The following is a 44558-nucleotide window of genomic DNA, read 5'->3' as shown; positions in this document are numbered from 1 at the left end:
CGTTTTCAAGCCTACCCGATCCGGTCTCGCGGAACCAAATTCGCTCCGCTCCCTTATCGGGGCCTTGCCACCACCTTAATTCGCTGCACTTTCGCGCACCGAATTCGGTCGGCGTCTTGCTTTACTACCGTATCCGGTCGTCCTCGCGGCGCCAAATCGCCGCCTCGCCCGGCACAGCGCTCCCACCCGAGCCAGTATCGTTCACCAGCATCGGTCAGTTCGGCTGTTCGCCCGCGGGCCGGCCGACCAGCCGCTTGCGCGTCTGGCGTCTGTCCGTCTCCCCTGCGGGCCTTGAGAAATTTACGCGACACAACCGCCGGAGCGCAAACCGTTTAACGGTGGCGGTGGACACACGCCGGAAACCTCCGGTCGGCGACGGGGATCCCCGCTGGTCATGAGCTTTCCCAGCGGCTGGAAGCCGGTAAACGCGCTGCGCAGAGCGTCCCCCGGGGCGCAACGGACAGTGATGTGGACCCGCAGCCGCGTACGGCGGGTGGTGCCCGAGGCACGAGGCGCCCTCACGGGCGTTGCCCGCTCGCCGGGTTGCGGTGGGCCGTCACCGCGTCGTCGATGGCCTTACCGAGCTCGCCGAACTTCTGGGAGTACTCGACCGGATCGACGCCCGGTGGGTCTTTCGGCCGAGCCGGGTCGACGAATCGGCTCCCGAGGTTGGACTGGACCACCACGACGTACGACCGCCAGGGCTTACCCTGCAGCGACGTCACGATCCCGGCGTCGCTCCCCGAGGTCTCGGCGAGTCCGGTCTTGTGGGCGAACGTCACCTCGGCGGAGTCGTTGCACGGCCGGACGTCGCGTCCGTAGTGATGGTCGGGGAGCCGCACCGTTCCGTCCTGCGGATCCATCCACCGCGCCGGGGTCGTCTGGGGAATGCCCTCGGCCGGATACGGCCGGCCGCACCAGTTCGTGGTCGAGAGGACCTGATTGAGTCCCTGCGCCCGCAACAGCCCGAGGAAGGTGGCCTGGGACTCCGGACTCAGCACGTTCCGCGTCACCGGCGTCCCGTCCGGGGCGCGCCAGAGCGCTCCGGGCTCCGCGCTAGCCAGGAGGAGTAGCAGCTTCGCGGTGTCGAGCGAGCTCATCGTGATCTCGTTCGTCCAGTTGCCGCCGGTACGGGAATCGGTACCGCGGAGCTGGAGGGTGCCCAGGCCGAGGGACGCGAAGGTGCTGTTCAGCTCGTCGATCGCGTCGTGATCGTGGAGCAACTTCACCATCGCGCAGGCCGCGGGATTGGACGAGACCGTGATCATCTCGTCCAGGAAGGTGCGGATCGTCGCTGACCGTGGCCCTTCGCAGATCGGGCTCTGCTCCCCCACCGGCGCGTACGCGTGCCGGTCGGTCAGGGCGAGGTCGCCGCGGTCGACCAGGCGTAACACCCCGAAAGCCACCATCAGCTTGAACACCGACGCCGGATAGGGAGACATGAAGTCGACCGGCGCGTTCTCGCGGCCGGGGACGATGTCGACAGTGCCCTGACCGGCGTTGTCGCTCCACGCGGCGTCGTCCCAGCGGCGCCAGCGCACTGCGTCGGTGCTCAGGTTCTCGTCGAGCGGGATCACCAGACCGTCTCGGTACCGGGGGCTGACCAGCACGGTCGCCGCGGCGAGCGGACGCCCCCGCGCGTCGAGTTCGATCACCGTGGTGTCGACGTTCGGCACCAGCCCGAGGACCGGCGGCAGCGGTAACCCGAGGAACCGAACGTCGACCAGGTCGACGAAGCTCCGATCGTTGACCACCTGCAGCAGGTCGCGCGCCAGCCGCTCGTCGCGCCAGCTGATCTGGGTCGGGTCCAGCCCCGGCGGGCGTCCCGGCTCCAGCCGCTCCCCGCTGACCAGCCCACCGAGCAGAATGACCATCGCGAGAAAGCCGGCGGTAAGCGCCCGCCGCACCGCCCGCAGCGTCATCGGTCTCCTCCCGGGTCACCGGCACTCCAGTGTGGATGCTGTGGGCAAGGCCCGGGTCCGGGCGGATCGGCGCGGCTCGGCCTACGCTGGCTCCGTGTCTTCCCCGCCCCTGCTGCTCGTCCTCGACGGCAACAGCCTGCTGCACCGCGCTTACCACGCGGCGGCGACCGGGAAACTGATGGACGGGGACGACCGGCCGGTCTGGGCGCTGAAGGGCTTGGTCGGGTACGTCGCACGGGCGTCGGCGAAGCTCCGGCCGGACGCGGTCGTGGTCGGCTTCGACTGCCCGGAGCACTCCACGCGGCAGACCGACTACCCGCCGTACAAGGCGCACCGGCCGGAGAAGGCCGCCGACCTCTCGGAACAGATCGCGGCTGCGCCGGATCTGCTGCGGGCGACCGGCTTGTGCACCGTCGTTCCGCGCGGTTACGAGGCGGACGACGTCCTGGCGAGCGCCGCGGAGACGGCCCGTCGGGGCGGGTGGCGGTCGATACTCGTGACCAGCGATCGGGACGCGTTCGCGCTGATCGACGACGCGACATCGGTGCTGCGGGTGCGCAACGGCGGACTCGACGAAGCCGTGCTGATCACCCCCTCGACGTTGCACGACCTCTACGGGGTGCCGCCGACGCTCTACCGCGACCTGGCGGCGCTGCGCGGCGATCCGTCCGACAACTTGCCGGGGGTGCGGGGTTTCGGCACGATCCTGGCCGCCCGGCTGCTCGCCGAGTTCGGCAGTGTCGAGGCGGCGTGGGAGGCCTTGGACGGTGGTCACTCCGCGGACGTGCGTGCGGTCGTCGGTGACGTGGCCGCACGGAGCCTCGGGACGCCGGAGGCCCGGGAGCGCGTCGAGGTGAACCGCCGGCTGATGCGAATGCGGCCGGACCTGGATCTTCCGGCGCTGGACGCCGCCCGGCTGCCGCTCTCGTACGCGACGATGCGTCAGGCGCTGGCCGGGCGCGGGATCATTCTGGGGCCGTCGCTCTGGGCGTTGACCGGTCGGACGCCACCACCGGAGCCGGACCCCGAGCCGCCGAAGTACCCCCGGAGCCCGCGCGCCCGCCGGGAACCCTCCCCCGACCAGCTCGCGCTCTTCTGAGCGGAGCGTGCCCGCTCAGTGCTGGCAGGGCGTGCCATCGCGGAACGACACCGCGGCGCCGATCACCCCGTCGAGCCGGTCCCGGGTGGCGATCAGTTCGGCGATCTGGCGGTCGATGCGGTCGCGCTCGGTGGTGAGCCGATCGAGCAATTCGGGCGTGACGTCGCCGGAGTGGACGCACGGCAGGATCTCGAGGACCGACTTGCTGGACAGACCGGCGGCGTAGAGCTGCTGGATGAACCGCACCCGCTCGACCGCCGAATCGGCGTACCGGCGCTGGCCGCTCGGGGTCCGTTCGGAGGAGAGCAGCGACTGCTCTTCGTAGTAGCGCAACGCGCGCACGCTTACGCCGGCCTTCGTGGCGAGCTCTCCGATGCGCATTCCCCGCTCCTCCTGATTCCGGGCTCCTCGTGATCCGGGGCACAACCCTTGCCTCTGACGTCAACGTCAGGTTTTACGGTAACCGGAGAACAAGGCAGTCACTAGGAGGAATTATGAAAATCTCCGGTTCCGTCGCGCTCGTCACCGGCGCCAACCGCGGGCTCGGTCGCGAATTCGCGCGGGTGTTGCTTGAGCGTGGGGCGTCGAAGGTCTATGCCACCGCCCGCACGCCCGAACGCATCGACCTCCCCGGCGTGGAGACCCTGCGGATCGACGTCACCGACCCGACGTCGATCCAGGCCGCAGCCGACCTCGCCGCGGACGTCACGCTGCTGGTCAACAACGCCGGGATCGCCACCGGCACCAATCTGGTGCACGGCGACCTCGCGGACATCCGCCGGGAGCTCGACACCCACTTCTGGGGGACGCTCGGCATGGTCCGCGCGTTCGCACCGGCCCTGGAGCGGAACGGCGGCGGCGCGATCCTCAACGTCCTGTCGGCGCTCTCCTGGTTCGCGTACGACGGCGCCGGCGCGTACGGGGCGGCCAAGGCCGCGGCCTGGAACCTGACCAACGGGGTCCGGCTGGAGCTGGCACCGCGGGGGACGCTCGTCACCGGCCTGCACCTCGGGGCGGCCGACACCGAGATGATGGCCGACTACCAGGGCCCGAAGGTGGCGCCGGCGAACGTGGTGCGCGCCGCGCTCGACGGGATCGAGGCCGGTCAGATCGAGGTCGTGGTCGACGACTGGAGCGCCAACGTCAAGGCGTCGCTGGCCGGCGACCCCGCCGCGTTCTACGGCTCCGCCGCTCTCCCCGCGTCCTGACCCGTGCGACGGCAGCCGGCGGGCGGTGCGAGCGGTGTGCGTTCCGGCGACCTATGGCCGACCGAAACGCACAACGCTGAGCGGTGTGCGCTTTGGCCACCTATACCCGGCTGAAACGCACAATGCCGAGCGCCGCGCTAGAGCTCGTGGCCGGTCGTCGCGTCCACGTGGTCGGGCACCTCGTCGTGCCGGTCGCCGACGGTGGACGTCCCGGTGGGCTCGAACATCAGGATCGTCGCGCCGCCGGCCGACGACGGCTTGTGCGCGGTCCCCCGCGGCACCGTGAACACGTCGTCACGGCTCAGCGTGACCGCCCGGCCGGGCAGGTCGATCCGGAACTCGCCGTCGAGCACCAGGAAGAACTCGTCGGTGTGGTCGTGGGTGTGCCAGACGTGGTCACCGGCGACCTTGGCGACCCGAACGTCGTAGTCGTTGACCCGGGTGACGATCCGCGGGCTCCAGAGCGCATCGAAGGACGCGAGGACGGTAGGCAGGGAGATCGGTTCGCTCATGCCGACGATCCTGGGCTACCGAAGCGCGCGCCGAGGGTGCTAGGAATCGCACATGACGCAAGGATCCTTGCATCGGGTCGTGGTCCTGGTCGACGAGAACTCGAACCCGTTCGAGCTGGGCTGCGCGACCGAGGTGTTCGGCCTGCGCCGACCCGAGCTGGGACGTGACCTCTACGACTTCCGGCTCTGCGCGGCGTCGCCACGCACCCGGATGCGGGACGGCTTCTTCACGCTGGCCGGCGTCGCGCCGCTCTCCGCGCTGGAGCGGGCCGACACGGTGATCGTGCCGAACCGCCCGGACATCGACGCGCCACGCCGTCCCCGGGTGCTGGCCGCGATCCGGGCGGCGCACGAGCGGGGAGCCCGGTTGATCGGCTTCTGCAGCGGCGCGTTCACGTTGGCCGAGGCCGGAGTGCTGGACGGGAGGCGCGCGACCGCGCACTGGCAGTGGGCCGACTCGTTCCGCCGGAGGTTCCCGCGCGTCCGGCTGGAGCCGGACGTCCTGTTCGTGGACGACGGGGACATCCTCACCGCGGCCGGTAGCGCGGCCGCCCTCGACCTCGGCCTGCACGTGGTCCGCCGGGACCACGGCGCGGAGGTCGCGACCGCGGTCAGCCGGCGGCTGGTGTTCGCCGCACACCGGGACGGGGGGCAGCGGCAGTTCGTCGAGCGTCCGATCCCGCGGGCACGGGACGAGTCACTCGCACCGCTGCTGGCGTGGGCGCAGGCCCACCTGGACGAGCCGCTGACGGTCGCGGAGCTGGCCGCTCGGGCCGCGATCAGCGCGGCGACGCTGCACCGCCGGTTCCGGGCCGAACTGGGGACGACGCCGCTGTCCTGGCTCACCGCGGAGCGGGTCGCGCTCGCCTGCCGGCTGCTGGAACGCGGCGACGTCCAGATCGACATGGTGGCCCGGCGCGCGGGGATCGGCACCGCCGCCAACCTCCGGTCCCTGCTCCGTCGCGAGACCGGACTGACGCCGACCGAGTACCGCCGCCGATTCGCGCCACCCGTTCCGAGCTTGCAGGGATGAGCGAACGAGCCCGGGGAAGAACGGACGACGACGACGCCGTCCCGACCGCCACGAGCGGCGAACCGTATCGTCAGGGAGTGAACACCGGTCAGCAGGCGGTGCGGTACGGACGGTTCCTGATCGTCGCCGCGCTCGTCCTCGTCGTCGATCAGGCGTCCAAGTTCTGGGCGGTTCGGGCACTCGCGGACGGTCGCGAGTTGACGGTGCTGCCCCCGCTGATCGACTTCCGCCTGGTCTACAACAGCGGGGCCGCCTTCTCCATCGGCAAGTCCGTCACCTGGGTCTTCACGCTGGCAGCAGCAGCCGCCGTGGTCGGCATCCTGTACTACGGCCGGCGGGTGACGTCGACCGCGTGGGCGCTGACGCTGGGCGCGGTGCTGGGCGGAGCGGTCTCGCACCTCGGCGACCGGCTGTTCCGCGAACCGGGCTTCGCGCGCGGGCACGTCGTCGACTTCATCGACTACAACGGGTTGTTCGTCGGCAACGTCGCGGACATCGCGCTGGTTCTCGGGGCGGTGGCGCTCGCGGTGCTCAGTTGGCGCGGCGTTCCGGTGCGGGACGTGCCCGAGCGAGATGTTCCCTCGCCGACATAGCCACGGTACGGATGGTTAGCCTAACCTAATCGAGGCGATCCGACGCGTGCGGAATCGCTGATGCACCGTGCCCGCGGCCCGAGGAGCTGTCGTCCTGATGAGCGGAACCCCGTTGCCCATGCGGGTGTGGACCGGCGAAGTGGTCCGCACCGAGGACCTCACCCCCGCGCTGCGCCGCGTCGTGTTCGGCGGCCCCGGCCTCGCCGGATACGCCAGCACCGGCGTGGGCGACGAGTACCTGCGCCTGGTCTTCCCGACCGACGACTCGCGGACGCCGATCCTCCCGACGGTCACCGACAACTGCCTGGACTACGGCTCCATCGACCTGAACACGATGCGGACCTACACCGTGCGGGCGTTCGACCCGGCGACCGGTGAGGTCACGATCGACTTCGTCGTCCACGACGGCGGCGTGGCCGCCGAGTGGGCACGGAAGGCGGCCCCAGGTGATTTGGTCGGGCTGAACACCCCGGACGGCATGTACGACCCGCCGGCCGGGCTGGAGTGGCAGTTCCTCATCGCCGACTTCGCCGCGCTGCCGGCCGCCGCCCGCCTGATCGAGAACGCACCGCCGGGCGTCCGGACGCACGTCGTGCTGGAGGTGCCGGACGCCGCCCACCACGTCGAGCTGGCCCCGCGCCCCGGTGTCGAGGTCACGTGGATCCACGGCGGCAACGGGCACAGCCCGAGCCGGCTCGAACAGTGCGTGCGCTCGCTCCCGCAGCCGGACGGCGTCGGATACGTCTGGGTGGCGGGCGAGACCCGGGAGATGCGTGGCGTCCGGAAGTACCTCCGGAAGGAGCGCGGGCTGCCGTCGACCGCGTTCAAGACGGTCGGGTACTGGACCGACGGCGCGGAGCGCTGGCGGGAGGGGTACGCGGCGCTCGACACGGAGACCAAGGAGTCGCTGGAAGCGCTCTGGAGCATCGACGCGGATCTGACCGACATCGAGATCCAGTACGACGAGCGCCTCACGCGCCTCGGACTCTGAACGGAGTCAGCGCGCGCCGGGAAAACGGCCGAGGAAGAACAATGCCATTCGGACGCGGAAGCGGGCGGCAGGATCGGCGGGGTCCACGGGGAGCAGCTCGGTGATCCGCGCCAGCCGCCGGTCGAGCGTGTGCCGGTGCACGTGTAGTGCTCTGGCGGTGGCGATCCGGACCGCGCCGTTCTCGAGGTAGGACACCAGCGTCTCGAGCAGCTCCTCGTCGTCGGCGAGCGCTCCGAGCGTGTGCCGGACGAACAGGTCGCGGTCGGTAGCGGGCACGGAGAGCAGCGCGCCGAACGGGGCGGCGTCGGCGGCGTCCCAGCGGTCGGCACCGACGTGCGTGGCGACCTCGGCGGCCCGGATGGCCCGGCGCAGCGCCGAGCGGTAGTCGGAACCGGCTATCCGGGCGAGCCCGCACGCGCGAGGCAGCTCGTCCGGCTCGGCCGCGCTCAGCATCACCGTCCACCCGTCGACCTCGCCGACGAGCGCGCCCGGGTATCGACGCTGCAGGTCAATAGCCGGACGGACCGCGCCGTCAGCCGCCGACGGCCCCTCGCCGGGCGTCGCGAAGGCAGGCGTCGCCACCGCCCAGCGGAACCGGACATCGACGCCGTTGCGGTGCACGCGGGCGGCGAGGCTCGCGGAGTCCTCGCGATCCGCCAGGATCGCCTCCAGCAGGGACTGCTGATCGTGCTGGCGGCCGACGGCCGCCGCGACCGCCACCTGCTCGTAGCCGGCCGCCGCGCCGATCGTCGCCGCCTGCAGGAACCGCATGCCCCGACGAAGGGCGCGCCCCAACGTCGCGGCATCGACCTTGCCGTCCTCGGCGAGCCGTTCGATGGCGAGGTCGGTCAGCACGTCGGCGGCGATCTGGTACGCCAGGATCGTGTACTCGAGCGGCACGCCGGTCATCGCCCGCTCGACGGCCACCAACCGCACGCGATCGGTCACCGGGGTCAGCGGGGCGTCGGCGACCATCTGGTCGATGGTCAGAGCGATCGTCTCGATCATCTTGCCGCGGACGTCGGCCACCGTGTCGGGCGACGCCGATGCCGCGATCGGGATCCGGACGAGCATCTCCGCGAGGATCCGGTCCGCGACGTCGTCCAACTCGTTCCGGAGTTCCTGGAGCACTCGAGCCGCGGCGTCGAGGGTGCTGGCTCGCGCGTCGGGCATGGTCCGCAGCGTAGGGGGTTGCGGCGAGCCCTATACCTAGAACTACTATGCATCGCAGTTCTAGGGTTAGGCGGTCGCATGCACATCACGAAAGACCTCGTCGCCGCGTCGGCGACGCCGCTCGTGCTGGGGATCCTCACCGAGGGCGAGAGCTACGGCTACGCGATCCTCAAGCAGGTCAACGAACTCTCCGGCGGACAGCTGGAGTGGACCGACGGCCTGCTCTACCCGTTACTGCACCGCTTGGAGCGGCTCGGTCACGTCGAATCGTTCTGGGAGACGCCGGCCGGTGGGCGCCGCCGGAAGTACTACCGGATCACCGACCAGGGCCGCGCCGAACTGGTCGAGCAACGGCGTCAGTGGGCCGCGGTCGTCGACGCGTTGCGCGGCGTCTGGAATCGCACCGAGTCGTTCGGGACGCCGGCCTTCGGAGCCGGGCTATGACCGTCGACAGCGAGAACGGTCTGGAGGGTCAGATCGCCGAGTGGCGGGCGTACATGGACCGCCGACGCGAGCTGCACCGCAACGACGCCGACGAGCTGGAGGACCACCTCCGGGACCGGATCTCCGAGCTGACCGAGTCGGGGCTGCGTCCCGACGAGGCGTTCCTGATCGCGGTCAAACGCATGGGTAGCCTCGACGAGGTGTCGCGGGAGTTCGCCCGCGAGCACTCCGAGCGGCTCTGGAAACAGCTCGTGCTGCCCGGGGAGCCGGACGCGTCCACCGCCGAGCGACCCCGTCGCGAGCTGCTCGCCATGGTGATCTGCGCGGGAGTCGCGGCGGTCGGATTCAAGCTGCCGGCACTGTTCGGGTTCGGCCTGGACGACGACGCGTACTTCTACGCCCGGAACTTCAGCCTCTTCGCGCTGGTGCCGCTGGCGGCGTACTTCGTCTGGCAGCGCCAGGTCGGGATCCGGGTCATCGGTGTGCTCGCGGCGCTGTTCGTGCTCGGTGCGGTCGCCGCGAACGCGTACCCGTTGGATGAGGACTCGCAGTCGGCGGTGCTCACCGCGATCCATCTGCCGCTGGCGCTCTGGCTGGTGGTCGGTGTCGCTTACGTCGGCGGCGATTGGCGGTCCGGGCGGCGGCGGATGGACTTCATCCGGTTCACCGGGGAGTGGCTGATCTACTTCGTCCTGCTCGCCCTGGGCGGTGGCGTGCTCACCGCGTTCACCGCGGGTACGTTCGCGGCGATCGGGCTGGACGCCGAGGTGTTCATCAGCGAGTGGCTGCTGCCCTGCGGCGCCATGGCGGCGGTCGTGGTGGCGGCGTGGCTGGTCGAGGCGAAGCAGAGCGTCATCGAGAACATGGCGCCGGTACTGACGCGGGTGTTCACGCCGCTGTTCGCGGTCGCCCTGCTGGCGTTCCTGGGAGCGCTCGTCTGGACCCAGAACGGCATCGACGTCGAGCGCGACGTGCTGATCCTGTTCGACTTGCTGCTCGTCGTCGTGCTGGGGCTGCTGCTCTACGCGCTGTCCGCACGTGACCTCACGGCCCGGCCCGGCTTGTTCGATCGGTTGCAGCTCGCGCTCGTTGTCACTGCGCTGATCATCGACGTCGTCGTGCTGCTGGCGATCACCGGCCGGATCACCGAGTGGGGGTTCACGCCCAACAAGTCCGCGGCGCTGGGCGAGAACCTGATCCTGCTCACGAACCTGGCCTGGTCGGCGTGGCTGTTCTTCGGGTTCGTGCGCGGCCGCGCGCCGTTCGCACGCCTGGAACGGTGGCAGACCGGGTACGTCGCGGTGTACGCGGTGTGGGCCTGGGCGGTCGTGCTGTTGTTCCCGTTCGTGTTCCAGTTCGACTGAGACGGACGCCGAGCCCGCGCGCCATGCCGGGGCGCGCGGGCTCGGCGCTGCCGGGCGACGTCAGGCCGGGACTGCCGCGGGCGCGGTGGCCTCCCGGTTAGCGGCCCTCACCATCGCGACGCCGAACGCGGCCAGCGCGAATACCGCGGTGGGGACCACGTTCCCGCCCCAAGGGCCGGTGTCGATGGTGTACATCGCGACCGGGTCCGACGGCACCGCGCCAACCCACGGCCAGAGCACGATCCGCGGAAACCACAGCGGGCTCGAAGTCAGCGAGCTCCACCCTGCCGTCGGCTCCGGAAGCCCGCCGAGCGCGACCGCCAGGTCGGTCATGACGAGGACCGACACCACCGCGGCGAGCCGCGAGCGCCGGGCGAACCGAGCCGTCACCGCGATGCCGCCGACCAGCACGGCCGCGGCGATCGCCACCATCAGCACGTGGTCGACGTAGACCGCCACCTGCGCCAGGCTGGCGACGATCGCCGGCGGCAGCAGGAGCGCCAGCCCGAGCGTGAGCACGGCGATCCGCGCCCACGCTGCGGACCCGAACGACGTCGCCCCGAGCCGGCGGCCGATCGCCGCACCGAACAGCCCGGCGCCGAACGCGATCGCGACCGGCGTCGCGGTTACCGCGACCACGGCGACGATCCAGCCGGACGACAACCGTGACGCACCCTCGGTGACTTCCCAGAGCACCGCGAGCGCCGCGAGCATCCCTAGGCAGACGACCGCCGGGCCGACCACGGCGGCCGCTACCGGTCCCGCCCCTGATCGCCGCACTCCGAGGCTCCGCTCCCGGGCCTGCGGCGGCCGCGCCACGGCGAGGCTGGCGGCGTACCGCAGAGCCCGCACCGACCGTCGGACCGGGGTACCGGCGAGGGCGTGGAGTTCGGCCTCCCACTCCCGCTGTGCGTCGGCCCGCTCCTCCGCCGGCCACCGACGCGCAGCCGACCGCAGCAGCGCCCCGGCGAGAGCGGCGACCGGCGCAGGCAGGCCGTTCCCGGCGCTCACCACGCGCTCCTGGTGACGGTGCCCGGTGCCGTGCGGAGCGTGGCACGCGCCGCCGAGCCGGTACGGGCGTGCAGCACGGCCAACGCGTTGCGGGCGCGCTCCACGCCGTCGGCCGTCAGGCGGTAGTAGCGCCGGGCCGGCCGGCCGGCCTCCACCGGGTCGATCTCCTCCCAGTGCGTCTCGGCCCATCCGGCGCGTTGCAAGCGGGTGAGGATCGGATAGAGCGTGCCGCTGGGCAGCCCGGACCCCTCCATCAGCTCGAGGCCGTACCGGTCGGCAGTGGGATCTTGGAGGAAGGCGGCGAGCACGGCGGCGACCGCGACGGTTACCCTGAGATCATCCATACTCGGGATTCTACATAGGGGTGCAACAGGACAATCACCACTTAGTTCACGCCTTGAGCGTCGTGTTCGGTCGATCGGGAGAGCATCCGCAGCTTCGTCGGATCGCGAGGCCGAACGGCCGGCGTCGGACGATCGCGGGAGCTCGCGCCGGATCGAGCACCACCTCGACGGCATCCTCCCCGAGAGCGGCGAACGGTGCCGTGAGCGTGGTGAGGGCAGGCACGAGGTAGGCGCCGAGCTCGGTCCCGTCGATGCTGACGAGCGCAAGATCGTCCCCGACCCGGCGCCCGACCTCGGTGGCGGCACGGAGCGCGCCGAGGGCGTGTTCGTCGGTGGTGGCGCACAGGGCGTCGATCTGCGGGTCGGCGGCGAGCAACGCGAGGGTGGCGCGATAGCTGTCGTCGCGGAGATTCGGGAACGGACACGACACCGCGAGCTCGGGCCGTTCGTGTGCGGCCAGCACGGCGCGGGCTCCGCGGACCCGGAGACTGACCGGATCGTCCGCCTCGGCCGTTCCGTCACCGAGGAGGGCGATGCGCCGGCAGCCGTGCGCGAGGAGATGCTCGACGGCCCGGCGCCCGGCGTCGGTGTCGTCGCCGGCGATCCCGGGCGCGTCGGGGTGGGTGCGATGCACCAGGACGTGCGGGAGCCGGTTCCGGCGCAGCAGCTCCACCGCGGCGGCCGGGTCGTCCGAGGGAACCAGGACGACCGCGTCCACGCGGGCGCCGAGGAGCGCCCTGAGTTGGTCACTCTCGCGAGCGACGTCGAAGTGGGCGTTGCCGACGAGGAGCCGGTACCCACGCGCGAAGGCGGCGTCCTCGATGGCGCGCGCGAGCTCCGCGAAGAACGGTTTTGCCATGTCCGGCACTACCAGACCGAGCGTCTCGGTGCGGTTGACCCGCAGGGCCCTCGCCTGGCTGTTGCGGCGGTAGCCGAGTTCGTCGACCGCGGCGAGCACGCGCGCCCGGGTGTCGGCCGCGACCGGGCGAGGTCCGTCGTTGAGTACGTAGCTCACGACCGCGGTCGACGTACCGGCGCGCGCAGCGACGTCGCGGATCGTTGGTCCGGGTGCCATGGTCCCGTCATCCTCGCTCTTGACTCGGGCGGGCGACGCCCGCCACGATCATTCTAATCGTTTAGACAACGGAAGGCGGGCCCGTGACCCGATTGGTCGTCGACACCGACACCGCGTCCGACGACGCTGTCGCGCTGCTGTTGGCCGCTCGCACGCCCGGCGTGACGATCGAGGCGATCACCACGGTGGCGGGCAACGTGCCGCTGCCGCAGGCGACCCGCAACGCGCTCCTCACGCTGGAGATCGCCGGTGCCGCCGAGGTTCCCGTGCACGCCGGCTGCGAACGACCACTCCTGCGCTCCCCGCAGACCGCCCAGCACGTCCACGGCGACGACGGGATGAGCGACGCTCCGCTGCCCGAGCCCACCGGCGCCGCCCGCAGCGAACACGCCGTCGACGCTCTGCTGCGATTGGCCTGTGACCACGGAGCCGACCTCACCCTCGTCACGCTCGGCCCGCTGACCAACCTCGCCGCAGCGCTCCTGCGCGACCGGAACCTGCTGGGCCGGTTCCGGCACACCTACTGCATGGCGGGTGCGGCCGACGCACGCGGCAACATCACGGCCACCGCCGAGTTCAACGTCTGGGCCGATCCGGAGGCGGCCGCGATCGTCTGCGACGCCGCTACCCCGGACACCGTCACCTGGATCGGCTGGGACGCCTCCCGCCGAGACGCGGTCATGACGCCCGAGCGGCAGCGTCGCCTCCGCGCCCTCGGCACCCCGCTGGCGCTCTTCGCCGACCGGATCAACCGGGCCGTCGACACGTTCGCGACCACGGTGACCGGCCTGGACGGCTACGACCTACCGGACCCGCTGGCGATGGCGGTGGCCCTCGAACCTGGCTTGATCCAGCAGGCGGAGGAGGCGCGAGTGCACGTCGCCACCGGTGGCGAGGCGCGCGGACAACTGCTCGTCGACCGCCGCGGCACCGCCGCACCGCCCAACCTCCGTCTCGTGCGGCGCGTCGACACCGAGGGTTTCCAGCGCATGCTGCTGAACGCGTGCCGCGGGGAGGCGGCGTGAACCGGTACGAGCTGCACTGCCATCTCGACGCCTCGGTACGACCGGACACCATCGCCGCTCTCGCCGCCGAGCAGCGGCTCGCGCTGCCCGCGTCGGTCCGCGCGCTCGCCGACGCGCCACCCGACGTGGGCAGCCTGCACGCGTTCTTGTCCTACATCGACGTCGCGTTGGACGTACTGCAGACCCCGCACGCGCTGCGCCGGGTCGCCGCGGAACTCGTCGCCGACTGGCATGCCGACGGCGTCGTCTACGGCGAGGCCCGATTCGCCCCGCAGCTGCACACCCGGGCCGGCCTGACGATCGACGACGCCATCGACGCGGTCGCGGCGGGCCTCGCCGACGGTGCCGCCGCCACCGGCGTCCGCACCGGGCTGTTGTTGTGCTGCCTGCGACACCAGGAGCCGTCGGTCAGCATGACGGTCGCCGATGCCGCCGTACGCCGTCGCGACGTCGTCGCCGGGCTGGATCTGGCTGGCGATGAACGACTTCCCGGCCTTCCGCACCGGGAGGCCTTCGACCTCGCGCAGAGCGTCGGCCTGCCGGTGACCATCCACGCCGGGGAAGCGGCCGGGCCCGCCAGCGTGTGGGAGGCCCTCGACGTCCTCGGCGCCCGCCGCATCGGGCACGGCGTGCGCAGCACCAGCGACGCCGCGCTCCTGGACCGGCTGCGGCGCGACCTGGTCGCCCTGGAGTTCTGTCCCCGCTCGAACGTCCTCACCCGAGCCGTTCCCACGCTGACGGCGCACCCCGCCGACCGCCTGCTCCGCGCCGGGTTGCAGGTCACCGTCAGCACGGACACCCGGACCACCGCCGACACGACGCTCACGGCCGAGTTCGACGCGCTCGCCGCGACCTTCGGATGGACGGGTGTCGAGGAACAGCTCTGTCAGGACCATGCCGCGCGGGCGGCCTTCCGGTGAGCGCGGGTCGCTACGGCGGCCACGACCCGTCCGCCGCTCACCGGAGACGTCAGTCGTTGGAGTTCATGGCCCGGTTGAGTCGCAACGCTTCTTCGAGTTGATCTTCGAGAACGATGATGCGGCAGGCGGCATCCAGGGCGGTGCCCTGATCAACGAGTTCTCGGGCTCGAGCGGCCAGCCGAAGTTGGTACCGCGAATACCGACGATGCCCGCCGGCGGAGCGGTGCGGGTTGATCAGCTTGGCCTCGTCCAGGCTGCGCAGGAATCCCGGCGTCGTGCCGAGCATCTCCGCGGCGCGGCCCATCGTGTAAGCCGGATAGTCGTCGTCTTCGAACAGCTCTTCAGGGCTTTGGCCCATGCCACCTCCACGTCTGGGCCCCGGTGCCGTAGCACCGGGGCCCAGGAACACGAGTTGAACACCATCTATCGACAGTCGCGTCGATCGAACTGCGGTATCCGCTCCCCCGTCGAGACGGTCGAAGCGGGAGATCCCACGGGTGTCGAACTCCTTCCTCTCGCGACTTTTCTGCCGTTACTTCACCTGCTGCACTACGCGGTTGGAGCAGCCTCCCTACACACACCAGGCTTCTCCACTTGCCGCATTCCCGGGTAGGTCTCCCCGCCCGGAGGGACTGCATTTCGTGCGGTACAGCCACTGCCATCCCGGAACCGGTCACACATCCCCGGCCCCCGCTACTGCCTCGGTAGGGCAGGTCGTCAGCGTCTTTGCGTTCTCTCTTGCGACATCAGGAACGTTAGTCACTCGGTCCCAGAAAGTCTAGTCCCGCCACGATAGATTTTCTCCGCCCCGGACGACGCCTTAGTTGTCCGGCTGGTCCGAGATCCCGCCGTCCGCGCGCCGAGCAGCGTCCTCCCCGGCGGCGGGGCATCCCCACGTCATAAGCTCACCGCCGTGAGCACCGACGGAGCGGGGGCGAAGGCGTTGTGGGAGGTGCTCTTCGCGGTGGAGAGCGCGGCGCCGGTCGACGCCGTCGAGGCGGTCACCAGGCAGTTGATGACAACCCTGGGGGCCACGTCCGCGTCGTTCCTCGTCGCCGACCTGAGCGGCAGAGCGTTCGTCCGGCTCGCTCAGATCCCGATGGGCACACCCGACGGCACGCGCCAGCAGGACGACGAGTTCGCCACCGTCGTCCCGTTCGACGGCGGCCCGCAGGAACTGGCAGTCCGTACCCAGCGCATCCAGATCTGTCCGGAGCGGGGAGGTTACGTCGCCATCGCGCCGGTCACCGAGCGCGGTGAAGCCATCGGACTGCTCGAGGTCACCCTCCCGACCCAGCCCGACGCCACAGCTCTGGACGCCATCTCCCGCGGCGCCCACGTGCTGGCGTTCGTGGTGATCGCCGCGCGGCGGCACACCGACCTGTTCGAGTGGGGCCAGCGCACGACGCCGTTCAGCCTCGCGGCGGAGATCCAGCGGCGCCTGCTCCCCAGCGCCTTCACCTGCGAAGCGAGCGCCTTCACGCTCTCCGCGTGGTTGGAGCCGGCGGCCAGCATCGGCGGCGACACCTTCGACTACAGCCTGGCCCGCGACGTGCTGCACATGAGCATGACCGACGCAATGGGCCACGGAGTCAACAGCGCGCTACTGGCCACTCTGGGAGTCGGCAGCCTGCGCAACAGTCGTCGGCAAGGCATGTCGCTGACCGATCAGGCCCGCGCAGCCAATCAAGCCTTGAGCACCAACGCTCCCGGGGGCTTCGGATTCTTGACCGGGCTCGTCGCCCGACTCGACCTCCGCACCGCGGTCCTGACGATCGTCAACGCCGGACACGTTCCGCCGCTGCTCGTCCGGGACGGAACCGTGGAGGCCTTGACCCTTCCGGTCGACCGCCCGTTCGGAATGATCCCCGGGGAGAGCTACCGCTCCACCGAGCTGACTCTGCGCCCTCGTGACCGGCTGGTGCTGCTCACCGACGGCATGCTCGAACGGCGCACCGCCGCGCTCGATCTCTCCACCCGCCTGCCGGAACTCACCGACCTGCATCCCAGGGAGGTCACGCGTGCGCTGGCCGACGCGGCGCTCGCCGTCGCCGGCCCCGTGCTCGCCGACGACGCCTCTCTTCTCGTGCTCGACTGGCACGGCGGGCACGCCACTCCGCGGCAGACCGAGAACGGCGCGGACACCGACCGGGCAAGCGCCACGACCGAGTAGCCAGGGTGCGCCCGGGTGCCGTCAGGCGGCGCCGTTGCCCGACCGGGCCGCCTTCTTCGCGGCAATTTTGTCGCGGCGCTCGCTGAATCGCGTTGCCTGGCGGTCCAGCTCGTCGAGGAACTCCACCAGTTCGTCGCGGGCCTTCTCGCCGTCGTCGGACAGACCGGTGACCTCGAGGGCCCTGAGGTTGCGCAGCACCGGAATCACCACCTCGTCGTGGTGGATCCGCAGGTCGTAGATGCCGGCCATCGCGATCTGGACCGACTTGCGACCGAAGTTCTCGATGCTGTGCCCAGGCATCTGGAACGTCTTCACGACGTCGCAGACGGCTCGCATCGCCGCGTCGGGCGCCAGCTCGAACGCGGCGCCGAGCAGGTTGCGGTAGAAGATCATGTGCAGGTTCTCGTCCGCGGCGACGCGGGCCAGCAACTGATCGCAGATCGGGTCCGCGCTGATCCGGCCGGTGTTGCGGTGCGAGACGCGGGTGGCCAGCTCCTGGAACGACACGTACGCGATGCCGTGCAGCACCGTGTCGTCCAGGTAGGCGTTCTGGAAGCCGGTGCCCATGTGCACCATCCGGGCCCGCTCCAGCGCGATCGGGTCGACGGCTCGGGTCGTCAGCAAGTAGTCACGGATCGCGATCCCGTGACGGCCCTCCTCGGCGGTCCACCGGTGGACCCAGGTGCCCCACGCACCGTCGCGGCCGAACATCTGCGCGATCTCGTGGTGGTAGCTGGGGAGGTTGTCCTCGGTGAGCAGGTTGACGATGAGCGAGGTACGCGCCACGTCCGAGAGCGTGGACTGCTCCTCCGACCAGGCCTCACCCCCGAGGACGCCGTCGAAGTCGGTGCCCTGGCTCCACGGGACGTACTCGTGCGGGAACCACTCCTTGGCCGTGGCCAGGTGCCGGTTCAGGTTGGTCTCCACGACCGGTTCGAGTTCGAGGAGCAGGCCGGTCGTCGACAAGCGGTCAGTCATACCGGGAACTCCTTGACTCTGGTTACGCTTCCGTAACCTACGGTACCGTAGTCCAGGAAATCGGCCAGGCGGTCGTCCGGGAACTCGGCGCATCCCGGTGTGCGCGCTCAGTCCTACTACCCGGCCGATCGGCCACGAACGCATCGATCGCGGGTGGTTCACTCCCCCACTCGGCCGAACAGGCGCCCGGGCACAGCCGGGACACCGCTCCCGTGTGCCCGGGACAGCGCCGCCGTCATCGTCTCGCTCCAACGGCCCGAACGTGACGGCCGCGATCGACGGGAGGCGTCGAGTGGAGCGCACAGCGACCTGGGTGAGGCCGGCCGACACCGGAACGGAGTGGTCCCACCGACGGCGCATCGCCGCGGCGGCGGCGCTGGTGGCAGCCGGGGTGTTGCAGTTGGTGGAGGACGTCGTCGAGCCCGCTTACGACGACCCGGCCGCGCGCTTCGCCGCGATGGCCCGCGATTCGACGCCGTTCGAGGTGTCCAAAGCGTTCGGCATCGCCGCGCTGCCGTTCCTGCTCGTCACCGCGCTCGTCCTGTTGGGGCTGGCCCGGCGTAACGCCCCGCGGCTGGGCTGGACGGCCGGCACGATGACCTTCTGCGGATTCGTCGGCCTGTCGGTGCTGCAAGGCGTCGAACTCGTCGAGATCGTGGCGCTGAAGGGCGGGCTCGGCGTCGCTGAGGTGCAGAAGATCGACGACGCCGTCACCGGGTCGGTCGGTGCGATTCCGGTCGTCGTTCTGTTCCTCTCGGCACCGTTGGGGCTGCTCTTGCTCGCGGTCGCGCTGTGGCGAGCCGGCACCGCGCCGCGCGGTGCGTTGCTGCTCGTCGTGGTCATGGTGCTGGCCGACTTCGGCCTGTTCGGCGTGCTGCCGTTCCCGGTCCACATCATCTGGCTAGCGGCCTTGAGCTGGATAGCCTGGTCCCTGCTGGCACGCCCGCAGCCGCCGCAGTACGGCTGACCCGGGAGGACTAGTGCGGAGCTGGGCTCGCGTGGTCACCGCGGCCGTCCCCTGCGTGGGGGCGGCCACGGTCAGCGCCGTCGTGCTCGGCCTGCTGCTCGCGCGGGCGAACGGGCACGGTGCCGGGGATCTCGTCCGGGAGAACCTGGCGAACAACGGCGTCCTGGGCGTGGGGTTCGCGGTCGCCGCGGTGCTGGTGCTCCGCACCGACCCGGCGCACCTGCTCGGCTGGGTCTTCCTCGCCGAAGCAGTTCTGAACACGGTGACGCTGACCGGGCAGCAATGGGCCGAGCACGGAACTCTCCCGCTGAGCGGGCTCGCCGCCTGGATCTCGTCCTTTGCCTGGTGGCCGGCGTATCTCCTGTTGGCGGGAGCGATCCCGCTGTTGTACCCGGACGGACGGCTGCCGTCGCGGCGGTGGCGTCCCGTCGGGTATCTCGCGACGGTCGCCACCGCCGTCGCCGCACTGGCCTTCGCGCTCTCCGACCAGCTGCTGGCGGACTCGTTCCCCACGCTAGTCAACCCACTGGCCCCGAGCGGTGTGCCGGACGGCGCGATGGTCGCCGTCGCCGCCGCCGGCCTGCTGGTCTGCGCCGGGTGCGGACTCGCCGGGCTGACGTCGGTGGCGATACGGATGCGCCGCGCCGTCGGCGAGGAACGCGGGCGGCTGGCCTGGTTCCTCGCCGCGCTGTTACTGCTGATCGTGGTCAACGTCGCCGGGCTGAGCAACTGGATCGTCCTGGTGGCGGTGGCATTCCTCCCGGTGGCCCTCGGCGTCGCGGTCGTCCGGCACGGCTTGTACAACGGCGACCGGCTACTCAATCGCACGCTGGTCTACACCGCACTCACCGGCCTGATCATCGGGGTCTTCGCGATCGTGGTCGGCCTGCTGGGCCATGGTCTGGGCGGCCCGGGAACCGGGGCGGTGATCGCCGCAGTCGTCGTCGCCGCCGGACTGAACCCGGCGCGCGCACTGGTACAGCGCGCCGTCGACCGGCTCCTCTACGGTCAGCGTCGCGACCCCTATGCGGCGCTCACCGGGCTCGGCGACCGGCTGTCCGACGCGTTGAGCCCTGCCGACGTCCTGCCGATCGTCGCCCGAACACTCACGATCGCGCTGCGTTTGCCCTACGCGGCCGTCCTGCTCGGCGACGACGAGTTGCCCGCAGCAGCGCACGGCGAGCCGGCGGGGACCTCGGTGACGTTGCCCGTGCACCACACCGGACAGCAGGTCGGCCGACTCGTCGTCGGGCTCCGGTCCGGGCAGCGGACGCTCGATCACGGCGACGAGCAACTGCTGCGCGACTTCCTCCCCTACGTCGGCGTCGCAGTGCACACCGCCCGGCTCACCGACGACCTACGCAGATCGCACGATCGCGCCCTCCGAGCCGGCGACCAGGAACGACACCGCATCCGGCGGGATCTGCACGACGGACTGGGTTCGACACTGGCCGGCCTAGCCCTCGGCATCGGGGCGGTACGCCGCTCGCCGGGCGGCCGGGATCCGCAGACCGCTCGCCTGCTGACGCAGTTGCAGGACGAGCTGCGCCAGTGTCTTCAGGATGTCCGGGACCTGGTGGCACACCTGCGACCGACACCGCTGGACGAGGTCGGCCTGCTCGAAGCGCTTCGTCAGCACGCCGACGCGTTGAGCGAACGCAGCGACGGCTCGCTCACCGTCACGGTCTCGGCGGCCGAACCTCTGCCGCTGCTGGACGCCGGTGTCGACCTCGCCGCGTACCGAATCGCGATGGAGGCGATGACCAACGTGGCTCGGCACGCCCACGCCCGGCAGTGTGCGGTCGAGCTCGGGGCGGTCGAACTCGGGACGGGCGCCGGAGCGATCCGGCTGGTTGTCACGGACGACGGGGTCGGCCTGAGCGCCCGAGGACAGCAGGGACTGGGACTGCGGTCGATGTCCGAACGAGCCCGCGAACTCGGCGGATCATGTGAGTTCACCGCGGCCGAACCGAGCGGTGTCACCGTGACCGCCACCCTGCCCTTAGGGAGGACCGCATGACGATTCGGGTGCTCATCGCGGATGACCATCCCGTGTTCCGGCGCGGCCTGCGTTCGGTACTCGACACCGCCGCGGGCATCGAGGTCGTCGGCGAGGCGGCGGATGGTGCGGCCGCGATCGAGGCGGCGATCCAGCTCACGGCGAACGTCGTCCTGATGGACCTGCACATGCCAGGACTGACCGGGATCGACGCGACCAGGGCGCTCGCGCGCGACGCGCCGCAGATCGCGGTTCTCGTGCTCACCATGCTGGAGAACGACGAGTCGCTCTTCACGGCGCTGCGGGCCGGTGCGCGAGGCTACCTGGTCAAGGGCGCCGAGGAAGAGCGGGTCATCCGTGCGATCCATGCGGTGGTCGACGGTGATCTCGTGCTGGGCCCCGGCATTGCCGAACGGGCTCTGGCGTACTTCGCGAACGCCGGCAACGGAAGCCGGGCGGCCCGGCCGTTCCCCGAGCTGACGGATCGGGAGGTCGAGATCTTACGGCTGATGGCGCAAGGGCTGACGAACATCGAGATCGCCCGGCGGCTGCATCTGTCCGACAAGACGGTGCGCAACTACACGTCCGCCGTCTTCACGAAGTTGCATGTGGAACACCGTGCTCAAGCCATCATCCGGGCTCACCAGTCCGGCTTGGGCTTGCCACCGTCCCTCTGAGGCCTCTGCCTTGACTTGACTTGAATGGCAGGCTCGTCCCGTCGACCGGGCGGCAGCTCCGCCCGACGCGCGCATCAGGCCGACGCGTCCTGGGCAGCGTCCCCTTGCTGAAGGATCCGGATCGCGTTGCCGGACGGATCCCGGAGGCCCATGTCGGTGCCGTAGAAGTGGTCGGCGGGCTCCTGCGTGAAGTCGGTGAAACCACTCGCTTGGAGAGATTCGAACAGCCCCCGGACATCGTCGGTGGTCAGGACGAGGCCCGTCAGAGCGCCCTTCGCGATCAGCTCACGGAGTTGCTCGGCCGTCGCTTCGTCGTGCAGCGGCGGGCCTGGCTGCTCCAGGCAGATCTCCGTGCCGCCGTCACCCGGGGCCCGAACGGTCAGCCAGCGGTAAGAGCCCTGCTGGACGTCGTTTCCCTTCTCGAGCCCCAGCTTGTCGACGTAGAACTGCAGCGCTTCGTCCTTGTCACGGACGAAGATGGTCGCGACGTTCAGCCCGGTGATCATCTCCAGCTCTCCTCTGCCAGCGTGATGGGGACGTCGTCAGGCTAGGGAAGCCACCCCGACGGCGGCTTCTCCAAAACTGCTCGATCGTGTCGCCGCGGCCGCTGCGGCCCGCGGCCGGGTGTTCGCCATCTGGACGCAGTGGGGCACGACGACCGGCAGGTGAGCGCGGCGGTAGCCCGACGGTGTCTCCCCCACGATCGCCCGGAACGTCCGGCTGAACGTCCCGAGGCTGTTGAAGCCCACGTCGGAGCAGACGTCGGTGACGCTGCGGCCGGTCTCCCGCAGCAGGAACATCGAGCGCTCGATCCGCCGCCGCTGCAGGTAGCGGTGCGGCGTTTCACCGAACACTGTGCGGAAGCAGCGGCTGAAGTGCGCCGGCGAGAGGTGGGCCACCGTCGCGATGGCACGAACATCGAGCGGCTCGGCGTACGACCGGTCGATCGCGTCGCGGGCCCGGAGCAGGCGCCGGTTGAGATCTTCGACCTCTCGGCTCACGTCGCAATGCTAGGGAACTCCCGGCCTTGCCGCGGCGGTCGGGTGTTGCCCGATCGATCAGGACTCACGGACGAACGTGCCGCAGCCATGACGGGTCACTACGAGCCCTTCGTCGCGCAGCACCTCCATCGCCAGGCGCACGGTGTTGCGGGCAACGCCGTAGCGTTCGATCAGGTTGGCCTCGGAAGGAATCGCCGCGCCCGGCCCGTAGACGCCGCCTCGGATGTCGGCGCGCAGAAGGTCGGCCAACTGCCGATACAGCGGACGGCCGAGACTTGGGTCGATCACGCCGCCACCCTACTGCTTATTCCAACGAGCATGAACCCCGTCCACGTGACAGTCCTTCACCGGTCACCCGCGATGAGTTACTGCCAGCGGCGATGCGCCCGCGCATCGCGTCGGCGAGTTGGATCCGATGCTGCGGCTGACCGGGCACGAGCGCCTCTACTCCGCAGGAGTGCTGGCGGGGGTCGGTGTCCGAATTGCCGGCGGGTCAATCGGCCACAGGAACAGGGCGCCGAGGCAGCCCGCAAGGAACGCGATCAGGACGAAGCCGCTGAGGACGACCAGGCTGGCGGGCTTCACGGCGCTCAGCGCGGGTGCCGCAACTCGTCGTAGCCTCCGGCGATCCTCCAGACGATCAGGGCGCCGCTGGTACAGACGCGCGCCTTCCCGGTGGCGGAGACCAGCCAGCGGAGTCCGTAAGGCTCCAGTTCCTGCTACAAGGCCAGTTCGTCCTGAGCGCATGGTCGTTCATCGGCCGCCGCGGGTGAGAACTGAGCGTGGGCGGTGACATGCTTCGCGGGTCGAGGAGTGACATCGTCGCCCGCTCACTCGTCGCTGCCTCATGGCGAGTGACCCGACTCGACTTTGCGACAGGCTTGGCGCTGAGCCTCCGGGTCTGCCGTACTCGCGGTGACCACTGGTCAAGACGGAAGGGAGAGGCTGTGAGTCGACGCCGCGGTGGCGAGGTGAACGCGCTGGCCGGCCAGCTGGCCCGGGCCTCGGCGATGGAGGCGTGCCGCGACTGGGAGGGCATGAGCGAGGACGAGCGGGTCGCGTGGATCGCAGCGTGGCAGCCGACCGCGTTGGCAGCGAGGGCGCGGCGGGCGCTGCCGCTTTCGGATCAAGAGATCACCACGATCGCGCAGACACAGCGACGGATCCAACCGGCCGGTGGGGAGCCGCCCAGCGTCGGGATGAAAGAGGCGGCGTTCATGGTGATCGACCTGCGGATCCGGGAGGGCGGGCAGCGGTGAACGCGAACTTGGAGAGGCCACGTGCCTTGAGGCGTAGCGTCCGAAGCCCAGCAAGCGCAACGAACAGGTAGCGATCAGCCAGGCCGAGGGCGTGTCGGCACGGTCCGGATCGACGGGGCTGCGACGTTCGCGGGCCGAGACAAAGCCGGGCAATGGACCAGCTGGTACCGAGAAGCGGTTCCACTCGCAGAAGAGCGATACGCGAGTTACCTGAAAGAGAAGAGGAGCCATGAGCACTCATGGCTACGACCGGGCCCCTTCCTCAGTGAATTCTCCCTGACGCCGCTGACCGCGCTGGGGTCGAGGCGAGCACGCCTCGTTGTCGGCTGATCGGGAACGACCGGCAGGCGTCGAATCCCCTCCTGTTCGACCGCTACGCGGCGACGCGGGCTACTCAACGCGCACCGCAGAGCGTCGAAATGTTTGCTGTTGCGGACAGAAACCGGTCCACCCTGGATCGCGATCCGGTCAGGTCCGATAGGCGTCCCGTCGGTGCGCGATATCGACGACCGTGACGACGCGCTCCTTGTCGTCAATGCGATACAGGATCCGATAGGTCCCGCGGCGTGCACTGTATCGATCGTTGAGCGGCGGCAGCAATTGCTTGCCTGCCCGATACGGGTTCTCGCACAGCGGACCGGTCATGAACTCGTAAGCGGCAACCGCCACTGGCTCCGGTAAGCCCTGCGCCAGCGACCGCCGCACCGATGGTGTCGTGCGCAGGCTGTACCGCCCACTGGCTGACGTCACGACGCTTCGCGGCGCTTCCGCATCACCGCGGCCAACTCGTCCTCAGACACTTCCTCACCGCGCGCCAACTCCGCGTCCGACTCCGCCAACCGGCGCAGCGTCGCCGGATCGCCGAGCACCTCGAGCGTCGCCTCGAGCCGCTCCAAATCCTCTACAGCGATGAGCACCGCAGACGGCCGGCCGTGCACGGTGACGGTGACACGCTCGTGCTGGTCGTGTACGCGCGCGACCAGCTCCGACAGGTGCGCCTTCGCCTCAGCCAACGACACGAACGTCATAGTCACAAGTATGACCAGAACGGTGCGTCGGACGATCCACCGATCCATGCTCATATTCTTACCATAATTCTCCTCCGGAGGAGTATGCTCCTCTCATGCCAACCATGCAGATCGCGGACGGACCGCTTCGCGAACTGACTCTGATAGCGAAGTCCCGAAACGAGAGTCTCGGTGACGCCGTCGCCTTCCTCATCGAGCAGTTCCACCGATCAGCAACGAACAGCGCCCAGCCGCCAGCACCCCCGACGACCGGCGTCGCCGTATATGCGACCTATCAGGGTGAGCGCATCGAAGGGCTGTTCGACCCAACGACAGCTGGGCTGACCGTGACGTCTGGTGCACTGTCAGGGAGTTGGTTCGGCTCACCAAGCGGTGCAGCCAAGGCGGTGGTTGCGAATCTCAAGCCGGGCGTAACGCCAAACAGAAGCGGTTACGACTTCTGGTTCGTAGCGAGCACGGGCAAAACCCTCGCATCGATCCGCAACAAGCGGTGAGCGTCAGAGGAAGACCTTTCAGAGGACCACGTCGTACACCAGCGCCATCGCCGCCCTCCTGATGATGGACGGGCGTGATATCACTTCGCGGCGGCCAGCCGAGTCGCCAGAGAGCGTCCTCGGTCGACATGCGGTCTAGTCAAGGAAGGATCAAGTAGCGAGCTCGAACGCCCACTAGTCGACCGCATCACGTCCCGACCCCGAGGGCGCCACGGAGATACGGAGCCTGTTCCCATCCGCTCCCGCAGGCAACGCGGTCCCGCTCGTCGCCGGCAACAAAGCCGGACCGTGGACTAGCTGGTATCGACAGGCAGTTCCACTCGCGAAGAGCCAGCCAGGCGGGGGCTCCGACGTATTGCCTGGTGGTGGGGCGGGTGGGGCTCGAACCCACGACCAAGGGATTATGAGTCCCCTGCTCTAACCGACTGAGCTACCGCCCCTCGCAGGCGCAGACTAGCGTCCGAGCCCGCCTGGCGGCGTGCCGCCCCGGGTAACTGTCGGGCGTCCGACAGCGGCGATCCGCACGAAGCAACACCGGCCGAGCCGACCGCGGAATGCACCGGCAACCGCACCCCGAACAGTGGACGATGAGCGCCGCCGAGGCGAACGGCCCGCGCGGCGGCCGGGCCCACAGACCTACTTCGACTTCGTCGGCTTGTTCGGTTCGGCAGAGTCGGACGGCTCACCGGGGTCGTCCGCGCCGGAGCCCGCGGCCGCAGGCCGCGACCCGCCGGCGGACCGGGATGCCGCCGTGGACCGCTTCCGTGACGGCGCGGCCGTCCCGGACGGCGTGCCCTCGCCGGACAACCCGGCGTCCCCGGACGGCGACAGCTCCCCGGACCGCGACGCCTCCGACCCTGCCACGGGCCGGGACGACGAAAACTCCGACGGCGACGCCCCTGACGGCAGGGCGGACTCGGACGAAGACGGCGACGGCCCCGACGTCATGACCGACGCGGCGCGGACGTCGTCGAGGGCCTCCGCCACCCGCGACCGCCCCGCTGCCATCGGCGCGGAATCGGGCGCACCCGAGGCTCGCGCCCGCCCGAACCGGCGCGCCCGCGGCGTCGGCTCCTCCTCCGGCGGAGGCGCAGGCGGCAAGGACCGAGGAGGCTCCGGAGGTGGTGCGAACGCCGCCGACGTCAGGTCGATCGGGCGAGTGTCGAACGAGCGGTACCCCAGGACCCACCGCACCGAGATCGCCACGAAGAACGACCCTTTACCGACCTTGCGCAGCGACTTCGAGTATCGCGCCAGGTAGTACCCGGCAGTCGCCGTCGACACCGCCGAGTGCCCCCACGCGATCAGCGCGGTCCCCGGTAGTCCGGTCTCCTTCGGCGACAGCCGGACGATGAACGCGAACGTCTCGTCCTCGGTGCGCTCGAACACCCGACCACCGCAGCGGTACGACAGGCGCCCGGTCTCCGGATCGGTCAGGATCTCGAATCCCGGGCAGTACGCTTTGAGGAACGTCGCGGTCACCTGGTTGCCGGACGGCCCCCCGATCGCGATCACGTCCAGCGGGGAGTTCTCCGCCGATTCGCCGCTCCGGCTGACGACCGGCACCGTCCCGATCCGATTGCAGGCCTCCAGCACGTGCGCGAGGCCGATCGCGTCGTACGTCGTCAGCAGCCCGGCTGGATGCGAGTTCTCGGCCCATGGGTACACCGGCGTGACGATGGCCGCGGTGTCGGTTCCGATCAGCCACCGCAGGGTGCGCTGCCGATACCGGCGCCGTAACCAGAGGTAGATCTCGACCAGCAGAACCGCGAGCACGCTGGAGACGACCCCGGCGGTGAGCTCCTCGGCGATCGCCATGGCCACAGACTATCCGCGCGTCCAATCGTGAACACCACAAACCGACGCCAGCACCTCCACCGCCACGTCACCGGGCGGCGGCGACCCCACCGGAGGCGCGCAGGCCCGGGCCCGCGCCGCGAACCCCGGATCGCCCAGCACGGTCGGCACCGCCGCACCCAGCGGACGCCGGGCAGGCCGGCGATCGTCGCGCCGAATAGATCGGCGGCGCCACCGGGCACAGTGGACGCCGAGACGAACACCAGCGGCGCAGACCCCGGCGAAAGCAGCAGGTACGGCGAGGGGGTCCGGCAGCGAATGGAGTACCAACTGCACCCACGGGACGCCGGGCAGGCCGGCGGCGTACCCGCCGAACGGTGAGATCACGTCCGCCACGATGCAGTCGGGCGCGAACCGGCGCAGACAGTAGCGTGGCTGCCGAGAATGCCGTGAACCAGGAGGTCGCGATGGATTTGGGGCTGGATGGCGCGCGTGCGGTGGTCACCGGCGGCAGCCGAGGCCTGGGGTTGGCGATCGCCGACTCGCTCGCGCGGGAGGGCGCCGCGGTGGGCCTGATCGCCCGTGGCCCGGACGGCCTCGCCGCCGCCGCCGACACGATCGGACGCCATGGCCGCCTGGTCGTCACCGCGGTTGCCGACGTGACCGACTCGGCGGCGCTGCAGAGCGCGGTGGACGAGGTGGCGAGCGCGCTCGGCGGCCTGGACCGGATCGTCGCGAACGCGGGTGGCACGGCAGGCAACGGCAACCTGCGCACCGGCGACGTCGACGACTTCCTCGGCACGTTCGCGCTCAACGCAGGGCACGCGGCGGCGCTCACCAAGGCCGCGTTGCCGCATCTGGAACGGGCCGGCAGTGGATCGGTGCTGTTCGTCGCGTCGGTGACCGGCATGAAGCCGGGGCCGCGCACGGCCTACGCGGCCGCGAAGGCGGCCGAGATCCACCTGGCGACGACGCTCGCACTGGAGCTCGCGCCGCTGCACATCCGGGTGAACGCGATCAGCCCGGGCTCGATCCTGTTCGAGGGCGGGAGCTGGGAGCGGTTCCAGGCGCAGAACCCGGACGTCTTCGAGCGGTTCCGCACCAACGAGTTCCCGTTCGGACGGCTCGGTCGCCCGGAGGAGGTCGGTGACGTGGCCGCGTTCCTGCTCTCCGACCGCGCGTCCTGGATCACCGGAGCCAACCTCGTGGTGGACGGCGGCCAGGGAAGGCCGAGCGCGCGCTCGTTCTGACCAACTCCGCCCATCGTGTCAACGACTGATGTTAACGTCCCACCGGGTGTTGACACGATGGGAGCCGCAACATGACGGAGACGGCAGAGGTGCCGGCAGCGATCGGCGACGGAGGCGGCACACCACACGTCCGGGTGGCCGTGATCGGTACCGGCTTCGGCGGGATCGGTGCGGCGGTCCGCCTGAAGGGCGTCGGCATCCACGACTTCGTCCTGCTGGAGCGCGCCGACGCGATCGGCGGGACCTGGCGCGACAACACCTACCCCGGCTGCGCCTGCGACGTCCCGTCGCATCTGTACTCGTTCTCGTTCGCGCCGAACCCGCGCTGGCCCCGTAGCTTCTCCGCGCAGCCGGACATCCGCCGCTACCTGGAGGACGTCGTCGACCGGTTCGGCGTCCGGCCGCACGTGCGGTTCCACACCGAGGTGCTCGACGCGACGTGGGTCGAGTCCGAGCGGCACTGGCACCTACGCACCACCACCGGCGAACTCACCGCGACGGTGCTCATCTCCGCGGCCGGTCCGCTCTCCGACCCGCAGGTTCCGGCCGTGCCCGGTCTGGCCGGCTTCAGCGGCGAGGTCTGGCACTCGTCCCGGTGGAACCACGACTACGACCTGACCGGCAAGCGGGTCGCGGTGATCGGCACCGGCGCGTCGGCGATCCAGTTCGTACCCCGGATCCAGCCCCGGGTCGGCGAGCTGACCGTGTTCCAGCGCACCGCGCCGTGGATCCTGCCGCGCGCTGACCGTCCGATCACCCGCACCGAGCGGGCGGTGTTCAGCCGGTCGGCGCTCGCCCAGAAGGCCGCGCGGGCCGGCGTCTATCTGGTTCGCGAGGCCGAGGTGCCCGGCTTCATCCTCACGCCGGCGATCCTGCGGGCGGCCGAAGTCGCAGGCAAGGCGCACATCCGGCGGGCCATCGCCGATCCGGCGTTGCGGGCGGCGGTCACGCCCAACTTCCGGCTCGGCTGCAAGCGGGTCCTGCTCTCCAACGACTGGTATCCGGCGCTCACCCAGCCGAACGTCTCACTGGTCAACGCCGGGCTGACGGCCGTCCAGGGCGACACCGTGGTCGGGTCGGACGGCACCCGGCGCGACGTCGACGCGATCATCTTCGGCACCGGCTTCCACGTCACCGACATGCCGATCGCGCAGCGGATCACCGGCCGGGGCGGCGTCCGGCTGGCCGACCGATGGGCCGACGGCATGGAGGCACTGCGCGGGACGACCGTGCACGGCTACCCGAACTTCTTCCTGCTCATCGGCCCGAACTCCGGCCTGAGTCACAGCTCGATGGTGTTCATCATCGAGTCGCAGCTCAACTACGTGATCGACGCGCTGGTCACGATGGACCGCCATCAACTCGGCACCGTGGAAGCCCGCCACGACGCGCAGCAACGCTGGAACGCCCTACTCGACCGTCGGATGAAGCGGACGATCTGGGTCAACGGCGGCTGCCACAGCTGGTATCAGGACGCCAATGGCCGGGTCACCACGCAGTGGCCGTCGTCGACGTGGCGGTTCCGGCTCGTCACGCGGAAGTTCGACGTCGGCGAGTACCGCCTCACCGCGACCCCCGCCCTCGCCGTGGCCGCACGGCGGGAGTAGTGCGGCCCTCGGCAGCCGCCTGCCCGGCGTCGATACTCTTCCCTCGCGGCGGATCACCCACCGCGAAGGGAACATCGGTGGCAGGGAGGTCCGGTTGGCCGAGTACCGCATCGCGGAGCTGGCCGACGCGACCGACACGGCCGTCCGGAACATTCGCGTCTATCAGGACCGCGGCATCCTGCCGCCGCCGCGCCGAGCGGGCAAGATCGCGCTCTACTCCGACGACCACCTGGTCCGCCTCCGCCTGGTGAACCGGCTGCTCGAGCGCGGCTACACGCTCGGGGTGATCCGCGATCTGGTGGACGCCTGGGCCGAAGGCCGCGACCTGGAGGACGTCCTGGGCCTGGAGTCGGTGACCCGGCCGGAGCCGCGCGTCGAGCGTCCGGAGCCGATCACGCTGTCGGACCTGGAGCGGCTCTACGGCGGCCAGGCCACACCGGACCTGCTGGCGCGCGCGATCGAACTCGGCGTCCTGGCCCGCACGGGTCCGACCACGTTCGAGATCCTCGAGCCGCAGCCGTTCGCGGCCGGGGTCGAGATGGTGGCGGCCGGCATTCCGCTCACCGCCGTGCTCGACCTCAGCGAGGGAATCCGGGACGACCAGCAGCGCACCGCCGACCGGATCGTCGTGCTGGTCGACGGGCACCTGCTCGCGGCGGACGGCCCGGGCGCCCTGCCCGCCGCCGACGAGCTGCACCACGCGGTCGAAGCGATCACCCGACTCCGGCCGCACGCCGACAAGACCGTCGCGGCCTACTTCTCCCGCGGTTTCAACGGCGCGATCCAGCGGACGTTCGAGGAGCTGGTGGCCCGGGCTCAGGGCGCTGGCGAGGCCGAAGCCGCCGCGCCGACGACGTCCGAGACGTCGTAGGCGTACTGCCCGACGGCCGTGGCGATCGCATCGCTGATCAGGTCGACCGGCACCACGTTCACGTTGCCGACCAGCCGGCTGCCGTAGGCCACCGCGAGCTTGCGGTAGATCTCCTTCTTCGCCCGATCGGTCGAGGACGGCTTCGGCGTCAGCGCGTCACACGCCTGGTGGTAGCAGGGGTCGAACGCGACACCCGGTACTCCCCCGAACAGTTCGGCCGCACTCTTCGACTTCACCCCTTCCGCGCCGGTGTCGATTCCACCGGCCGGGATGCCCTTGGCGATGAACGGCCCGTAGTCCGAGCGTCCGTCGAAGCCGCTCGGCGTCGACTTCTGTCCGCGCTCGGCCAGGAAGCTCCGGAAGAACGTCTCGATCTGCGCCGATCCGGCCGGACCGCGACTCGTCCCCTCCCGGGCGTCCGAGTTGTCCCCGTCGTAGACGCCCAGTTCGTAGTTGGGCGAACCGATCATGTCGAAGTTGAGATAGAGCGCGATCGCCCGCTTCTGCGCCGGCGTCAGACCGTCGACGTAGTGCTGCGAGCCCAGCAGCCCCGTCTCTTCGGCACCCCACCAGGCGAACCGCACCGGGTTCGGTGGCGCGGCCCCGCCGGTCTTCCGGATCAGCTCCGCGTAGCGCACCGCGACCTCCAGCACGCCCGCGCTACCGCTGCCGTTGTCGTTGATACCGGGCCCTTCGGGCACGGAATCCAGGTGCGCGCCGACGATGACCGTCCGGCCCTCGGCCGGACCGGGCAGGTCCGCGAGCACGTTCTCGGTCGTGCGGGTCTCCGACCGGGTGTCCGTCTCGATGCGGACGCGTGCCCGCGGCGACCCGGCCAGCTCGGCGCCGACCGCGTAGGACACCGCGATGGCCGGGATGCTGAACGACCGCTGGAGCGTGCCGCCGAACGTCTCGAAGCGGTCGCGGTTGGCGGTCGGGGTGCCGTTGCCCTGGTTGAAGATGATCGCGCCGGACGCCTTCGCGGCGACCGCGTGGCGCACCTTCACGTTGAAATCGCAGCTACCGCGCTGCAGGAGCGCGATCGACCCGGCCGGGAAGTCGGCGAAGTCGGCGGTCTCGCAGCCGCTGGTGGTGCTGCGCGGCGGCGTCAGGTTGACGTCGACCGGGTGGACGCGCGCCTCGGCCACGCCGTCCCCGGAGTAGCTCAGGATCCGGAAGTCGTCCGGCCCGCGGTACTGACGAGGCTCCGGGGAGACCCGGCGGAACGTCGTCGGGCGGGTCTCCTCGAAGTACGGGAACGACAACTGCTGACGGGTCACCCGGTAACCGGCCGCGCGGAGCTCGCGTGCGACGTAGTCGGCGCTGTACGCGTAACCGCGGCCGACCCCGGACGCCCGGGTGCCCCCGTTGGCGTCGGCGATCCGCTGGAACTCACGCAGGTGGGTGAGGACGCCCTCGACGGTCACCTGAGCGGCGAGCGCGCGGCCGAGAACGGCGCCCTCGGTCACCGGGCGGGGTTTCGCGGCGGCCGTCGGCCCGCTGGTGCCCGCCGCGGGCTCAGCCTTCGCGACGGGGCGGGCGGGAGCCGGGCGCGCGGGAGCGGGGCGCTCGTTCGCCTGCCGTGAGATCTCGGGGGGATGAGCGGTCGCCGTCATCTGGTTGGCGGCGAGACCGACCAGCGCGGCGGTGGTGAGCGCGGTGATCACTCCGATCGAGCGGATCGGCCTCCGGGCCGAGCCGCCGCGGCGGGTGCGAGCGAGCATGGGCCATCTCCCCGGGATGACGTCGATAAATCCCGAATCAGGAGATTAGTCGCATTAGCCCACGCCGCCCGCCAGCCCACGCCCGGCGCGCCGTCGCGCTCGGATACGCCGAATCCGCCCCCACGGAAGCCGTGGAGGCGGATTCGGCGTAGATCGACGGGTCAGGCGGTCAGCAAGTGGCCGTCCAGACCGCCGCTCGGCGCCCCCGCGGAGGCTGCCGCCGGGGTGTCACCCGGTGCGGAGACCCCGCTGGTGTCGAACGCCAGTCGGGCGACGGCGTCCGCGATCGCGTCCGAGTTCAGGTCGAGCGCGAACACGTTCACGTTGCCGACGAGCTTCTTCCCGTACGCGGCCTTCAGCCGCTGGTAGGTCGCGGCGTCCGCCCCGTCGCCCACCGGGTTGAAGCTGTCGCACGCCTGGTGGTAGCACGGGTCGTAGGCGACGTCCGGCACGCCGCCGAACCTCGCGGCCTCCTCGGCGGTCTTGATGCCCTCGGCGCCGGTGAACAGCCCGCCGGCCGGGATCCCGATGCCCTCGGCGATGAACGGCCCGTAGTCCGAGCGTCCGCTGAACTCGCTGTCGACGGGCTGCTGACCGCGGCTGGTCAGGTAGTTGCGGAAGATCGTTTCCAGCGCCCCGGATCCGGGCGGCGGCGTCCCGGTACCGGTCGAGTTGTCACCGTCGTAGACCCCGAGCGTGTAGTTCGGCGAACCGATCATGTCGAAGTTCAGGTACAGACCGATGTCCGCGACCTGCGTCGGCGTCAGCGAAGCGACGTAGTGCTCGGACCCGAGCAGCCCGCTCTCCTCCGCGCCCCACCAGGCGAACCGCACCTTGTTCGTGGGCTTCGCGCCCTTGGCCAGCGGCGCGTACCGCAGTGCGACCTCGAGCAGACCGGCGCTGCCGGTGCCGTTGTCGTTGATGCCCGGGCCCTCCGGCACCGAGTCCAGGTGTGCGCCGGCCATCACGACGTTGTCCGCGCGCCCACCGGGCGTCTCGGCGAGGACGTTCTGGGTGGTGCGGGTCTCGGACAGGGTGTCGGTCTCGATCCGGACGACGGTGTTCGCGGTGCCGGCCAGGTCGGCGCCGAGCGCGTAGGACGTCGAGATCGCCGGGATCGGCACCGGTCCGCCGAGGTTGCCCTGGAACGCCCCGTACCGATCCGGGTTCTCGGCCTCGGTGCCGTTGCCCTGGTTGAACACGACGACGCCGATCGCGCCGGCGGTCGCGGCGTTGTTCACCTTCACCGCGAAGTCACACGTGCCGCGCTGCACCAGCGCGATGTTGCCGCGCGGGAAGTTCGCGAAGTCCGCGGCCTCACAACCGCTGGTCGACGCCCGCGGCGGCGTCAGGTTGATGTCGACGGGGGTCACCGTGCCCTGCGCGACACCGTCGCCGGAGAACGAGAGCGTGTAGAAGTCCGTCCCGTTCACGTACGTCGTCGGGGTGGGACTCACCCGGGCGAACTTCGACGGGTTCAGCTCCTCGAAGAACGGGAACTGGAAGCTCTGCCTGGTCACCCGGTAACCGGCACGCTGCAGCTTGCGCGCGACGTAGTCCGCGCTGCGGTCGTAACCGGGGGTGCCCGACGCGCGGGTGTCGCCGTTGGCGTCGGCGATCCGCTGGAACTGCCGCAGATGCCCCAGCACGCCGGCGACCGTGACCGCCGAGGTGAGCTTCTTCGACGCGGCAGCCCCCGCCTGCGCGGGTGTGGGCGGATCCGCGGCGGCCGGACCGGTCGCGGCTAGTCCGAGGGCGGCGGCGGCCGCGAGCGCGACGGCCACCCGGCCGGCTCTCGGACGCGTCGACGGGGCGGAGTCGGATAACGAGCGGCGGTGAAGCATGGGCTACGCCTCCGGTTCGGGCTTTCCGGCACTGCGTTCAGTGCTCGGCTGGGGCCAGAACGTAGCGGCATCCCTGAACTTCCGGGATCAAAATGGATTAAAGATGATCTTGGCCGTTATCAGTGGTAGACAAATCCGCTGCGTGTGGCCTGCATCACTGATCGATAACGACGGAGGCCCGACGGGCTCTCGCGTCGGGTCAGGCGACGCCCTGGGCGACCAGCCGCCCGTCGACGTAGGCGTAGACCGGCTGGGGGCGGAACCCACCGAACATGCGCTCCCGATGCTTCTCGATCCGCACCGCGTGCCGTTCCTGGACGCCGACGACCAGGTCGAAGGTCTGTACCAATTGGATAGACGCGATGTGCAGGTCGGAGCGCACTCGCTGACCGTCGACCGAGATCGTCAACCAGCCCCAGGCTTTGCTGAAGCTGAACTCCACACGATGGCGCTCGTGTACTCCGACGTCGAAGGCCAGTCGCATGGAGGCACTGTAGACGGCCGCCCCCGAGCCGAGGGATCAATACGACGAGTAACAGGGGTAGCGGGCCGCGAGGTCGGCGACCTCGTTCCGGACACCTACCGGGTCGATGCCACGAATCGCCCGGACGATGAGGTCCGCGACGGTGCCCATGTCCGCTTCCGTCATGCCCTGGGTGGTCGCGGCGAGCGTCCCCAGCCGAAGTCCGGACGCGTGCTCCGGCAGCCGGTGGTCGAACGGCAGCACGTGCTTGGTGAGCAGGATCCCGACGTCGCGGCAGCGCTGTTCGGCGTCGGCACCCGTGACGCCGTCGTCGCCGAGGTCGACGAGCACCATGTGGTTGTCGGTGCCGCCCGCGACCAGCCGTAGACCGGCCCGCTCGAGGCCGGCGGCGAGCGCGCTCGCGTTCGCCAACACCCGCTGCGCGTAGTCGCCGAACGACGCGTCCGCGGCCTCGCCCAGCGCCACCGTCTTCGCCGCGACGCAGTTCATCAGCGGCGCGCCCTGGAGGAACGGGAACACCGCGTTGTCGATCCGGCGGGCCAGCTCAGCGGTGCAGAGGATCATGCCGCCGCGCGGTCCGCGCAGCGACTTGTGCGAGGTGGCCGTGGTGACGTCGGCGTACGGGATCGGCGAGGGCACCGCACGTCCGGCGACCAGCCCACTGATCTGGGCGGCGTCGACCAGGAGGTAGGCACCGACCTCGTCGGCGATCTCGCGGAACGCCGCGAAGTCGATCAGTCGGGTGTAGGCGGTCGCGCCGCAGACCAGCAACTTCGGCTGGTGCTCGACGGCCAGATCGCGCACCTCGTCGTAGTCGATGCGTTCGTCGGCCCGGCGGACGCCGTACCCGACCGTGCGGAACCACTTACCGGAGAAGTTCCGACTGCTACCGCTCGAGAAGTGACCACCGTAGCGGGGCTCCATCGCCAGCAGCGTGTCACCAGGGACCAGCAGCGCGGCGTACGCGGCGAGGTTGGCCAGCGTGCCCGAGTGCGGCTGCAGGTTCGCGTACTCGGCCCCGAACAACTCGCACGCCCGGGAGCGCCCCAGCTCCTCGGCCTGATCGAGGAACTCGCACCCGCCGTAGTAGCGCCGCCCCGGGTACCCCTCGGCGTGTTTGTCGCCGAGCGTCGAGGCCAGCACGGCTCGGACCGCCGGGGACGTGAAGTTTTCGCTCGCGGTCAGCTGGATGCAGTGGCGGACGCGGTCGTACTCCGCGCCCAGCAGATCGGCGACCTGCGGGTCGGCCGAGCGGAGAGCATCGAGATTCGCCGGTCGGATTCCGTCGAATACCGCGGTACGCAGTGACGTCATGTGCAGACCACCCCCGCTCGCGTCCTTCGTAGCACCACGTGACGGCGCCGGGCAACCGGCTGATCGCGTGTCGACGGGAGCAGTAAGGGTGCTGCTCAGGAGCACAAACGTTGCTGGTGAGAGCGGTGGAGCGGAGGTGGTCACGGACGTGGCAGACGTCTCCTCCGGTGACCGGTGCGCATCCCGTCGGGGCGGTTGTCGCGCCGGTGGATCCGTATCATCGCGCACGTCGCGAGCCCGCCTCGCGAGCCCCGAATGCGCACCCGACTGGGAAGGTCACGCCCACCATGTCCGAGCTGTCAGCCCTTCGTTACCTGGCGAGCCTCGACGGAGCGACACCCGACCCCGGCGCGCTCGCGTTCTACGCCTCGCTCGACCAGGTCAGCACCGTCAACCCGACGGTCGCCCGCAGCATCGTCCAGGAGCTGGCGGATCAGCGGTCGAACGTCAAGCTGATCGCGAGCGAGAACTTCAGCTCGCTGGCGGTCCAGCTGGCCCAGGGCAACCTGTTCACCGACAAGTACGCCGAAGGCGCTCCCGGCCACCGCTTCTACGCCGGCTGCGACAACGTCGACACGGTCGAGGCGCACGCCGCCGACCTGGCCAAGCAGCTGTTCGGCGCCGAGCACGCGTACGTGCAGCCGCACTCCGGCATCGACGCGAACCTCGTTGCGTTCCTCTCCATCCTCGCGACGCGGGTGGAGAACGGGATCATCGAGCGGTTCGGGCGGAAGAACGCGTCCGCGCTGACCGATTCCGAATGGGCGGAGCTCCGCTCGTCGGTGACCAACCAGAAGCTGCTCGGGATGGACTACTACTCCGGTGGTCACCTGACGCACGGATACCGGTTCAACGTCTCGGCCCGGCTCTTCGACGCGCGGTCCTACACCGTCGACCCGGAGACGAAGCTGCTCGACCTGGATGCCGTGCGTGCCCGGGTACACGAGGTGAAGCCGCTGATCCTGCTGGCGGGATACAGCGCGTACACCCGGTTGATCGACTTCGCGGCGCTGCGCGCGATCGCGGACGAGGTCGGCGCGGTGCTGATGGTCGACATGGCGCACTTCGCCGGGCTGGTCGCCGGCAAGGTGATGACCGGTGACCACGACCCGGTCGCGCACGCGCACGTCGTCACGTCGACCACCCACAAGACGCTGCGCGGCCCACGCGGTGGCATGGTGCTCTGCACGTCCGAGTTCGCCGAGGCCGTCGACAAGGGCTGCCCGACCGTGCTCGGAGGGCCGCTGCCGCACGCGATCGCGGCGAAGGCGGTGGCGTTCACCGAGGCGCTTTCGCCCTCGTTCGCGTCCTACGCCACGCGAATCGTGGAGAACGCGCGCACGCTCGCCGACGCGTTGCAGCAGCGCAAGGTCGAGGTGCTCACCGGGGGCACCGACAACCACATCGTGCTGGTCGACGTCGCGGCGAGCTACGGCCTCACCGGACGCCAGGCGGAGAGCGCGCTACGGTCGGTAGGGCTCACGCTCAACCGGAACTCGCTGCCCTTCGACGCGAACGGGCCCTGGTACACGAGCGGGCTCCGACTCGGGACGCCGGCGGTGACGACGCTGGGCATGGGCGCGGAGCAGGTCACCGAGATCGCCGACGTGATCGCGACCGTGCTGGCCGCGGTGGAGCCGGGCAACGGTCCGGACGGGTCGCCGAGCAAGGCGAAGTTCACGCTGGACGAGGCGGTGGCGGCGGAGGCTCGGTCCCGGACGTCCGACCTGCTGCGTGACTTCCCGCTCTACCCGCAGATCGACTTGTCACTGGTGAAGTAACCACCGCACTCCGCCCGCGCCGGGGTTGCGGCGCGGGCGGGCGCAGGCCTACTTCGTCGCGATGGGGTTCACCGGGGAGCCGACCGCCCCGGTCACCGGCAGTGGCGCGGCCACCAGGAAGAACTCGTAGACGCCGTCGGACGCGCAGTCCGCCGCCAACGCGTCGAGGTCCCACATCTCACCGATCAGCAGCCCCATGTTCGGGATCGCGATCTGGTGCAGCGGCTGGAACGCATCCGGGAACTCGTTCGGCCGCACCTCGAAGCCCCAGGTGTCGGTGGCGATCGCCGCGATCTCGGTGCGGTGCAGCCAGGACGCGCTCCAGAACGAGAGCCCGGGCGCCGGCCCTCCGGCGAACTCCCCCCACCCCGGCAGGTTCCGGCACGCGCCCAGCTGGCCGGTCCGCACCAGCAGGATGTCGCCGCGCCCGACCGTGACGCCCTGCGCCGCCATCGTCTGCTCGAGGTGGTCGGCCCCGATCGCGAACCCGTCCGGCAGCACCCCGTTGGCGTCACCGAAGACCAGGCCGACGTCGAGCAGCACACCGCGCCCGGCGACGTCGGCCGCCATGTGTTCGATGCCGGTGACCATGTCCCCGAGCGAGCTCACCACCCGCTCCGCCGGGCGTCCGTTCCACGCCTTGCCTCGGTCGAAGATGTGCCCGAGCCCGTCCCACTGCGTCGCGCACTGCAGCGGCATCGCGATCACGTCGTCGGCGCCGCCGATCCCGTGCGGGAACCCCTGGTGCCCGGCGACCGCGTCCACGCCGGTGTCGAGCATCGTGTGCACCGGGTTCGTGCGCCGACGCCAGCCCTTCTGCGGCCCGTCGGCCTCGAACCGCATCGAGAGCGAGAAGGTGACGCCCCGGCGAATCAGCCCGGCGGCGCGCTGCCGGGCGTCCGCATCGATGTAGTTGAGGGTGCCGAGCACGTCGTCGGGACCCCAACGGTCCCAGTTGCGGCACTCCTCCGCGAACTTCGCGATCGCGGTCTCCACCTCAGTCATGACAGCCCCAGGAGTTCGGCGGCGTTGCCGCCGCGGATCGCGTCGATCTGCGCGGCGTCGAGATCCGCCAACGCAAGCCGGTCCAGTGGATCGGAGACCCCCATGTCGAACGGGTAGTCGCTACCGAGCACGACCCGGTCCGCGCCGACCGCACCGACCAGCCGGTCGAGTGCCTCGCCGGTGTAGACGAGCGAGTCGTACCAGATGCGGCGCAGGTACTCGCTCGGACGCTCGGCGCAGGTGCGGGCGTCCCGCCGCGCCTCCCAGGCGTGATCGGCCCGGCTGGAGTACACCGGCAGATACCCGCCACCGTGGGCGGCGACCAAGCGAAGCCCTGGACGCCGGTCGAGCAGCCCGGAGAAGATCAGGCGGGACAGCGCGAGCGTGGTCTCCAGGGGGTTGCCGATCGTGTTCGACAGGTACGCGAGGTCGAGCCGCTCCCCCAGCGTGCAGCCCCACGGATGCACGAAGACCACCGCCCCGAGTTCCTCGGCGCGCGCCCAGAACTCCTCGAACGCCGGATCCGACAGCTCGCGCCCGGCGACGTAGGTCGAGACCTCGACGCCCTTGAGTCCGAGTTCCATCGCCCTGGTCAGCTCGGCGACGGCCAGATCCGGGTGCTGGAGCGGCACGGTACCGAGGCCGAGGAGCCGCCCCGGCGCGGCGGCACAGTGCGCCACGATGCCCTCGTTCACCGCCCGGGCGTACCGCTCGGCCAGCGGACGCTCCGCCCAGTAGTGGTGGATCGGCATCGGGCTGACGACCTGGATGTCCAGCCCGGCCTCGTCCATCGCGGCCAGCCGTCGGACGGGGTCGGCGAGCAGCGGAGTGATCGTCGCGATCTGCTCGCGGTTCACCGCGCTCGACTCGGCCCCGGCGGCGCGGGCCTCGGCGGCCCGGGCAGCGGCGAGCGCCGGCTCGTCGATCATCAAGCCTTCGGCCGGGCCGACCAGCGCGTGTGCGTGCAGATCGATCGCCGGGATCACCACCGGCCGTCCCGTCGTGCGGACCCCGGGCCCGGGATTCCGGATGCGTGCGTCATTGCGGCGCCTTCCTCTCGACCCGGAAACCGTACGATCGTGGGCGCACGGGCGGAAATGAAGAATTCCGATGGAAGGCATTCACACGACCGTTGGCGTCGCGCAGGCATCGCGTTCATCAATCGCAGGTACTCACCGGATCGATTTCCGCACCACTCGTCGGGCGTCCTACCGTGGCGGGACACGCGGTCACGAGGAGGCTGGAGATGAAGCTCGTCCGGCGCAACACCGGATCCGGGCCACAGCTAGCGGTCGTCGACGGCAGCGCTGATCTGGTCGACCTGCCCGGCGAGCACGACCTCGTCCCGCTGCTGGACGGACGTCTGCAGGACGCGGCCGATGCCGCGCTGCGGACCCGGGCCACGGTCACCGCCGAAGCCGACGCCGACCTGCTCGCGCCGCTGGCCCCGCCGACGTTCCGGGACTTCTCCACGTTCCCCGAGCACACCGCGGGCATCGTCAAGCTGTTCAACCCGGACGCGACGATCAACCCGGTGTTCTGGGAGATCCCGACCTTCTACTTCAGCAACCCGCACGCGATCGTCGGGCCGACCGCCGACGTGCCGGTGCCACCGAACTGCGTGGACTTCGACTTCGAGCTGGAGGTCGCCGCGGTCGTGGGCCGCGCCGGTCGCGACCTGTCGGTGGAGGACGCTGCGGATCACCTCGCCGGGTACGTGGTGCTGAACGACTTCTCCGCCAGGGATGTGCAGTTCCACGAGATGTCGCTGCTGCTCGGGCCGGCCAAGGGCAAGGACACCGCGACCGCGCTGGGCCAGTACTTCGTGACCGCCGACGAGCTGGCGCCGCGTCGCTCGGGTTCGTCGTTCGACCTGCGAATGGAGGTGCGCGTCAACGGCGAGCTGATCGGCAGCGACCGGCTGGACAACATGGCCTGGACGTTCCCGGCGCTCGCGGCGTACGCGTCCCGCGGTACCGAGATCCGCCCCGGCGACCTGCTCGGATCCGGTACCTGCCAGGGTGGCTGCCTGGCTGAGCTCTGGGGCAGGCACGGACGGGACCACCACGCGCCGCTCGGACCCGGTGACGTGGTGACGACCTCGGTCGAGCTGCTCGGCGGCACCACGAACCGGGTAGTGGCGGGTGCCGCCGCCGTGCCGATCGAGCCGTTCGCACGCGCGGCCGAGTACCGGGCCCAGTGACGCCCCGCGGGAATGGTGCGGGGGCACAGAGCTGAGCCGCATTTCGCGTGCTGCTGACACGCTGCCGCGTCGACAAGACGCTGAGCAGGATGGACAGGTTGAGTCGGGTCGTGCTGGAGGTGCGTCATCAGCTCGGACAAAGTGGTCTCGTCAGCGGCGGAGGCCGTCGCGGATATCTCCGCGGGTGCGTCGCTGGCCGTGGGTGGGTTCGGGCTGTGCGGTATCCCGCACGTGCTGATCGACGCGTTGCACGCGACCGGCGTCGGGGACTTGCGCGTGGTGTCGAACAACTGCGGTGTGGACGTGTGGGGGCTGGGCGTTCTGCTCAAAGACCACCGGATCTCGCGGGTGATCGGCTCCTACGTCGGCGAGAACAAGGAGTTCGCCCGGCAGTACCTCACCGGCGAACTGGAGGTCGAGCTGACACCGCAGGGCACCCTGGCCGAGCGGCTGCGGGCCGGCGGATCGGGCATTCCGGCGTTCTTCACCCCGGCCGGGGTGGGAACGATGATCGCCGAGGGTGGACTGCCGTGGCGGTACGCGGCGGACGGATCCGTGGCGGTCGCGTCCCCGCCGAAGGAGGTCCGCGAGTTCGGCGGCAAGGAGTACGTGCTGGAAGAGGGCATCGTCACCGACTACGCGCTGGTGCGGGCCGCGGTCGGTGACCGGCACGGGAACCTCGTGATGCACGAGTCCGCGCGGAACTTCAACCCGCTGTGCGCGATGGCGGGGCGGATCACGATCGCCGAGGTCGAGGAGCTGGTGGAGCCCGGCGAGATCCTGCCGGAGCAGATTCACGTGCCCGGGGTGTTCGTCCAGCGGGTCGTCGGGCCGGTGGGCACCGACGGCAAGCAGATCGAGAAACGCACCACCCGCGTTCGTCCCTCGGAGGCCTGACATGGCGTTGACACGTGAGCAACTCGCGGCGCGCGCCGCGCGGGAACTGCAGGACGGTCAGTACGTCAACCTCGGGATCGGGCTGCCGACGCTGATCCCCAACTACGTTCCCGACGGCGTGCACGTCACGCTGCAGTCGGAGAACGGCATCCTCGGAGTCGGTCCGTACCCGTACGAGGGCGACGAAGATCCGGACCTGATCAACGCCGGCAAGGAGACCGTGACGCTGCTGCCCGGGGCGTCGTTCTTCGACTCGGCGATGTCGTTCGCCATGATCCGCGGTGGGCACATCGACGTCGCGATCCTCGGCGCGATGCAGGTGTCCGCAGGTGGCGACATCGCGAACTGGGTCATCCCCGGGAAGATGATCAAGGGCATGGGTGGCGCGATGGACTTGGTCCACGGCGCCAAGCGGGTCATCGTCGTGATGGAGCACGTGGCTCGCGACGGGAGCGCGAAGGTCCTCTCGGAGTGCTCGCTGCCGCTGACCGGCAAGGCGTGCGTCCAGCGGATCATCACCGACCTCGCCGTGATCGACGTGACGCCCGCCGGCCTGGAGCTGGTCGAGACCGCTCCCGGCGTCACCGTCGACGAGGTCGTGGCGGCCACCGACGCGCCGCTCAAAATGGCGCTCCCCGCCTAACGCCGCGCGGGCTGACATCGCGCCGGTCGACGTCGCGTAGGCACCCTGACCTGGAGCCCGCTGAGAGCAGGGCTGACATCCGCGCCCGTCGACGTCGCGTACTGGTCATACTCAAGTCGGCGGGCGCGGCTGTCAGCGTCGTTCTCAGCGGGCCGCCAACAGCAATCGCGATACGAGTTCGGTCATGATTTCGGTCGTGCCGCCGCCGATGCCGAGGATCCGGCTGTCGCGGTAGTGGCGCTCGACCTCGGTCTCCCGCAGGTACCCCATTCCGCCGTGCAGCTGCACCGCGCCGTCCACCACCTCGTCGCACGCCGCGACCGCGGTGTTCTTCGCCATCGCGACCCGGGAGACGAGGTCACTGCGCGTCGGGTCGTCGATCCAGTCGTCGATGACCGCCCGCGTGTAGGTCCGCGCGACGTCGGTCTGGCGCGCCATCTCCGCGAGCTTGTGCCGCACCACCTGGCGACTCGAGAGCGGACGGCCGAACGTCTCGCGGATCTTCACCCAGTCGAGCGTCAGCGCCAGGCACCGAGCCGCGGTCGCGTACGCCTGCACCGCCAGCGAGAGGCGCTCCGCGGCGAACTGCGTCATCAGCTGGCCGAAGCCGCTGTTCTCCGCACCGATGAGGTTCGCCGCGGGGACCCGAGCACCGTCGAACCGCAGCTCCGCGGTGTCGGAGCACCACCACCCCATCTTCTTCAGCGGCGTCGAGACCGTGAAGCCGGGTGTACCCCGCTCGATCACGAGCAGTGAGACGCCTCCCGCACCCGGACCGCCGGTGCGGACCGCGGTCGTGACGAAGTCGGCGCGCACTCCGGACGTGATGAAGAGCTTCGCGCCGGTGACGACGTAGTGGTCGCCGTCCCGCTCGGCGCGGGTGCGGATCGCGGCGACGTCGGAACCGCCCTCCGGCTCGGTGACGGCGAGCGCGGCGATCTTGTCACCGGCGAGAACCGGCCGGACGAAGCGGTCGATCTGGTCGGGGTCACCGGCGGTGACGATGTGTGGCAGGCCGATGCCGTGAGTGAACAGACCGGCGATCAGGCCGGACGATGCGCCGGCGAGGATCATCTCCTCGGCGATCACCAGCGTGTCGATCGGCTCGCCGCCACTGCCGCCGACGCTCTCCGGGAAGCCGACGCCGAGCAGGCCCGCCTTCGCGGTGGCGCGGTGCAGGGCGCGCGGGAGCTCGCCGCTCTCCTCCCAGGTGGGCAGGTGGGGCACGATCTCCCGCTCGGTGAAGCGGCGGGTGGTGGTGCGTAAGAGCTGCCGCTCAGGGGTGTCCCACCGGTTCGTGGTCATCGGCGTCCTTCCTGCAACGTCCGTCCGGCCGCCCATCTTGCACGCCATCGTTCATCTTGTACAGCGCCGTTCTTCTTTGGGGTGAGGCGCCGCATGTCGTGCTCGCGCCAGGTGCACACCGCGGAGTGGCTTGCAGGTGCGCTCGCCGGGCGGCGCACGGGTGGTTGTCGCGCCTTCGGGGCGCGCGAGCGGGGTGGTTGTTNTACAGCGCCGTTCTTCTTTGGGGTGAGGCGCCGCATGTCGTGCTCGCGCCAGGTGCACACCGCGGAGTGGCTTGCAGGTGCGCTCGCCGGGCGGCGCACGGGTGGTTGTCGCGCCTTCGGGGCGCGCGAGCGGGGTGGTTGTTGCGCTCTCCGCGCTGCGCGGGTGGTGGTTGTCGCCCTCTCCGCGCTGCGCGGGTGGTGGTTGTCGCGCCTGCGGGGCGCGCGAGCGGGTGGTTGTCGCGCTCTCCGCGCTGCGCGGGTGGTGGTTGTCGCGCTCTCCGCGCTGCGCGGGTGGTGGTTGTCGCGTCTTCGGGGCGGCGCTGAGCGTGGTTGTCGCGCT

General features: G+C 70.4%; 45 protein-coding genes and 1 tRNA gene. 22 read left to right on the top strand and 24 right to left on the bottom strand.

All coding sequences use genetic code 11. From position 1 onward, the window contains the following. Positions 1-518 precede the first annotated feature (518 nt). A complete protein-coding gene (locus ABEB28_RS41605; protein WP_345733835.1) occupies positions 519-1922 on the bottom strand; it encodes a serine hydrolase in 1404 nt (467 codons plus the stop codon). A 94-nt stretch (positions 1923-2016) separates the two neighbouring features. On the opposite strand from ABEB28_RS41605, the gene ABEB28_RS41600 reads away from it, so the two are divergent. Further along, complete coding sequence (locus ABEB28_RS41600) at positions 2017-3021, top strand: 5'-3' exonuclease (RefSeq protein ID WP_345733834.1); 1005 nt, start codon at positions 2017-2019, stop codon at positions 3019-3021. A 15-nt stretch (positions 3022-3036) separates the two neighbouring features. Here ABEB28_RS41600 and ABEB28_RS41595 read toward each other — a convergent pair whose 3' ends face one another. Next, a complete protein-coding gene (locus ABEB28_RS41595) occupies positions 3037-3402 on the bottom strand; it encodes a MerR family transcriptional regulator (protein ID WP_345733833.1) in 366 nt (121 codons plus the stop codon). A gap of 113 nt (positions 3403-3515) precedes the next feature. Here ABEB28_RS41595 and ABEB28_RS41590 point away from each other — a divergent pair, with 113 nt between their 5' ends. Continuing rightward, entirely contained in the window at positions 3516-4229 is a 714-nt protein-coding gene (locus ABEB28_RS41590; RefSeq protein WP_345733832.1) for an SDR family oxidoreductase, read from the top strand. Positions 4230-4366: 137 nt separating this feature from the next. On the opposite strand, the gene ABEB28_RS41585 is transcribed toward ABEB28_RS41590, so the two are convergent. Then, entirely contained in the window at positions 4367-4741 is a 375-nt protein-coding gene (locus tag ABEB28_RS41585) for a cupin domain-containing protein (RefSeq protein ID WP_345733831.1), read from the bottom strand. Between the two features lie 52 nt (positions 4742-4793). On the opposite strand from ABEB28_RS41585, the gene ABEB28_RS41580 reads away from it, so the two are divergent. From ABEB28_RS41580 to ABEB28_RS41570, 3 genes are all read left to right on the top strand, one after another. After that, positions 4794-5774: a GlxA family transcriptional regulator gene (locus ABEB28_RS41580; protein WP_345733830.1), complete on the top strand. Its 981-nt coding sequence runs from the start codon at positions 4794-4796 to the stop codon at positions 5772-5774. A 77-nt stretch (positions 5775-5851) separates the two neighbouring features. Further along, complete coding sequence (gene lspA / locus ABEB28_RS41575) at positions 5852-6367, top strand: signal peptidase II (protein ID WP_345733829.1); 516 nt, start codon at positions 5852-5854, stop codon at positions 6365-6367. Between the two features lie 97 nt (positions 6368-6464). Beyond that, on the top strand, positions 6465-7358 hold the full coding sequence (locus tag ABEB28_RS41570) for a siderophore-interacting protein (RefSeq protein WP_345733828.1): 894 nt from the start codon (positions 6465-6467) through the stop codon (positions 7356-7358). A 6-nt stretch (positions 7359-7364) separates the two neighbouring features. Here ABEB28_RS41570 and ABEB28_RS41565 read toward each other — a convergent pair whose 3' ends face one another. Further along, the gene (locus ABEB28_RS41565; protein ID WP_345733827.1) at positions 7365-8531 is read right to left on the bottom strand and encodes a PucR family transcriptional regulator; all 1167 of its coding nucleotides are present in this window, start codon (positions 8529-8531) and stop codon (positions 7365-7367) included. A gap of 78 nt (positions 8532-8609) precedes the next feature. On the opposite strand from ABEB28_RS41565, the gene ABEB28_RS41560 reads away from it, so the two are divergent. Together ABEB28_RS41560 and ABEB28_RS41555 are read left to right on the top strand one after the other, a co-directional pair. Next, positions 8610-8975: a PadR family transcriptional regulator gene (locus ABEB28_RS41560; protein WP_345733826.1), complete on the top strand. Its 366-nt coding sequence runs from the start codon at positions 8610-8612 to the stop codon at positions 8973-8975. Next, positions 8972-10339, top strand: a complete 1368-nt coding sequence (locus ABEB28_RS41555; RefSeq protein WP_345733825.1) for a permease prefix domain 1-containing protein — start codon at positions 8972-8974, stop codon at positions 10337-10339. Before ABEB28_RS41560 ends, ABEB28_RS41555 begins: the two co-directional genes overlap by 4 nt. A 60-nt stretch (positions 10340-10399) precedes the next feature. Here ABEB28_RS41555 and ABEB28_RS41550 read toward each other — a convergent pair whose 3' ends face one another. Genes ABEB28_RS41550 through ABEB28_RS41540 form a run of 3 tightly spaced genes read right to left on the bottom strand, consistent with a single transcriptional unit; the run spans position 10400 to position 12769 of the window. After that, positions 10400-11350 (bottom strand): hypothetical protein, encoded by a 951-nt coding sequence (locus tag ABEB28_RS41550; protein WP_345733824.1) that lies wholly within the window; start codon positions 11348-11350, stop codon positions 10400-10402. Then, on the bottom strand, positions 11347-11694 hold the full coding sequence (locus ABEB28_RS41545) for a PadR family transcriptional regulator (RefSeq protein WP_345733823.1): 348 nt from the start codon (positions 11692-11694) through the stop codon (positions 11347-11349). Before ABEB28_RS41545 ends, ABEB28_RS41550 begins: the two co-directional genes overlap by 4 nt. Before the next feature lie 46 nt (positions 11695-11740). Beyond that, the gene (locus ABEB28_RS41540) at positions 11741-12769 is read right to left on the bottom strand and encodes a LacI family DNA-binding transcriptional regulator (protein WP_345733822.1); all 1029 of its coding nucleotides are present in this window, start codon (positions 12767-12769) and stop codon (positions 11741-11743) included. Positions 12770-12852: 83 nt separating this feature from the next. Here ABEB28_RS41540 and ABEB28_RS41535 point away from each other — a divergent pair, with 83 nt between their 5' ends. Then, positions 12853-13794 (top strand): nucleoside hydrolase, encoded by a 942-nt coding sequence (locus ABEB28_RS41535; RefSeq protein ID WP_345733821.1) that lies wholly within the window; start codon positions 12853-12855, stop codon positions 13792-13794. Beyond that, the gene (gene add, locus ABEB28_RS41530; protein WP_345733820.1) at positions 13791-14714 is read left to right on the top strand and encodes an adenosine deaminase; all 924 of its coding nucleotides are present in this window, start codon (positions 13791-13793) and stop codon (positions 14712-14714) included. Before ABEB28_RS41535 ends, add begins: the two co-directional genes overlap by 4 nt. Before the next feature lie 49 nt (positions 14715-14763). On the opposite strand, the gene ABEB28_RS41525 is transcribed toward add, so the two are convergent. Further along, positions 14764-15072 carry a helix-turn-helix domain-containing protein gene (locus tag ABEB28_RS41525; RefSeq protein WP_345733819.1) on the bottom strand — a complete coding sequence of 103 codons (309 nt, stop codon included), beginning with the start codon at positions 15070-15072 and terminating at the stop codon, positions 14764-14766. Between the two features lie 555 nt (positions 15073-15627). Here ABEB28_RS41525 and ABEB28_RS41520 point away from each other — a divergent pair. Continuing rightward, positions 15628-16887, top strand: coding sequence for a PP2C family protein-serine/threonine phosphatase (locus tag ABEB28_RS41520; RefSeq protein WP_345733818.1), 1260 nt, complete (start codon positions 15628-15630; stop codon positions 16885-16887). A 21-nt stretch (positions 16888-16908) separates the two neighbouring features. Here the strand turns inward: ABEB28_RS41520 and ABEB28_RS41515 are convergent, their stop codons facing one another. After that, complete coding sequence (locus ABEB28_RS41515; RefSeq protein WP_345733817.1) at positions 16909-17865, bottom strand: acyl-ACP desaturase; 957 nt, start codon at positions 17863-17865, stop codon at positions 16909-16911. Positions 17866-18157: 292 nt separating this feature from the next. On the opposite strand from ABEB28_RS41515, the gene ABEB28_RS41510 reads away from it, so the two are divergent. From ABEB28_RS41510 to ABEB28_RS41500, 3 genes are read left to right on the top strand one after another with little or no spacing between them, the layout of a single operon-like run. Beyond that, positions 18158-18832 (top strand): hypothetical protein, encoded by a 675-nt coding sequence (locus ABEB28_RS41510; RefSeq protein WP_345733816.1) that lies wholly within the window; start codon positions 18158-18160, stop codon positions 18830-18832. 13 nt (positions 18833-18845) lie between these two features. Further along, entirely contained in the window at positions 18846-20852 is a 2007-nt protein-coding gene (locus ABEB28_RS41505) for a sensor histidine kinase (protein ID WP_345733815.1), read from the top strand. Next, on the top strand, positions 20849-21508 hold the full coding sequence (locus ABEB28_RS41500; RefSeq protein WP_345733814.1) for a response regulator: 660 nt from the start codon (positions 20849-20851) through the stop codon (positions 21506-21508). The genes ABEB28_RS41505 and ABEB28_RS41500 overlap by 4 nt, the downstream gene beginning before the upstream one ends. 74 nt (positions 21509-21582) lie before the next feature. Here ABEB28_RS41500 and ABEB28_RS41495 read toward each other — a convergent pair whose 3' ends face one another. The 3 genes from ABEB28_RS41495 to ABEB28_RS41485 are packed head-to-tail and all read right to left on the bottom strand — an operon-like array spanning position 21583 to position 22797. Then, positions 21583-22014, bottom strand: coding sequence for a VOC family protein (locus ABEB28_RS41495; RefSeq protein ID WP_345733813.1), 432 nt, complete (start codon positions 22012-22014; stop codon positions 21583-21585). Positions 22015-22050: 36 nt separating this feature from the next. Continuing rightward, entirely contained in the window at positions 22051-22509 is a 459-nt protein-coding gene (locus ABEB28_RS41490) for a helix-turn-helix domain-containing protein (RefSeq protein ID WP_345733812.1), read from the bottom strand. 57 nt (positions 22510-22566) lie between these two features. Continuing rightward, on the bottom strand, positions 22567-22797 hold the full coding sequence (locus ABEB28_RS41485; protein ID WP_345733811.1) for a GntR family transcriptional regulator: 231 nt from the start codon (positions 22795-22797) through the stop codon (positions 22567-22569). Positions 22798-23456: 659 nt separating this feature from the next. Here ABEB28_RS41485 and ABEB28_RS41480 point away from each other — a divergent pair. Continuing rightward, positions 23457-23768 carry a hypothetical protein gene (locus ABEB28_RS41480; protein WP_345733810.1) on the top strand — a complete coding sequence of 104 codons (312 nt, stop codon included), beginning with the start codon at positions 23457-23459 and terminating at the stop codon, positions 23766-23768. A 468-nt stretch (positions 23769-24236) separates the two neighbouring features. On the opposite strand, the gene ABEB28_RS41475 is transcribed toward ABEB28_RS41480, so the two are convergent. Together ABEB28_RS41475 and ABEB28_RS41470 are read right to left on the bottom strand one after the other, a co-directional pair. Beyond that, positions 24237-24473, bottom strand: coding sequence for a type II toxin-antitoxin system RelE family toxin (locus ABEB28_RS41475; protein ID WP_345733809.1), 237 nt, complete (start codon positions 24471-24473; stop codon positions 24237-24239). 41 nt (positions 24474-24514) lie between these two features. Beyond that, positions 24515-24796 carry a type II toxin-antitoxin system Phd/YefM family antitoxin gene (locus tag ABEB28_RS41470; protein WP_345733808.1) on the bottom strand — a complete coding sequence of 94 codons (282 nt, stop codon included), beginning with the start codon at positions 24794-24796 and terminating at the stop codon, positions 24515-24517. Between the two features lie 95 nt (positions 24797-24891). On the opposite strand from ABEB28_RS41470, the gene ABEB28_RS41465 reads away from it, so the two are divergent. Further along, positions 24892-25290 carry a hypothetical protein gene (locus ABEB28_RS41465; RefSeq protein WP_345733807.1) on the top strand — a complete coding sequence of 133 codons (399 nt, stop codon included), beginning with the start codon at positions 24892-24894 and terminating at the stop codon, positions 25288-25290. A 363-nt stretch (positions 25291-25653) separates the two neighbouring features. On the opposite strand, the gene ABEB28_RS41460 is transcribed toward ABEB28_RS41465, so the two are convergent. The 3 genes from ABEB28_RS41460 to ABEB28_RS41450 all read right to left on the bottom strand — a co-directional run bounded on the left by ABEB28_RS41460 (position 25654) and on the right by ABEB28_RS41450 (position 27474). Further along, a tRNA-Ile gene (locus ABEB28_RS41460) sits at positions 25654-25730 on the bottom strand. Between the two features lie 196 nt (positions 25731-25926). After that, positions 25927-27108 (bottom strand): hypothetical protein, encoded by a 1182-nt coding sequence (locus ABEB28_RS41455; RefSeq protein ID WP_345733806.1) that lies wholly within the window; start codon positions 27106-27108, stop codon positions 25927-25929. 9 nt (positions 27109-27117) lie between these two features. Then, entirely contained in the window at positions 27118-27474 is a 357-nt protein-coding gene (locus ABEB28_RS41450) for a hypothetical protein (protein WP_345733805.1), read from the bottom strand. Between the two features lie 80 nt (positions 27475-27554). Here ABEB28_RS41450 and ABEB28_RS41445 point away from each other — a divergent pair, with 80 nt between their 5' ends. The 3 genes from ABEB28_RS41445 (at position 27555) to ABEB28_RS41435 (ending at position 30815) form a co-directional block, all read left to right on the top strand. Next, positions 27555-28337, top strand: coding sequence for an SDR family NAD(P)-dependent oxidoreductase (locus ABEB28_RS41445; protein WP_345733804.1), 783 nt, complete (start codon positions 27555-27557; stop codon positions 28335-28337). Between the two features lie 71 nt (positions 28338-28408). Continuing rightward, positions 28409-29944 (top strand): flavin-containing monooxygenase, encoded by a 1536-nt coding sequence (locus ABEB28_RS41440; RefSeq protein ID WP_345733803.1) that lies wholly within the window; start codon positions 28409-28411, stop codon positions 29942-29944. Between the two features lie 94 nt (positions 29945-30038). Next, on the top strand, positions 30039-30815 hold the full coding sequence (locus tag ABEB28_RS41435; RefSeq protein ID WP_345733802.1) for a MerR family transcriptional regulator: 777 nt from the start codon (positions 30039-30041) through the stop codon (positions 30813-30815). Here the strand turns inward: ABEB28_RS41435 and ABEB28_RS41430 are convergent. From ABEB28_RS41430 to ABEB28_RS41415, 4 genes are all read right to left on the bottom strand, one after another. Next, positions 30761-32539, bottom strand: a complete 1779-nt coding sequence (locus tag ABEB28_RS41430; RefSeq protein WP_345733801.1) for a M28 family peptidase — start codon at positions 32537-32539, stop codon at positions 30761-30763. The two genes, ABEB28_RS41435 and ABEB28_RS41430, sit on opposite strands and share 55 nt — an antisense overlap. A 161-nt stretch (positions 32540-32700) precedes the next feature. Then, the gene (locus ABEB28_RS41425; protein WP_345733800.1) at positions 32701-34323 is read right to left on the bottom strand and encodes a M28 family peptidase; all 1623 of its coding nucleotides are present in this window, start codon (positions 34321-34323) and stop codon (positions 32701-32703) included. Positions 34324-34582: 259 nt separating this feature from the next. After that, the gene (locus ABEB28_RS41420; protein WP_345733799.1) at positions 34583-34867 is read right to left on the bottom strand and encodes a hypothetical protein; all 285 of its coding nucleotides are present in this window, start codon (positions 34865-34867) and stop codon (positions 34583-34585) included. A 36-nt stretch (positions 34868-34903) separates the two neighbouring features. Continuing rightward, complete coding sequence (locus ABEB28_RS41415) at positions 34904-36181, bottom strand: serine hydroxymethyltransferase (protein ID WP_345733798.1); 1278 nt, start codon at positions 36179-36181, stop codon at positions 34904-34906. A gap of 287 nt (positions 36182-36468) precedes the next feature. On the opposite strand from ABEB28_RS41415, the gene ABEB28_RS41410 reads away from it, so the two are divergent. Beyond that, positions 36469-37962, top strand: a complete 1494-nt coding sequence (locus ABEB28_RS41410; protein ID WP_345733797.1) for a glycine hydroxymethyltransferase — start codon at positions 36469-36471, stop codon at positions 37960-37962. 48 nt (positions 37963-38010) lie between these two features. Here ABEB28_RS41410 and ABEB28_RS41405 read toward each other — a convergent pair whose 3' ends face one another. Together ABEB28_RS41405 and ABEB28_RS41400 are read right to left on the bottom strand one after the other, a co-directional pair. After that, positions 38011-38967 carry a cyclase family protein gene (locus tag ABEB28_RS41405; protein ID WP_345733796.1) on the bottom strand — a complete coding sequence of 319 codons (957 nt, stop codon included), beginning with the start codon at positions 38965-38967 and terminating at the stop codon, positions 38011-38013. Further along, positions 38964-39956, bottom strand: coding sequence for an amidohydrolase family protein (locus ABEB28_RS41400; RefSeq protein WP_345733795.1), 993 nt, complete (start codon positions 39954-39956; stop codon positions 38964-38966). The genes ABEB28_RS41405 and ABEB28_RS41400 overlap by 4 nt, the downstream gene beginning before the upstream one ends. Positions 39957-40213: 257 nt before the next feature. Here ABEB28_RS41400 and ABEB28_RS41395 point away from each other — a divergent pair, with 257 nt between their 5' ends. The 3 genes from ABEB28_RS41395 (at position 40214) to ABEB28_RS41385 (ending at position 42710) form a co-directional block, all read left to right on the top strand. Next, a complete protein-coding gene (locus ABEB28_RS41395) occupies positions 40214-41170 on the top strand; it encodes a fumarylacetoacetate hydrolase family protein (RefSeq protein WP_345733794.1) in 957 nt (318 codons plus the stop codon). Between the two features lie 126 nt (positions 41171-41296). Next, positions 41297-42067, top strand: a complete 771-nt coding sequence (locus ABEB28_RS41390) for a CoA transferase subunit A (protein ID WP_345733836.1) — start codon at positions 41297-41299, stop codon at positions 42065-42067. A 1-nt stretch (position 42068) separates the two neighbouring features. Then, positions 42069-42710 carry a CoA transferase subunit B gene (locus ABEB28_RS41385; protein ID WP_345733793.1) on the top strand — a complete coding sequence of 214 codons (642 nt, stop codon included), beginning with the start codon at positions 42069-42071 and terminating at the stop codon, positions 42708-42710. Positions 42711-42854: 144 nt separating this feature from the next. Here the strand turns inward: ABEB28_RS41385 and ABEB28_RS41380 are convergent, their stop codons facing one another. Beyond that, a complete protein-coding gene (locus ABEB28_RS41380; protein ID WP_345733792.1) occupies positions 42855-44015 on the bottom strand; it encodes an acyl-CoA dehydrogenase family protein in 1161 nt (386 codons plus the stop codon). Between the last annotated feature and the right edge of the window lie 543 nt (positions 44016-44558).

Origin of the sequence: Cryptosporangium minutisporangium, from assembly GCF_039536245.1 — a bacterium.
Lineage (GTDB): Bacteria > Actinomycetota > Actinomycetes > Mycobacteriales > Cryptosporangiaceae > Cryptosporangium > Cryptosporangium minutisporangium.
This window is presented reverse-complemented; position numbering and strand designations above follow the sequence as displayed.

Bases quoted from the DNA above. Each gene is read 5' to 3' on its own strand.
- ABEB28_RS41605 (WP_345733835.1), bottom strand. From the start codon at position 1,922: ATGACGCTGCGGGCGGTGCGGCGGGCGCTTACCGCCGGCTTTCTCGCG.
- ABEB28_RS41595 (WP_345733833.1), bottom strand. From the start codon at position 3,402: ATGCGCATCGGAGAGCTCGCCACGAAGGCCGGCGTAAGCGTGCGCGCG.
- ABEB28_RS41590 (WP_345733832.1), top strand. From the start codon at position 3,516: ATGAAAATCTCCGGTTCCGTCGCGCTCGTCACCGGCGCCAACCGCGGG.
- ABEB28_RS41585 (WP_345733831.1), bottom strand. From the start codon at position 4,741: ATGAGCGAACCGATCTCCCTGCCTACCGTCCTCGCGTCCTTCGATGCG.
- ABEB28_RS41580 (WP_345733830.1), top strand. From the start codon at position 4,794: ATGACGCAAGGATCCTTGCATCGGGTCGTGGTCCTGGTCGACGAGAAC.
- ABEB28_RS41570 (WP_345733828.1), top strand. From the start codon at position 6,465: ATGAGCGGAACCCCGTTGCCCATGCGGGTGTGGACCGGCGAAGTGGTC.
- ABEB28_RS41565 (WP_345733827.1), bottom strand. From the start codon at position 8,531: ATGCCCGACGCGCGAGCCAGCACCCTCGACGCCGCGGCTCGAGTGCTC.
- ABEB28_RS41560 (WP_345733826.1), top strand. From the start codon at position 8,610: ATGCACATCACGAAAGACCTCGTCGCCGCGTCGGCGACGCCGCTCGTG.
- ABEB28_RS41555 (WP_345733825.1), top strand. From the start codon at position 8,972: ATGACCGTCGACAGCGAGAACGGTCTGGAGGGTCAGATCGCCGAGTGG.
- ABEB28_RS41545 (WP_345733823.1), bottom strand. From the start codon at position 11,694: ATGGATGATCTCAGGGTAACCGTCGCGGTCGCCGCCGTGCTCGCCGCC.
- ABEB28_RS41540 (WP_345733822.1), bottom strand. From the start codon at position 12,769: ATGGCACCCGGACCAACGATCCGCGACGTCGCTGCGCGCGCCGGTACG.
- ABEB28_RS41525 (WP_345733819.1), bottom strand. From the start codon at position 15,072: ATGGGCCAAAGCCCTGAAGAGCTGTTCGAAGACGACGACTATCCGGCT.
- ABEB28_RS41515 (WP_345733817.1), bottom strand. From the start codon at position 17,865: ATGACTGACCGCTTGTCGACGACCGGCCTGCTCCTCGAACTCGAACCG.
- ABEB28_RS41500 (WP_345733814.1), top strand. From the start codon at position 20,849: ATGACGATTCGGGTGCTCATCGCGGATGACCATCCCGTGTTCCGGCGC.
- ABEB28_RS41495 (WP_345733813.1), bottom strand. From the start codon at position 22,014: ATGATCACCGGGCTGAACGTCGCGACCATCTTCGTCCGTGACAAGGAC.
- ABEB28_RS41470 (WP_345733808.1), bottom strand. From the start codon at position 24,796: ATGACGTTCGTGTCGTTGGCTGAGGCGAAGGCGCACCTGTCGGAGCTG.
- ABEB28_RS41465 (WP_345733807.1), top strand. From the start codon at position 24,892: ATGCCAACCATGCAGATCGCGGACGGACCGCTTCGCGAACTGACTCTG.
- ABEB28_RS41455 (WP_345733806.1), bottom strand. From the start codon at position 27,108: ATGGCGATCGCCGAGGAGCTCACCGCCGGGGTCGTCTCCAGCGTGCTC.
- ABEB28_RS41445 (WP_345733804.1), top strand. From the start codon at position 27,555: ATGGATTTGGGGCTGGATGGCGCGCGTGCGGTGGTCACCGGCGGCAGC.
- ABEB28_RS41440 (WP_345733803.1), top strand. From the start codon at position 28,409: ATGACGGAGACGGCAGAGGTGCCGGCAGCGATCGGCGACGGAGGCGGC.
- ABEB28_RS41430 (WP_345733801.1), bottom strand. From the start codon at position 32,539: ATGCTCGCTCGCACCCGCCGCGGCGGCTCGGCCCGGAGGCCGATCCGC.
- ABEB28_RS41420 (WP_345733799.1), bottom strand. From the start codon at position 34,867: ATGCGACTGGCCTTCGACGTCGGAGTACACGAGCGCCATCGTGTGGAG.
- ABEB28_RS41415 (WP_345733798.1), bottom strand. From the start codon at position 36,181: ATGACGTCACTGCGTACCGCGGTATTCGACGGAATCCGACCGGCGAAT.
- ABEB28_RS41410 (WP_345733797.1), top strand. From the start codon at position 36,469: ATGTCCGAGCTGTCAGCCCTTCGTTACCTGGCGAGCCTCGACGGAGCG.
- ABEB28_RS41405 (WP_345733796.1), bottom strand. From the start codon at position 38,967: ATGACTGAGGTGGAGACCGCGATCGCGAAGTTCGCGGAGGAGTGCCGC.
- ABEB28_RS41395 (WP_345733794.1), top strand. From the start codon at position 40,214: ATGAAGCTCGTCCGGCGCAACACCGGATCCGGGCCACAGCTAGCGGTC.
- ABEB28_RS41385 (WP_345733793.1), top strand. From the start codon at position 42,069: ATGGCGTTGACACGTGAGCAACTCGCGGCGCGCGCCGCGCGGGAACTG.
- ABEB28_RS41380 (WP_345733792.1), bottom strand. From the start codon at position 44,015: ATGACCACGAACCGGTGGGACACCCCTGAGCGGCAGCTCTTACGCACC.